Source organism: Streptomyces sp. NPDC046203 (genome assembly GCF_040646255.1).
Taxonomy (GTDB): Bacteria; Actinomycetota; Actinomycetes; order Streptomycetales; family Streptomycetaceae; genus Streptomyces.
In genome coordinates, this window is record NZ_JBEYZX010000016.1 from 57,672 (window position 1) to 113,201 (window position 55,530).

The following is a 55,530-nucleotide window of genomic DNA, read 5'->3' on the forward strand; positions in this document are numbered from 1 at the left end:
GCGCCTCCGCCATCAGCAGGGTGTCGCGCGAGCGCAGCGGGCGGCGCAGCCAGCCCGGCTCGGCGGCCAGGGCGGCGAGTACCAGGGCCCGGTTGGTGACCGACTTCGACCCGGGCACGGTGACGGTGGCGTCGACGGCGCCGTCCGCGTACGGGGCGGGCCACAGGCCGGTCAGGGGATCGGTGGACACAGGGCTATCGGTCATGTCCTTAACTCTACGGGGGCACCCCTCACCCGCGGCACGCCGAGCGCCACTGTCCGTGCCCGCCGTCCGAGGGGGGGCGGGCCCCGTTCCCCGCGCCGTGCCGCGTCGTGTCGCGTCGTGTCGCGTCGTGCCGCGCCGCGCCGTCAGGTGCCGCCCGTGCCTCCCCCGGTACCTCGGAGGCGTGCCTCCCCCGTACCTCAGAGGCCGAGCAGCCACCGCCCGCCGCCGATCAGGCAGCAGAGCGAGACGGCGTGGAAGAAGAACAGCCACAGGGTGGGCGGCACATGGGTGAGCCGGCCGAGCTGGTCGGCGTCGGAGTCGCCGCCGCCCTCGCGCCGCCGCTGGGCCTGGAGCTCGAAGGCCGGGCGGACCCCGCCGATCAGCAGGAACCAGACCACCGCGTACGCGAAGACAGCCTGCACGTCCGGGCCGGCGTACGCGAGGAACAGATTGAACGCGCCGCCGACCAGCAGCACGGTGAGGATCCCGAAGAGGTTGCGGACCATCATCAGCAGCGCCACCAGGAGGAGCGTGGCCAGCCACAGCAGCAGGACCGGCCGGTGCGTGCCGAGCAGCGCGGCGCCGCCGAGGCCGAGCAGCGGGGCGGCGGTGTAGCCGGCGGCGGCCGTGAGGATCATGCCGAGACCGGTGGGCTTGCCGCGCGAGACGGTGAGACCGCTGGTGTCCGAGTGCAGCCGGATCGACTGCAGCCGGCGGCCGGTCAGCACGGCTATCAGCCCGTGGCCGCCCTCGTGGGCGATGGTGATCGCGTTGCGGGACAGCCGCCAGAGCGGCCGGGGCACCACCACGACGAGCGCCGCGACCGCCGTGGCGATCACGATCCACGACTCGGGCGCGGGCTGGGTGACGAAGAGAAGACCGGGCAGGTGATCGGGCGTCTGAGCGGGCATGTGAGGAAGGCTCTCGGTGGAGGGCGGGACCGTGGCAGTGTGGCACTCATGTGCGGACGGTATGCGGCGAGCAGGCGCCCCGAGGACCTGGCGGACACCTTCGGGGTCGAGCGGTGGGACCCGCAGGAGACCCTGGCCCCCGACTGGAACGTGGCCCCCACCAAGGAGGTGTACGCGGTCCTGGAACGCCCCCTCAAGGGCGAGGACGCGGACCCGCGGCGGCCGGTTCGGCAGATGAGGGTGCTGAAGTGGGGGCTCGTCCCGTCCTGGGCGAAGACCCCCGAGGGCGCCGCCCGGCTCATCAACGCGCGCGCCGAGACCGTGCACGAGAAGCCCTCCTTCAAGCAGGCCTTCGCCACCCGGCGCTGCATCCTGCCCGCCGACGGTTATTACGAGTGGGTGACCGGCGCCGACGAGCGGGAGCTGGAGGTCGAGGGCAGGCGGAAGCGGGCCCGGAAGCAGCCGTACTTCGTGACCCCGGCCGACGGCTCCGTCTTCGCGATGGCCGGACTGTTCGAGTTCTGGCGGGACCGGACGCTGCCCGACGGCCATCCGGCGGCCTGGTGGGCGACCTGCTCGGTGGTCACCACGGAGGCGGAGACCGGGCCGCTCGCCGTCGCCCCCGCCGAGGGCCCGGGCTCGCTCGCCGAGATCCACCCCCGGATGCCGCTGATGCTGACCCCGGACCGCTGGGACGCCTGGCTCGACCCCACGTGCACCGATCCGGAGGAGGTACGGGCGCTGCTCGCGGCCCCGCCCGAGGGGCTGATGCGGGCCTTCCCGGTGGGGACGGCGGTCAGCAACGTCCGCAACAACGGGCCCGAGCTGCTGACGGAACTGGACGGGCCGGAGGTCGGCACGCTCTTCTGACGCGTACCTCCTTACGTACGCCAGGCAGCCCGTGCACCTCCGGACGTACGCCAGGCAGCCCGTGCGCCTCCGGCCCCCGGCGGACGGTGTCCCTCCGTCCGCGTTCGCGCCGGTCACGGCAGGATGAGCGGGTGACCGAGACCGACAGCACCACCGCGAGCGGACGGACGGGCCCCGCGCCCCGGACCGAGACCGTGCCCACCGACGCCGGGGACGCCCGGATCACCTGGATCGACGCGAAGAAGCCGTGGACCGTGCTCGCCGTGAGCCATGGCGCGGGCGGCGGCATCGAGGCCCGCGACCTCCGGGCGCTCGCCGCCGCGCTGCCCGCCGAAGGCGTGACCGTGGCCCTGGTCGAGCAGCCCTGGCGGGTGGCCGGCAAGAAGGTCGCGCCCGCCCCGAAGACCCTCGACACCGGCTGGCGGGGCCTGTGGCCCGCGCTCACCGCCCCCGGCCTGCCGGTGATCGCGGGCGGGCGCAGCGCCGGGGCCCGGGTCGCCTGCCGGACCGGAGCCGAGCTGGGGGCGAGCGCCGTCCTCGCCCTGAGTTTCCCGCTGCACCCGCCGGGCAAGCCGGAGAAGTCCCGAGGTGACGAACTCCTCGGCACGGGCCTGCCGACGCTCGTGGTGCAGGGCGGCAACGATCCGTTCGGCAAGCCCGCCGAGTTCCCGGACGGCCCCCACACCCTCGCCGAGGTCCCGTACGGCGATCACGGATTCGCCGTGCCCAAGCGCGCCCCGCTCGGCCAGGACGAGGCCCTTCAGACGCTCGTCCGCGCCGTTTCCGGCTGGATCGCCGGCCTCCGCTGACCCCGGGAATGCCGGGGGCGCACGGGCTGTTGTGACGGACGTCGGTGTGTGAGAGCCAGAAGGAAGAGGGAGACCGCCGCATGGGTTCGACCATCTGCCACGAGCGCCCCAAGGCCACGGACCTGGAGTGGACCGTGCTGCCGGCGGTGCGTACCGCCCCTGTTCGGGCGGCGGGCGATGTGGATCCTCGTCTATCCTCCGAAGCGAGCGGACCCGCGTTCGGGTCCGCCGTGGCTCTGGAGGAGGTGGGTCCGGTCACCGGGACGGACACAGGGACGGGCGACGGTCCCGAGGAGACGACCGCCGAGCGCAACGCGCGTTTCGAACGGGACGCCCTCGGCTACCTCGACCAGATGTACTCGGCCGCGCTGCGGATGACGCGCAACGCGGCGGACGCCGAGGACCTGGTCCAGGAGACCTACGCGAAGGCCTACGGGTCCTTCCACCAGTTCCGTGAGGGCACGAACCTCAAGGCGTGGCTCTACCGCATCCTCACGAACACCTTCATCAACTCCTACCGGAAGAAGCAGCGCGAGCCCCAGCGCTCCGCCGCCGAGGAGATCGAGGACTGGCAGCTCGCCCGCGCCGAGTCGCACATGTCGACCGGACTGCGCTCCGCCGAGTCCCAGGCGCTCGACCACCTCCCGGACTCCGACGTCAAGGCGGCACTCCAGGCGATCCCCGAGGAATTCCGCATCGCGGTCTACCTCGCGGATGTGGAGGGCTTTGCCTACAAGGAGATCGCCGACATCATGGGGACACCCATCGGTACGGTGATGTCCCGACTGCACCGGGGACGCCGCCAGCTGCGCGGCATGCTCGAGGACTACGCGCGCGATCGCGGGCTGGTACCCGCGGGCTCCGGAGAGTCGTCGCACGATCTGAAAGGTTCGGCCTCATGAGCTGCGGAGAGCCGCACGAGACGGACTGTTCCGAGATCCTCGACCATCTCTACGAGTTCCTCGACCATGAGATGCCGGACAACGACTGCACCAAGTTCGAGGTGCACTTCGAGGAGTGCTCCCCCTGCCTGGAGAAGTACGGTCTCGAACAGGCCGTGAAGAAGCTGGTCAAGCGCTGCTGCGGCAGTGACGACGTACCGGTGGACCTGCGCGCCAAAGTGATGGGGCGGATCGAGCTGATCCGTACCGGGCACCAGATCCCCGAGACGGACGTCGTCGCGACGACGGACGCCGCCGCCCAGACGGCCGAGCCGACCCCACAGGAGCACTGAGCTCCTCCGCCCTCCCAGGGCATCCGGTACGGCTCAGAGCATCCGGTACATCCAGTACGGCTAGGCACCGCGCGGTTCCGCGCGAGCGGCCTTCCGTGGCCTCCCGCCGTACCACCGGACACCACGACAGAACCACAGGCCGGGCGAGTCCTTCGCCCGGCCTGTCACGTTCCCGCCGCCCCTGTCACCCGAAGGTGCGAATCGGGTCCGGCGCGCCACGACGCGCCACCCCCACTCACTAGCGTGGCGCGGGTGATGGGCGTGGAGGTCGTTCCGCGCGGGAGGAGTGTCCCGCGCATCGCACGCGGCTACGTCGGCAGCGCCGTACTCGCCGCCGGCGCCGCCGTGCTGCCCGCGTTACGCCCCGGCGCGGCCACCCCCTGGGCCACCGTGCTGCCGCTCGCCGCGCTCTACGCCGCGTGCGAGCTGCCCGCCCGCTGCCCGCGGCTCCGCCGGGCGTACGCGAACGGCGAGGACGGCCGGGGCCGGCTGCCCGCCTGTCTCGGCGCGGGCTCCTTCTTCCCCGTGCTGCTGGCCGCGGCGCTGCTGCTCCCGCCGTCCGCCGCCGCGCTCACCGCCGTCCCCGGTGCCCTGCTCGCCCCGGTCGACGAGCCGCCTGTCGCCCTGCGCCGCCTCTGGCGGGCCGCCCGGCTCGTCCTCGCCGTCTGGGCCTCGGCCCGCGTCGGACAGTTCCTGCCGTGCCACGACGCGCTCGGACCGGGCCTCGTCGTCCCCGACTTCCCGTACGTCCTGCTGCCCTCCGGGGCCACGGCGCTCGCCTTCAGTCTGGCGCTCACCGCCCTCGACGGCGGCATCCGCGCCACCGTCGAGGCGGTCCCGCCGCACGCCGCCTGGCGCGGACTGCTCGGCCGGTCCCTCGCCCCGCACGCCGTGCACACCCTGGCCGGCCTGATGATGGCCGTGCTCTGGCGCAGCGACTACGGGCCGGTGGCCGCCGTCTTCGTCCTGCTGCCGGTGTCGGTCTCCTGCTGGGCCTTCGCCCAGTACCACCGCGAGCGGGCCGCCCACCAGGCCACCATCCGGGCCCTGGTGCAGGCCGTCGACATCAAGGACAGCTACACCCGAGGCCACAGCGAACGCGTCGGACGCGCCTCCGTCCTCATCGCCGAGGAGCTCGGCATGCCCGAGCCCCGTCTGGAGGTCGTCCGCTTCGCCGGGGTCCTGCACGACGTCGGCAAGCTCGGCGTGCCGACCCGGGTCCTCAGCAAGGACGGGCCGCTCACCACCGAGGAGCGCCGGATCATCGAACTGCACCCCGAGTACGGCCACGAGATGGTCCGCGGCATCGGCTTCCTCGGCGAGGCCCGCAGCGCGATCCTGCACCACCACGAGCATCTGGACGGCAGCGGCTATCCGTACGGCCTCAAGGGCGACCAGATCCCCGAGTACGCGCGCGTGGTCGCCGTCGCCGACGCCTTCGACGCCATGACCTCCACCCGCTCCTACCGCCGGGCCCGCCCCGTCGAGGCCGCCCTCGCCGAGCTGGAGCGGTGCGCGGGCACCCAGTTCGACCCCCATATGGTCGCCGCGCTCGCCCGCGCGCTGGAGCGGCACGGCTGGCAGACCGAGGTCACCGCCGACGAGACCGCCGTCCCCACCCCGCGCCCGCCCGAGCCCGCGGGGCCGCGCCCGGCGGAGCCCGTACCGCCCGGTTCCGGTTCTGTTCCCGGCCCGGGCCCCGCCTCCGGTTCCGTTCCCGGCCCGGCTTCCGGTTCCGGCCCCGCCTCCGGTTCCGTGCCCGGCCCCGCCTCCGGCGCCTCGGCCTCCGGCCCGGACGCCCCGGAGACTCCGGAAGCGCCGTCCGCCGCCGCACCGGATCCCGCGTCCCTCCAGGAGGAGCGGGCGTGAGGCCCCGCCCCGGACGGCCCGGCCGCCTCACCATCGGCGCCGTCCACACCGGCGCCCTGCTGCTCACCCTCGGCGGCCTCGGCAGCGCCCTGGCCGGCGGCCTCGACGACCCTGTCACCGCCCTCGCCTTCGCCGCCCTCATCGGCCTCGGCGAGCTCACCCGCCGGGCCGGGATCGCCACCGCCACCCTGCCTGGCCTCGGCGAGCCCCGGGAACGCGACCCCGCCCCGACGACCGCCGCCGCCTCCCTCGCGTACGCCCTGCTCGGCGGGAACGCCGGACATCCCACCCACCACGGCGTCCTCCAGACCGTCGCCATCGTGGCCCCGGCGGCGCTCCTCGGCGCCCTGCCGCACGTCCTGCGCGGCCGGGGCCCGGAACTCGACCACCTGGCCCGGGGCATCCTGAGCGTCGGTTTCGCGGCCCTCTGTTTCCAGCCGTTCTCCGCCGGGAGCCCGCTCGCGGCCCGGCTCGGCCAGGGCCCCTCGTACGCCCTCCTGCTCCTCTTCCTGTTGCTCCTGACCGCGCTGTGCGACGCCGTCCTCGCCGCCCTGCTGCGCCGGGCCCGCTCCGCCGCCCGCCGCGCCCCGCGCGCCGCCGGCGCCACCCCCGTCCCGGCCGCCCCCTTCGCCCCGCTGCTCCGCGACGAACTGCGCGGACTGGTCGGCATCGGCTCCGCGGTCTGCGCCACCGGCGCCGTCATGGCCCTCGGCGTGGCCGTCGTCGGGCTGTGGGCGCTGCCCGTCTTCGCCGTACCGCTGCTGCTCGCCCAGGTCTCCTTCCGCCGGTTCGCCGCCGTGCGCACCACCAACCGCGAGACCATCGCCTCGCTCGCCCGCGCCACCGAGGTCGCCGGCTGCACCCGCCCCGGGCACGCCCACCGGGTCGCCGCGCTCAGCCGGGCCGTGGGCCGGGAGCTGGGTCTGGCCGGGGCGGAGCTGACGGTGCTCGCCTACGCGGCGCTCATGCACGACATCGGACAGCTCTCGCTCGTCGATCCCGTGGCCGGCGGCGCCACCGCCCCGCTGCCGCCCGCCGAGCAGCGCCGGATCGCGCTGCTCGGCGGGGCCGTGGTCCGGCAGACCGGTGTCCCGCCCCAGGTCGCCGTCGTCGTGGAGCGGCAGGCCGACCCGTACCGGGAGCAGCCGCTCGCGGCCCGGATCGTCCGGGTCGTCAACGCGTACGACGAGCTGGCCGCCGACGGTGCGGGCGGCGCGGGCGGTGCCGACGGTGCGGGCGGCGGGCCCACCGCCCTGGAACGGCTGCGGCTCGGCACCGCCCGCGACTACCACCCCGACGTGGTCGAGGCGCTGGCCCGGGTCCTGGCCCGGGGCGGCCCGGCGACCGCCGCCGAGGCCGGAACCGCGACCGCCGCCGCTGCGGCCGGATCGGGTAGGACGGACGGGGCGGACGGGACGGACGGGGTCGCCGAGACCGCCGGGACCCCTGCGGCGACCGCGTGACGGAGCCGCCCGGACACCCTCCGCCACCACCGTCGTGCAAGGGGCGTCGGCCCTGTCCCACCGGGGTAACCCACGGGTAATGAGCGCGCGTCCGACCGGGCATGGTTGGATGCGAACAAGAGGGTGAAGCGACCGGCAGGCGGGAATCGTGAGGATCTTCGGGAAGGTACGGCATCGGCCCTCCGCCTCGTGGCGGCAGGCCACCGACCGGGCGTTCACGCTGATCGGGGACGGCCGGTACGAGGACGCGGGCGCCCTGCTGACGCGTGCGGCGGACCTGGAGCCCTGGCTCTCCGAGTCCTGGTTCAACCTGGCCCTGCTGCACAAGTTCCGGCACGACTGGGAGCAGGCGCGGACCGCGGGCCTGCGGGCCGTCGCGCTGCTCGACAAGGAGAACGGCGCCCCGGACTGGTGGAACGTGGGCATCGCCGCCACCGCCCTCCAGGACTGGCCGCTGGCCCGCCGTGCCTGGCAGGCGTACGGCCTCAAGGTGCCCGGCGCCTCCGCCGGCACCGGCGAGCCGGCCGGCATGGAACTCGGCAGCGCGGCCGTGCGGCTTTCCCCGGAGGGCGAGGCCGAGGTCGTCTGGGGCCGCCGGCTCGACCCGGCCCGGATCGAGGTGCTGTCGATCCCGCTGCCGTCGTCCGGGCGGCGCTGGGGCGAGGTCGTGCTGCACGACGGCGTACCCAACGGCGAGCGCACCACCAGCGCCGGACCCGCCTACCCGGTCTTCGACGAGATCGAGCTGTGGGCCCCGTCCCCCGTCCCCACCTGGGTGGTGCTCCTGGAGGCCGCCACCGAGGCCGACCGGGACGCCCTGGAACAGCTGGCCGCCGACGCCGGCTTCGCCGCCGAGGACTGGTCGTCCTCCGTGCGGCTGCTGTGCCGCGCCTGCTCCGAGTCGACGATGCCCAGCGCCGAGGGCGAGGGCGAGCACCTGGACCCGCACGATCACAGCGAACCGGGCCACCCCGGCCCGCTCGGCCACCGCTCGCCCGGCGAGCTGTGGGTCCCCGAACGCGAATGCGGCATCGCCGCCCCGGCGAGCCTGGTCCGCGGGCTGCTCGACGGCTGGGTCGCGGACAGCCCGGACAGCCGGGAATGGCGTGATCTGGAGGAAGTCTGCTGACCGCTCCCCGTAGGCTGTACTCCGGCCCCGCGACCAGCCGTCGGGGGCGGACCGGTTCGAGGAAGAGGGCGTACGGCCGAGATGTCGCAGCAGGGCACTGAGCAGGAGCAGGGACCGATGGGCGTGTACGACGTCGACAACGAGGGCTTCATCGTCGACACCGAGGACACCGACGCCCGCGAGGCGGCCCACCGCGAGCGCGGGACCTCGCGCCCCATCACGGTCGTCGGCAACCCCGTGCTGCACCGGGAGTGCAAGGACGTCACCGAGTTCGGCGACGAGCTGGCGACGCTGATCGACGACATGTTCACCAGCCAGCGCACCGCCGAGGGCGTCGGCCTCGCCGCCAACCAGATCGGCGTCGACCTGAAGGTCTTCGTCTACGACTGCATGGACGACGAGGGCACCCGCCACGTCGGCCATGTGATCAACCCGGTCCTCGTCGACCTGCCGGCCGACCACCGCATCCTCGACGAGTCCAACGAGGGCTGCCTGTCGGTCCCGACCGCCTACGCGGCCCTGGCGCGCCCGGACTACGCCGAGGTGACCGGGCAGGACATGCTCGGCAACCCGATCAAGGTCCGCGGCACCGGCTACTTCGCCCGCTGCCTCCAGCACGAGACGGACCACCTGTACGGGTTCCTGTACATCGACAAGCTCTCCAAGCGCGACCGCAAGGACGCCCTGCGGCAGATGGCCGAGGGCACCCCGCGCTACCCGGTCGTCGCCAACGACTGACCCTCAATCCCTCAATCCCTCGCTTCTACGCGCTGTGCGCGTTCTCAAGCGACTCACGCGCGTGTACGGCGCGGTGGACGGCCCAGCCGACCGCCGCGCCGCTCGCGTACCAGAGCAGATCCGGCGCGTTGAACGACGTACCGAGCACCAGGCGCGCGAGCGTGCTGCGCGCGGCCAGGTCCGCCGGGACGCCGGTCAGCTGGAACAGCTCCACCGCGCAGCTGAACCCGAGCGCGGTCCACGCGGCGACGGCCGGCCGCACCCGGGGCGCGACCAGCACCACCAGGGTCAGGACGAGGACCGTGTAGAGCGCGTCCCCCGCGTACTTGGCGACGGCGCCCGAGCCCACGGCCCTGACGCCGAGCCCGGCGGCGACGGTGAGCAGGGCGGCGCAGCACGCCATGAGCCGGAGGCGCAGGAGAGTTCCCATGCCGGGGACCCTACGGGGAGCGGGCGCGGGACCCGCTACCCGGCCCTGGACGTCCGGACCTGACCGTCCGGTTCTTGAACGGTCCGCCCTGACTGCCCGGCCGTGACTATCCGGCCTTGACCGTCAGCGCGCCGGGCAGCTCCGCGCAGGTCGCGCGGAGCTGGCGGGCGAGGTCCTCGCGGGTGGGTCCGGCGGGATCGGCCATCCAGTCGTCGAGTGCCCGGTGGAACGCCGCGATCAGCATGTCGAGCGCCAGATGGGCGCGGACGTCGCCGGTACCGGGAACGCCGAACCGCTGCTCGACCACGGTGAGCGCGGCGCGGCTGGTGCGCTGACAGAACGCCAGGTCATGGGCGTCCATGGACGGGGTCCTGGCCGCCACCCGGCGGCTCGCCAGGGTGCGTTCGGCCCAGCCGTCGGCGTCCATCCGGTCGATGGCGGCGACAAGGGCGTCCTCGAACAGCGCGATGAGCGTGCGCCCGTCCGCCGGGCACTCCGTCAGGACGTCGAGAAAGGCCGCCCACAGATCCTGGGTCGGGGCCAGGGCGACGTCCTCCTTGCTCTCGAAGGTGCGGAAGAAGGTCCGCTTGGAGACCTCGACCGCGTCGCAGAGTTCGTTCAGCGTCACCGCGTCGAATCCGCGCTCCTCGAACAGCTCCAGTGCCGTGTCGATCAGGGCCTGCCGGGTGCGCAGCTTCTTGCGCTCGCGCAGGGGGAGCCGGGCGGCCGAGGAGGATCCGCCGGCGGAGACGGCACCGGCGGACGGGGCGCCAGTGGCCGAGGCGGGAGCGGAGGGCGGGGGCGTGGTCGTCATCGGCGGGAGTCTATCCGAGAGCGAATGCCGCCTGTAGGCTTACGCCACTCAGTGGCATTTTCCTCTCGGGAGTGTTTCCATGCGCGCGTTACTCATCGACCGCTCGGCCCCCACCGGTCTGCGACTCGGCACCGTCCCCGACCCGGTCCCCGCACCCCACCAGGCCCTGGTCCGGGTGACCGCGATCTCGCTCAACTACGGAGAGATCGCGTTCGGGCTGGCCGGAGCACCCGAAGGCACCGTCCTGGGCTGGGACGCCGCGGGTGTCGTGGAACGGGCGGCCGCCGACGGTTCCGGACCGGCCGCCGGTACGCCGGTCGTGACCCTGATGCCCGACGGCGCCTGGGCCGAACTGCGCGCGGTGGACACCGCGTGGATCGGCGTCGCCCCCGAGGGAGCCGACCCGGCCGCGCTGTCGACGATTCCGGTCGCCGCCACCAGCGCCCTGCGCGCCCTGCACCGCATGGGCCCCCTGCTGGGGCGCGACGTCCTCGTCACGGGAGCCACCGGCGGCGTCGGCCGGTACGCCGTCCAGCTCGCCCGCGCGGCGGGCGCCCACGTCCTGGCCGTCACCCGCGACCCCGACACCCACGGCGAACTGCTGCGCGGGCTGGGTGCCCACGAGGTGATCAGCGCGCCGAAGGAGGCCGGCCGGTGGACGGTGTGATCGACATGGTCGGCGGACCGCTGCTCGTCGAGGCGTACCAGACGCTGAACGAGGGCGGCACCCTCGTCTCGGTCGGGCACGGCGCCGACAAGGGGGAGGACTTCCCGTTCGGGGCGTTCTTCGGCGACCAGGGCCGGCACGACCGGTCGATCGTGACGTTCTTCCTGCTGGCCTGCACCGGCCTGGACCGCGATCTGGCCTGGCTGGCCCGGCGGGTCGCGGCCGGCGACCTCGACCCGGGCATCACCTGGCGCGGCAGCTGGGACGCCCCGGGGGAGGCGATCGACGCCCTGCTCACCCGGGGGCTCCACGGCAAGGCGGTACTCACCCTGGACTAGGAGGTTGTCCGACCCTCATCCGCCGGACAAGACCCGCCGGGCAAGCCCAAGGGCCGTCCGGACGAAAAAACCGGTCCGGAGAAGGATCTCTCCGGACCGGAATCACTCCCGGGTGGTCACGGCCTCCGCCGTGACCACCCCGGACGCGCACCAGCGGACCAGCGGACTAGAAGTCCTCGTCCAGGTCCACCGAACCCTCGACCGCCACCTGGTACGCCGACGGTCGGCGCTCGAAGAAGTTGGTCAGCTCCTGGACGCCCTGCAGCTCCATGAACGCGAACGGGTTCTCCGAGCCGTACACCGGCGCGAAGCCCAGTCGCGTCAGCCGCTGGTCGGCCACGCACTGGAGGTACTCGCGCATGGACTCGGTGTTCATGCCCGGCAGACCCTCGCCGCACAGGTCACGGCCGAACTGGAGCTCCGCCTCGACGGCCTCCTTCAGCATCGCGGTGACCTGCTCCTGGAGCGCGTCGTCGAAGAGCTCCGGCTCCTCCTTGCGGACGGTGTCCACGACCTCGAAGGCGAAGTTCATGTGCATGGTCTCGTCCCGGAACACCCAGTTGGTGCCGGTGGCCAGGCCGTGCAGCAGACCGCGCGAGCGGAACCAGTAGACGTACGCGAACGCGCCGTAGAAGAACAGGCCCTCGATGCACGCGGCGAAGCAGATCAGGTTGAGCAGGAAACGGCGGCGGTCGGCCCGCGTCTCCAGCTGGTCGATCTTCTCTACCGAATCCATCCACTTGAAGCAGAACTGCGCCTTGTCGCGGATCGACGGGATGTTCTCGACGGCCGCGAAGGCCGCCGCGCGCTCCGCCGGATCGGGGAGGTAGGTGTCGAGCAGCGTCAGATAGAACTGGACGTGCACGGCCTCCTCGAAGAGCTGGCGCGAGAGGTAGAGCCGCGCCTCGGGGGAGTTGATGTGCTTGTAGAGCGTCAGCACCAGGTTGTTGGCCACGATCGAGTCGCCGGTCGCGAAGAACGCGACGAGCCGCCCGATCATGTGCTGCTCGCCCGGGGACAGCTTGGCGAGGTCGGCCACGTCGGAGTGGAGGTCGACCTCCTCCACGGTCCAGGTGTTCTTGATGGCGTCGCGGTAGCGCTCGTAGAAGTCCGGGTAGCGCATCGGACGCAGGGTCAGTTCGAAGCCCGGGTCGAGCAGGTTCTTCTGGTTCTTGTCGGACATTACTGGCAGGCCTCGCAGGACTCGGGGTTCTCAAGGGAGCAGGCGATGGCGTCCGCGTCGGGCGCCTGGGACTGCGCCGGTACGGGGGCGGCGGCGCGGGCGGCGCGGGCGATCCGGGTGGCCGGGCGCGAGCGCAGGTAGTACGTGGTCTTCAGACCCTGCTTCCAGGCATATGCGTACATCGACGACAGCTTGCCGATGGTCGGCGTCTCCATGAACAGGTTCAGCGACTGCGCCTGGTCCAGGAACGGGGTGCGGGCCGCCGCCATGTCGATCAGACCGCGCTGCGGGATCTCCCAGGCCGTCCGGTACAGCGCCCGCGTCTCGGCCGGCACCCAGGCGAAGTCCTGCACGGAGCCCGAGGACTCGCGCAGCGCCTCACGGGTCTCGGCGTCCCAGACGCCCAGCCGCTTCAGCTCGTCCACCAGGTACGCGTTGACCTGGAGGAACTCGCCCGACAGCGTCTCGCGCTTGAAGAGGTTGGAGACCTGCGGCTCGATGCACTCGTAGACACCGGCGATCGAGGCGATCGTCGCCGTCGGCGCGATCGCGAGCAGCAGGCTGTTGCGCATGCCGACCTCGGCGATCCGGGCCCGCAGCGCGGCCCAGCGCTCCGGCCAGGTCAGCTCCACGTCGTAGTGGTCGTGGTGCAGCACGCCCCGCGCGGTGCGGGTCTTGTCCCAGGCGGGCAGCGGACCGTTGCGCTCGGCGAGGTCGGCGGACGCCTCGTACGCGGCGAGCATGATCCGCTCGGAGATCCGGGTGGACAGCGCCCGTGCCTCCGCCGAGTCGAACGGCAGCTTCAGCTGGAAGAAGACGTCCTGGAGACCCATGGCGCCCAGGCCCACCGGACGCCACCGGGAGTTGGAGCGGCCGGCCTGCTCGGTCGGGTAGAAGTTGATGTCGACGACCCGGTCGAGGAAGGTGACGGCGGTACGGACGGTCGCGTCGAGACGCTCCCAGTCCAGCTCGCCGGAGGCCGTGTCGACGAAGGCGCCCAGGTTGACCGAGCCGAGGTTGCACACGGCGGTCTCGCCGTCGTCCGTGACCTCGATGATCTCGGTGCAGAGGTTCGAGGAGTGGACGACCGAGCCGGGCTCGGCGGTCTGGTTCGCGGTCCGGTTGGAGGCGTCCTTGAAGGTCATCCAGCCGTTGCCGGTCTGCGCGAGGGTGCGCATCATCCGGCCGTACAGCTCGCGGGCCGGCATGGTCTTGCGGGCCAGACCCTTCGCCTCGGCCGCGACGTACGCGGCGTCGAACTCCGCGCCGTACAGGTCGACCAGCTCGGGCACGTCGGCCGGGGAGAACAGCGACCAGTCGGCGTCCGCGTTCACCCGGCGCATGAACTCGTCGGGGATCCAGTGCGCCAGGTTGAGGTTGTGGGTGCGCCGGGCGTCCTCGCCCGTGTTGTCGCGCAGCTCCAGGAACTCCTCGATGTCCGCGTGCCAGGTCTCCAGGTAGACCGCGGCGGCGCCCTTGCGCCGGCCGCCCTGGTTCACCGCGGCGACGGAGGCGTCCAGCGTCTTCAGGAACGGGACGATGCCGTTGGAGTGGCCGTTGGTGCCGCGGATCAGCGAGCCGCGGGCGCGGATGCGGGAGTACGCGAGACCGATGCCGCCCGCGTGCTTCGACAGGCGCGCGACCTGGTGGTAGCGGTCGTAGATGGAGTCCAGCTCGTCCTTCGGGGAGTCGAGGAGGTAGCAGGACGACATCTGCGGGTGGCGGGTGCCGGAGTTGAAGAGCGTGGGGGAGGACGGCAGGTAGTCGAGCCGGCTCATCAGCCCGTACAGCGCCGTGACCTCGTCCAGCGCGCGCACGCTGTCGTCCTCGGCGAGACCGGCGGCGACCCGCAGCATGAAGTGCTGCGGCGTCTCGATCACCTTGCGGGTGATCGGGTGGCGCAGCAGGTAGCGGGAGTACAGGGTGCGCAGCCCGAAGTAGCCGAAGCGGTCGTCGCCGGCCGGGTCGATCGCGCTGTCCAGCCGGTCGGCGTGCAGGGCCGCGAATTCCGCGGTCCGCTCCGCGATCAGGCCCTCGCGGTGACCGGTGGCGACGGACTCGGAGAAGGAGACCGCGCCCTGTCCGGCCGCCTCCTCGGCGATCGTCAGCGTGAGCAGCCGGGCGGCGAGCCGCGAGTACGCGGGGTCCTCGGCGATCAGGCCGGCCGCCGCCTCGGTGGCGAGTTCGCGCAGCTCCGCCGTGTCCGAGCCGGGGTGCCGGCCGCGCAGCGCGGCGGCGGCGACCCGGCCGGGGTCGGTGTCGGGGAGGTCGGCGGTGAGGTCGGTCAGGATCCGCAGCAGTGCGGTTCCGGGGCCGTCGCTCGGGGCCGCGATCTCCTCGGAAGATACAGCCGAAGCCGGATCGGCGGGCGCGATGGTCACTGGGAGGCTCTCCCTCGCTCGGCTCGTGGCCTGCACGGGGGATACGGGGACGAGCGGGGGCCGGGATACGCGCGGCGCGCCGCGTCCACCGGCCCACTCCGCGAGGCCCGGACGTCTGTGGCACCCGGAACGGACGGACCGGGTGCGCTGTCCACAGGTCTTCGGACTCCGGCCGCGCGAAAGAGCGCGAACCATACCGTTGCGGGACAGTTCCGGATTTCCACCGGATTCCCCTGCGACGACAGCGAGGACGAGCATACATGTGGGGGGCGCCGCTTGCGGCACCCCCCACATGTTGTGTCCCGGCGTCAGGCCTCAGACCGTGTCCCGCAGCTCCAGACCGTAGGAGAGCAGGGTGAAGTCCACCCCGGGAACGGGCTGCCAGTCCCGCTCGGGGGCCCGGACGAAGCCGAGCCGGGCGTAGACCCGGTGCGCTCCGGTCATGGTCCGCTGGGTGGACAGGACGATCCGCGCGCAGCCGGGGACGGCCCGCGCGCGGTCCACGCACGCCCGCACCAGCGCCTCGCCGACGCCCCGGCCGCGGGCCGCGTGGTCGACGGCCAGCATCCGGAATTCGGCCTCGTCCGCGCGGGCGGTGTCCGCCCACTTCTCGCCCCCGGTGGTGAAGGTCACCCCGCCGAGGACCGTCTCCGCCGCGTCGACCGCGACGAGCACCTCCGCCTCGGCGGCGCGCCCGGCCACGTCGCGCAGCAGGTCCGTATAGCCGTCGGCCTCGCCGAACGCCAGGAAGCCGTCGTCGCGGTAGGCCGTGTCTTCAAAGTGCCGTCGTCCGGCCGCAGGCCGGGCCGTGCGGCGTCTGGTGCGTGCGATCGCAAGGCGGAGGTTCGCCCTCGTACTGGATGTACTTGGGTGATCCGACAACGCAGCGAGCGTGCGTGCCAGGCGTCGCACGGCAGACGGCAGTTTGAAGACACGGCCTAAGCCCGTACGGTGATCTCGCCGAGGCGCTCGTAGTCCTCGGGGCGCGCTGTTCTGATCGTGAAATCCATGGGGGCCAGTCTGTCGGGGGCGGGCGGCCGGCGCGGGAGAATTTCGGCCACGCGCTCCCACCCCGTCGAGGTCAGCCGCCGACCCCCACGCTGTTGTCGGGAGCGCCGTCGCCCTCCGCGGGCAGATCGCCGCGCTGTACGGGTGCTCCGCCGCCCGCGGGCTTCTCGGGCAGCACGTCGTCGAGTTCGCGGGCGTCGGCCCGGTGCGCCCGTTCGGCGGCGGCGCGCAGCCGGTCCTTGCCGACGGTGAGCGGGGCGTCGAGGGTGATCCGTACGCCGTCCTCGACGCGGATGTACGTGTGCTGCCCGTCGGACGTGCGGTACCAGCCGGGCTTCTCCGGCGTGCAGGGGGCGGACTTCGGGGAGGCGGCGCAGTCCTGGTCGGTGAAGGTGCCGCGGTCGGCGCCGAGGGTGACCCGGGTGCCGTCCTGGGCGACGTACGCGGCCTGGAAGCCGTCGTCGCCCAGGCCACCGACCGACTGGTGGGCGAGGGTGAAGCCCTCGATCTCCGTGACGTACACATGGTCCAGGGAGATCTGGGCGTAGTGGGCGCGCTCCTCCAGTTCGGCCTGGGAGGGAGCGCCGGCGATCACGTTGCCGCAGCCGGTGAGGGCCAGGGCCAGGGGTAGGGCCAAGGGCAGAAGCAGCGGACGGGTGGTCAAAAACGTACGGGAGTTCATCCGTTCATACTCGCGGGAGAACGGGCGGGGCCGCCGGGCTTTCCCGAGGGAAGGCCCGGCGGCCCCGGACGTGCTCCGTGTCGCTGTCGCTGTCGCTGTCGTCGGCGCGGTCGGCCCAGGCGTCAGTGCCCGGCGCCGACCTTCGGCAGCTCGGTGACGACACCCTTGTCGCCGGCGTCCGCCGTGTAGTCCTCCGGCGAGGTCTCGTCGACCCCGTCCGGCGTCCCGACGGCGCGCAGCACCAGGGTGAGGACGACGGTGACGATCACGTTCAGCGTGAAGGCGGTGAGACCGATGTAGCCGATCTCGCCGATGCCCGGGATCTCCGCCGACGAGCCGCCGAAGTGCTTCTGCGTGGGGCTCGCCACCCCGTACGCCGCGGCCGTGCCGTAGATCATGCCGACGCCCCAGCCGACGAGCAGCGCCCAGCGGTGGAACCAGCGGGTGAACAGACCGCCGACCAGGGCCGGGAAGGTCTGCAGGATCCAGATGCCGCCCAGCAGCTGGAAGTTGATGGCGACGGTCTTGTCCATGGTGAGGACGAAGACCAGGGCGCCGACCTTCACCAGGAGCGAGACCAGCTTGGAGACCTTGGTCTCCTGCTCGGCGGTCGCGTTCGGCTTGATGAAGTCCTTGTAGATGTTGCGGGTGAAGAGGTTGGCCGCGGCGATCGACATGATCGCGGCCGGCACGAGCGCGCCGATGCCGATCGCGGCGAAGGCCACGCCCGCGAACCAGTCCGGGAACATGTCCTCGAAGAGCTGCGGGATGGCGAGCTGACCGTTGCTCACCTTCACCCCGGCGGCGATCGCCATGAAGCCGAGCAGCGCGAGCAGGCCCAGCATCAGCGAGTACAGCGGCAGGATGGTGGTGTTGCGGCGGATCACGTTCCGGCTCTTGGAGGAGAGCGTCGCGGTGATCGAGTGCGGGTACATGAACAGCGCGAGCGCCGAGCCGAGGGCCAGCGTGGCGTACGTCCACTGGCCCGCCTCGCCGGGGGCCAGCGTGCCGCGCGGCTTGCCGGTGGCGGGGTTGGTGGCGGCGAACGCCTCGCTCGACTTGGCGAAGATCTCGTCGAAGCCGCCCAGCTTGATCGGGATGTAGATGATCGCCACCGCGATGACGATGTAGATCAGGGTGTCCTTGACGAACGCGATCAGCGCGGGCGCCCGCAGACCGGACGAGTAGGTGTACGCGGCCAGCACGCCGAAGGCGATGAGCAGCGGCAGGTCCTTGACGAACCAGCTGGTGTTCTCGCCGCCGCCGACGCCCATCACGTCCAGGACGGCCTGGATGCCGACGAGCTGGAGCGCGATGTACGGCATGGTCGCCAGGATGCCGGTGACGGCGACCGCCAGCGACAGACCCCGGGAACCGAACCGTCCGCGGACGAAGTCCGAGGTGGTGACGTAGCCGTGCTTGTGGGACACCGACCACAGACGGGGCAGGAAGGTGAAGATCAGCGGGTAGACCAGGATGGTGTACGGCACGGCGAAGAAGCCGGCCGCGCCCGCCGCGTAGATGGCCGCCGGGACGGCGACGAAGGTGTACGCGGTGTAGAGGTCGCCGCCGAGCAGGAACCAGGTGATCCAGGTGCCGAACGAGCGGCCGCCCAGACCCCATTCGTCGAGGCTGTTCTCGTTCGCGGGGCGGCGCCACTTGGCCGCCAGGAAGCCCATGACCGTGACGGCCAGGAAGAAGAAGATGAAGACGCCGAGCGCGACGCCGTTCACGCCGTCCTTCACTTCGCGTCACCCCCCTTGCGCGCACGCTGGTCGAACTGCCACAACTTGTAGGCGATCACGGTGAGAGCCGTGGAGATGAGCACCCACAGCATCTGGTACCAGTAGAAGAACGGGATGCCGATGAAGGTGGGGTCCACCTTCGCGTAGGAGCCCACCCACAGCATCGCCACGAAGGGTGCGAAGAGGAGGAGCCCGATCACCACCCTCAAGGGTGTGACGACTGGTGGTTTTCCTTGTTGCGTGGCTTGTGACATGGCCGTCCGTCCCCTTGGTGATCACCTCGTAATGGGTGGGAAATCTAGGGGACGGGCTCACCTCCGCGTAACCCTTTCCCACATAACGGATGCGACTCGCCAGGGACTCGTTTTCGATTGAATCCGGCCATATCTGGTCATGATTGGCCTGGAGTAGACCAATTGGCGTCGCCAAATCTCAATATGTGGACCGGATATGACGAAAGCGCTTCCGGAGCGTGGCGTGAAAACGGCGAACGGCCACGCTCCGCAAGGGGAGCGCGGCCGTTCGCCGTGACAGGGGGAAAGCGGGAGGAAAGGGGAGGGGTCGGGGAGGGCTCGGGTCAGTCCAGCGGGCGCTGGAGGCGGGCGACGAACTTGTACCGGTCGCCCCGGTAGACCGAGCGCACCCACTCGACCGGCTCGCCCCGCCGGTCCACGGAGTGGCGGGAGAGCATCAGCATCGGCAGGCCGACGTCGGTGCCGAGCAGTCCGGCCTCGCGCGGGGTGGCCAGCGAGGTCTCGATGGTCTCCTCGGCCTCGGCCAGATGGACGTCGTACACCTCGGCCAGAGCCGTGTAGAGCGAGGTGTACTTGACGAGGGAGCGGCGCAGCGCGGGGAAGCGCTTGGCCGAGAGGTGCGTCGTCTCGATCGCCATCGGCTCGCCGCTCGCGAGCCGCAGCCGCTCGATGCGCAGCACCCGGCCGCCGGGGGAGATGTCGAGCAGCCCGGCGAGGGTGTCGTCGGCCGTCACGTACCCGATGTCGAGGAGCTGGGAGGTGGGTTCGAGGCCCTGGGCGCGCATGTCCTCGGTGTACGAGGTGAGCTGGAGCGCCTGGGAGACCTTGGGCTTGGCCACGAAGGTGCCTTTGCCCTGAATGCGCTCGAGGCGGCCTTCGACGACCAGCTCCTGGAGGGCCTGGCGTACGGTGGTGCGCGAGGTGTCGAACTCGGCGGCCAGGGTGCGCTCGGGCGGCACCGGGGTGCCGGGCGGCAGGGTCTCCGTCATGTCGAGCAAGTGGCGCTTGAGGCGGTAGTACTTGGGTACGCGCGCGGTGCGGGTGGCGATCCCGTTGTCCGTCTCCGTACTGCCCGCGTCCGTGGCCATGGCCCGCCTTCCCGACTCCTGTGCTGCTGCCGTCACCGGCTCCTCCGTCTGTCGCGGCTCACATGGTGGCACGGACCGCCCAAGGGTCATCGCCCTCCCTCAGGTGTCGGTCCGATAACGGACGCGACTGCCCTTCTTATACACCCTTGACACCCCTAAAGGTCTAGGCCAAGCTCCGAGTACTGGTCTAAACCATTAAAGACCAGGTCCCGGCCCCACAGCTGTACTCGGCGTACGTCTTCGCGCGGTGGGTTAGGGGGAGCAGGCATCCCTGAGGAGGGTGGCGTGAAGCGCAAGCTCATCGCGGCGATCGGTGTCGCGGGCATGATGGTCGGTATCGCGGCGTGTGGTGGCGGCGACGACAAGGGCGGTGCGAAGGCCGGCGGCGACGCCAAGGAGCTGACCGTCTGGCTGACGGTCGACGCCCAGAACAACTGGCCGGAGCTGGTCAAGGCCGCCGACGACACGGTGGCCAAGAAGCACCCGGGCATCAAGATCAAGCACGAGTACTACGGCTGGCCGGACAAGAACACCAAGCTCGACGCGGTGCTCGCGACCGACAAGGCCCCGGATGTTGTCGAGATGGGCAACTCCGAGATGATCAGCTACATGGCCAAGGGTGCCTTCGCCGAGGTCGACCCGTCGAAGTTCGAGAACTCCGACAAGTGGCTCGACGCCCTCAAGGACTCGGTCACCTACAACGGCAAGACCTACGGCGTCCCCTACTACGCCGGTGGCCGCGTGGGCACCTGGCGCAAGGACGTCGCCGCCGAGGCGGGCGTCAAGGCCGCCCCGAAGACCTGGGCCGAGCTGACCGCCGCGCTCGACGCCATCCAGAAGAAGAAGGGCGACAAGTTCAGCGCCTGGTACCAGCCGTCGCCGGACTGGTACGCCGCGATGTCCTTCGTCTACGACGCCGGCGGCTCCATCGCCAAGCAGGACGGCGAGACCTGGAAGGCCAACCTCTCCTCCACCGAGTCCCTCAAGGGCCTGACGGAGTACAAGAACATCGTCGACAAGTACATGCACGGCGACAAGACGAAGGACGAGGCCGACCGTCCCGTCGTCTTCGGCCAGGGCAAGTCCGCGACGATCTTCGCCGCCGGCTGGGAGGGCGCCACCGCCGCCGACCCGAAGACCGACAAGGTCGGCGACCTGAAGGACAAGCTCGAGAACTTCGTCATGCCCGGTCCGTCCGGCAAGAACCTCCCGGTCTTCCTGGGCGGTTCGGACCTGGCAGTCCCGGTCAAGTCCAAGGCGCAGGACGTCGCCGCCGAGTGGATCGCCGCCTTCACCGACGCCGAGGGCCAGAAGGGCCTCGTCGCCAAGGGCAACCTGCCGAACAACAAGGCGGCCCTCGCCCCGCTGAAGAGCGACCCGGCCACCGCCGTCCCGGCGACCGCCGCCGAGTCCAGCTGGTTCGTCCCGACCGCCCCCGGCTGGGGCCAGGTCGAGAAGGCCCAGATCCTCAAGACGATGCTCATCGAGATCGCCAACGGCAAGAAGCCGGTCGAGCAGGCCGCCAAGGACGCCGACGCCGCGATCGACAAGGTCATCAACACCAAGTGACCTGATGTCGCAGGGTCCCGCCGCGCGGGGTCTGTCCACTGGGCAGGCCCGCGCGGCGGGACCCTGCCGCCCGTATCACGAGAGGGATCGCTGAGGAGCACGGGATGAGTGCCGCTGACACAACCACCGCGAAGGTGCCGCCGGTGCGGCAATCGCCGCCATCGGGCTCCAAAGCCGCGAGCCCGGCTTCCGGGGGCGGGAAGAGAAAGGGCGGAGCGGGCATCCCCTGGCTGCTCCTCGCGCCCTGTCTGATCGTGCTGATCCTGGTGCTCGGCTACCCGCTGGTGCGCCTGGTCACCCTCTCGTTCCAGCGCTTCGGCCAGCCGCAGCTGTGGGGCTTCAAGGAAGCCGAGTCGGCCGGCTTCGACAACTTCACCGCGATCCTCGGCGACAGCGAGTTCTGGACCGTCGTGCTGCGCACCGTGATCTTCGCGGCCGGCGCCGTGATCTTCACCATGGTGCTCGGCATGCTGATCGCCCTGCTCCTCCAGCGCGTCTCGGGCTGGGTCAAGGCCCTGATCAACATCGTGCTCGTGGCGAGCTGGGGCATGCCGATCATCGTCTCCACCGCCATCTTCAAGTGGCTCTTCGACGCCGACTACGGCGTGCTGAACTGGCTGCTCAGCAGGCTGCCCGGGGTCGACATGATCGGCCACAACTGGTTCGCCAGCGGCCCCCAGGGCCTCGCCGTGATCATGCTCCTGGTGGTCTGGGGCGCCGTGCCCTTCGTCGTCATCACCCTGAGCGCCGGCCTCACCCAGGTGCCCAAGGAGCTGGAGGAGGCCGCGCGCCTCGACGGCGCCGGCGCGATCGGCGTCTTCCGCTACGTCACCCTGCCCATCCTCAAGCCCATCATCGTCATGCTGACGACGCTGTCGGTCATCTGGGACATGGGTGTCTTCCCGCAGGTCTACGTGATGCGCAACGGCCACCCCGAGGCCGAGTTCCAGCTCCTCACCACGTACTCCTTCGACAAGGCCTTCGTCGTCAACGACTACGGCACGGGCTCGGCGATCGCCGTCGTCACCGTGCTGCTGCTGCTCGGAGTCGTGGCGGTGTACATGCGCCAGATGCTCAAGATCGGAGATGTCGAGTGAGCGTCACCAAGGCATCCGCACCCGCACCGGCGTCCGCGCCCGCCGCCGAGCCCGCCGTCTCCCCTCGGCCGGCCAAGGCCCGCAAGCCGCGCAAGTCGAAGGCCGGCTGGAACCTCCTCGGCCTGCTCCTCTTCGTCACCCTGGGCTTCCCCGTCTACTGGATGCTCAACACGGCCTTCAAGCCGGCCAAGGACGCGATCGACCCCGACCCGCACTTCTTCCCGTCCACCTTCACGCTGGAGAACTTCCGGCGCGCCCTGGACATCGCGGACTTCTGGGGCCCGGTCGGACGCAGCCTCGTCGTGTCCGCCGTCGTGGTCGTCATCGGCATCGCGATCGGCCTGCTCGCCGCCCTGGCCATCTCGCGCTTCGCCTTCCGAGGCCGCAAGGTCGTCATCGTCGGCATCCTGGCCGTCCAGATGGTCCCGCTGGTCGCGATGATCATCCCGGTCTTCCTGCTGCTCAACGACCTCGGTCAGTACGACAAGCTCAGCGGCCTGATCATCACGTACCTGACCTTCATCCTGCCCTTCACGGTGTGGACGCTGCGCGGATTCATCGTCAACATCCCCAAGGAGCTGGAGGAGGCCGCCCAGGTCGACGGCTGCACCCCGACCGGCGCGTTCCTGCGGGTGGTCTTCCCGCTGCTCGCCCCGGGCATGGTCGCCACCTCCGTCTACGGCTTCATCCAGGCGTGGAACGAGTACCTCTACGCCCTGATGCTGATGAGCCAGCAGAACCAGACGGCCACCGTCTGGCTGTCCAACTTCATCACCAAGAACGGCACCGAGTACGCCCCCATGATGGCCGGCTCGACCATGATGGCCGTCCCCATCGTGATCCTCTTCCTCATCGTCCAGCGCAAGATGGCCGCCGGTCTCACGGCCGGCGCGGTGAAGGGATAACGGCGCCCCATGACCACTCTCGCACGCGGTACGGACACCCTGACCCGTGACGCGCTCACGGTCCTCCAGCCCGGATTCGTCGGCACCACCGCCCCCGACTGGCTGCTCCGCCGCATCGGCGAGGGCCTGTCCTCCGTGGGCCTCTTCGGACGCAACGTCGCGAGCCCCGAGCAGCTCGCCGCCCTCACGGCGCGGCTGCGCGCCGAACGCGACGACGTCCTCGTCGCGATCGACGAGGAGGGCGGCGACGTCACCCGCCTGGAGGTCAACGAGGGCTCCTCGTTCCCCGGCAACTACGCCCTCGGCCACGTCGACGACGTCGAGCTGACCCGGGCCGTGGCCCGCGAACTCGGCCGCCGGCTCGCGCTCTGCGGCGTCGACCTCAACTGGGCGCCGTCCGCCGACGTCAACTCCAACGCCGACAACCCGGTCATCGGGGTGCGCTCCTTCGGCGCCGACCCCGACCTGGTCGCCCGGCACACCGTGGCGTACGTCGACGGTCTGCAGTCCGTCGGCGTGGCCGCCTGCGTCAAGCACTTCCCGGGCCACGGCGACACCAGCGTCGACTCGCACGACGCGCTGCCCCGGATCGACGTGGACCCGGCCACCCTGCGTGCCCGGGAACTGCGCCCGTTCCGCGCCGCCATCGAGGCCGGCACCAAGGCGGTCATGAGCGCGCACATCCTGCTGCCCGCGCTCGACCCGGAGCGCCCGGCCACCCTGAGCCCGCGGATCCTCACCGGTCTGCTGCGCCGGGAGATGGGCTTCGACGGCCTGATCGTCACCGACGGCATGGAGATGCGGGCGGTGGCGGCGACGTACGGCATCGAGCGCGGATCCGTCCTCGCGATCGCCGCGGGCGCCGACGCCATCTGCGTCGGCGGCGGGCTGGCCGACGAGGGCACCGTCCTGCGGCTGCGCGACGCGCTGGTGAGCGCGGTACGGACCGGTGAACTGCCCGAGGAGCGGCTGGCCGACGCCGCCGAGCGCGTCCGCGCGCTGGCGTCCTGGACCCGGGCGCACCGGGCCGCCGGGAGCGTGCCGGGACCGGGCGCGGCGGCGTCGGAGGGGACCGCGGCCGGCGTCGGCGCCGGAGCCGACGTGGGACTCGTCGCGGCCCGCCGGGCCCTGACCGTCACCCCGGGCGGGGCGCCCTTCACCCCGCTCGCCGACGCCCCGTACGTGGCCGCCCTCACGCCCACCGCCAACTTCGCGGTCGGCGACGAGACCCCCTGGGGCGTCGCCGCCGAACTGGGCCGGCTGCTGCCGGGCACCCGTACCGGCTCGTACGGCGCGGATGTCACGGCCGACGAGGTCCTGACGGCGGCGGGGGAGCGGCGCGTGGTCGCGGTCGTCCGGGACCTGCACCGTCATCCGTGGATGTCCGCCGCCCTGGACGCCCTGCTCACGGCCCGTCCGGACACCGTCGTGGTGGAGATGGGCCTGAACGAGTCGGAGCCGCGCGGCGCGCTGCACATCGCCACGCACGGCGCCGCCCGCGTCTGCGGCCGGGCGGCGGCGGAGGCGATCACGGGCCGCTGAGGCCGCCGCTTTCCGGAGGCGCTCCGAGGGGCGTTTTGTTGGGCATATGCCGAGGCCCGGCACCTGATCCAGGTGCCGGGCCTCGGCATATGCCGTACCCACGGCCGTGGGACGCGGTCAGATGCTCTGCCAGGCGGGCTTGTTCGCGAAGGTGTGGCGGAAGTAGCCCGCGAGCTTCAGCTTCGAGGCGGCGGCCTCGTCCACGACGACCGTCGCGTGCCGGTGCAGCTGGAGCGCGGAGGCCGGGACGAGCGCGGCGACCGGGCCCTCGACGGTCTGCGCCACGGCCTCGGCCTTGCCCTCGCCGGTGGCCAGCAGCACCAGGTGGCGGGCCTCCAGGATGGTGCCGATGCCCTGGGTGATGACGTGGTGCGGCACCTGCTCGATGTCGTCGTCGAAGAAGCGCGCGTTGTCGATCCGGGTCTGCTCGGTGAGCGTCTTGATCCGGGTCCGGGACGCGAGCGAGGAGCAGGGCTCGTTGAAGCCGATGTGCCCGTCGGTGCCGATGCCCAGGATCTGGAGGTCGACCCCGCCCGCCTCGGCCAGCGCCTCGTCGTAGGCATCGCAGGCGGCCTGGACGTCCTCGGCGGAGCCGTCCGGGCCCATGAACTGGTCCTCGGTGAGGCCGAGCGGCTCGACGACCTGGCGCAGCACGGTCGAGCGGTACGACTCCGGGTGCCCGGCCGGCAGGCCCACGTACTCGTCGAGCTGGGCTATCCGGGCGCGCGAGGCGTCCACGGAGCCGTCCCGGACCAGGGCGGTCAGCGCGTCGTAGATGGGCAGCGGGGTCGATCCGGTGGCCACGCCGAGCAGGGCGTCGGGCTTGCGGCGCAGGAGACCGGCGATGCCGTCCGCGATCAGCTCGCCGCCGGCCTTGGCGTCCTTGACGATGACAACTTCCACGCTGTGCCTGCCGATCTGATCAGGGGCTGGTGAGGACGAAGGTGGTATAGACCAATCTCCTCAAATCTAGCAGAGCGGGGGCCGTTTGTGCGGTTCGCGGACAGCTCTTCCCGCGCTCTTCCGGGCTCGTTCGGGAGCCGTGGACGCGGGGGTACGGGGCGCCGCGAGGGCCCGCTTTTCATCGTCTGCCGCACGGGCCCCGGCGGCCACTCGGATGGCGGAGGCGCGGGCGGAGTGCGAGGGGGCGCGAAAGGGGGCGCGCAGCGCGGCGGAGAGGCCGGAAGAGGGTCCTGGGGAGGGCGAGGAAGGGGCCTGGAGAGCGCGGGGCGGACCGGGGCGGACCGGGGCGGGAGCGGTCGCGTCAGGCGGAGGCGAAGACGAGGGGAGGCCCCGGAAAGACCCGCGGGCCGCGGCGCCTGACGGGACCCTCAGCCCATCTGGCACCGCAGCCCGGAGTTGCCCGGCCGTGGGTGTGCGGTCCCCGGCCGTGAGGAGGCCATGGCGCAGTCAGGGCAGAGAGCGCCGGGTGGCCTCGTCCACCCTCCTGTGCGGGGAGGATGGAGGCTTGCGGAAATATTGTGGACTAGACCATTCGCGCCTGTCCACGCAGGTGAACGATCGTTTCCACGTGTCCCCCATACTCCACCACGGACGCCCGGAGATCCAGGTTCACCGCCTATTCATTCCGCGGGTACTCTCGCACCCGTGCCCTCCATGAACGACCTCGTACGCCAGCACACCGCTCTTGGCGAGTCCGACCTCGAATGGCTCCACCTGCTGGTCTCGGAGTGGCAGCTGCTCTCCGACCTTTCCTTCGCCGACCTGGTCCTGTGGGTTCCGACCCGCGACGGCACCCGGTACGTCTCCGTCGCGCAGATGCGGCCCAACACCGGCCCCACCTCCTACCAGGACGACATGGTCGGCCATCTGATCCCGCGCGGCCGCCGCCCGCTGCTCGACGCGGCGCTCGACGAGGGCCGGATCGTGCGCGAGGGCGACCCCGAGTGGCGCGAGGAGGTCCCGGTCCGGGTCGAGTCGATCCCCGTACGCCGTGAGGGCCGCGTCCTCGGCGTCATCGCCCGCAACACCAACCTGCTCACCGTGCGGACCCCGTCCCGGCTGGAGCTGACCTATCTCCAGTCGGCCTCCGACCTCGCGCAGATGATCGCCGCCGGCGAGTTCCCCTTCCCCGGCGAGCAGGTCGACATGGACTCCTCGCCCCGGGCCGGCGACGGGCTGATGCGTCTCGACGCCGACGGTGTCGTCCAGTACGCCTCGCCCAACGCCCTGTCCGCGTACCACCGGCTCGGTCTCGCCGCCGACCTGGTCGGCCAGGACCTCGGCCAGATCACCACCGAGCTGGCCCCCTCCCGCGGCCCCGTGGACGAGGCCCTGGTCAAGATGGCCTCCGGATACGCCCCGAGGGAGTTCGAGGTCGAGGGCGACGACGGGGTGATCCAGCTGCGCGCCATCCCGCTCAAGCCCAAGGGCACCCGCATCGGTTCACTCGTCCTGCTCCGGGACGTCACCGAACTGCGTCGCCGCGAGCGCGAGTTGATCACCAAGGACGCCACCATCCGGGAGATCCACCACCGGGTGAAGAACAACCTCCAGACGGTGGCGGCCCTGCTGCGGCTCCAGGCCCGCCGGATGGACTCCGAGCGGGGGCGCGAGGCGCTCAACGAGGCGGTACGGCGCGTCGGTTCGATCGCCATCGTGCACGAGACGCTGTCCCAGAACCTCGACGAGCGGGTCGAGTTCGACGAGATCGCCGACCGGGTGATCGCGATGGTCGCGGAGATCTCCCCGGGCAAGGTCGCCTGCCGGCGCAACGGCCGCTTCGGCATTCTCGATGCCGAGGTCGCCACCCCGCTCGCCATGGTGCTCACCGAGATCCTCCAGAACGCCCTGGAGCACGCCTTCGCGCCGGGGGAGCAGGGCACCGTCGAAGTCACCGCCGTGCGCGGCGAGTCACGACTGGACGCCAGGCTGTTGATCACCGTGAAGGACGACGGCCGCGGACTGCCCGAGGGATTCGATCCACAGCGGGCCGGAAACCTCGGTCTCCAGATCGTGCGCACCCTGGTGGAGGGGGAACTCGGCGGCGGTTTCGACATGCAGCCGGGTGCGGAGCGCGGTACCCGGGTGGTGCTCGACATTCCCGTACGCCCGCAGAAATAGACGGATCGTCAGTCTTCTCCGTATTCCAACGGCCCTTTAGGAAAAGGCCGTTCGAAATCCCTTCAAAGATCCTTCGAAGAAGCCTCGAAGATCCTTCGAAGGAGTTCGGTCACGGAACGCACAAAGACGAACGCGGTGCGGACACAGCAGCGAGCCCCGGGCCGAAAAATCGGCCCGGGGCTCGAATGCTGTGGGTTACTGCGCGCGCTGCGGCTCAAGGGGCGGTGATTGCGTACACGATGTGCGCGCCGCCGGCCTCGGTCCGTAACGGGTGGCTCAGGCGCTGGCGTTGCGCGCCCGGTTGCGGGCGGCGCGGCGCTTCATCGCGCGACGCTCGTCCTCGCTGAGGCCACCCCAGACGCCGGAGTCCTGGCCGGACTCGAGCGCCCACTGCAGGCACTGCTCCATGACGGGGCAGCGGCGGCAGACGGCCTTGGCTTCCTCGATCTGCAGCAGAGCAGGACCGGTGTTGCCGATGGGGAAGAACAGCTCGGGGTCTTCCTCACGACAAACGGCGTTGTGACGCCAGTCCATGGCTGCTACCTCTCTTGGTGTTACGTGCAGGATGTGCTTGTGAATGTGAACGCTTTCACGAATCCCCCGACAAGGGAAGGGCCGACTGCCAGGTGAACTGGTGTGGTCCTGGGTTTGAGGAGGGGTTCTGGCTTTCAGTGGAGGCTGGTCTTGCGGGCCGTCCCGATCGCCAAGAAGAGACTCGCAAACCTCGGCAGCGGATACAACCCCTTCTGGAAAGTTTTTTTGGAATCCTCGGTGTCGGCTCCGTCACAGCCGTACATCTAGGGGGTGGATGGCAGCCTAAACGTTCGAGTGGAAGGACTTTCGGTCCTTCTGGTCACACAATCACACGCAGTGCACGGCGTACGCCTGTGAACGTCACGCTCGTACGCAGTCCGAGGTGGTCTCCGTCCATCTGGAGGGGGAGCGGAACCTTCGAATGCAAGGTGAAGTCGGTGAGGTCGTGCAGGGATATCGCGTGCTTGCCGCGCGGCCCGCGCTCCGGGGTCGACGTGAGCAGCTGGGTGCCGTACCGGGCGACCGCCGTGGTCGACAGCCGGGTCAGTCCGAGCACGTCGAGCGCCGTGTCGAAGGACGCGTCCGGCGACGCGTACACCGGCCGGTTGCCGAGATACGTCCAGGGCGAGGTGTTGCAGATGATCGACAGGACCAGATCCTCCACGGGATCCTCGCCCGGCCGCTCCAGGGTGATCGTCCCGTGCCGGCGGTTCCGCTCGCCCAGGAACTGGCGCATCACCTGACGCAGATAGAGCGCGTGCGTCGAACGCTTGCCCCGCTCCCGCTGCTGCTCGACCCGCCCGATCACGCTCGCGTCGAAGCCGAGCCCCGCGCAGAAGGTGAACCAGCGCTCCGGCACTCCCTCGTCCTCGGTGCCCGGGGTCCCGGACGCGAGTCCGAGGCTGACCGTCCGGGTCCGCCGCTCGCGCAGCGCGTCGAGCAGGGCGCCGGTGGCCTCCACGGCGTCGTTCGGCAGACCGAGTGCCCGCGCGAAGACATTGGTGGAACCGCCCGGCACCACCGCGAGCCCCGGCAGCCCCTCCGGATCGGGCCCGCCGTGCAGCAGCCCGTTCACCACCTCGTTGACGGTGCCGTCGCCGCCGAGCGCCACCACCAGGTCGATGTCGTCCGACTCCGCCGCCTTGCGGCCCAGGTCACGGGCGTGCCCGCGGTACTCGGTGGTCACCGCGTCCAGCTTCATCTCGCTGGCCAGCGCGTGGATCAGCACATCACGGGTGCGCGCACTGGTGGTGGTTGCTGCCGGGTTGACCACGAGAAGCGCGCGCATGACCGCCAGCGTACCTACCCGGCGGTACACGGGCCCACTCCGGTGCCGGACCCGGTCCGGCTACCCTGCCTGGTATGAGCAGCGCCGACAAGAGCAGTACGGAGCGGGCCGCGGAGCCCACGGACCAGGGCCCGCGGCCCCGGCGGCTCACCGCGGCCGCCGCGGTGGCCGGCGTCGAGGCCCTCGCCCTCCTGGCGGGCGGTCTCTACCTCCTGGTGACAAGTGTCACCGGCCACCCCGACGATCCGACCTCCGCCCTGATGGGCGCGGTCACCCTGATCGCGCTCGGGCTGATCCCGTTCGCCGCCGCCCGCGGACTGCTGATGCGGCGCTCCTGGAGCCGCGGCCCCGCGGTGATCACCCAGATCCTGGCGCTGCCCGTCGCCTGGCAGCTGCTCCAGGCCGACAGCGTCATGATCCCGGCGGGCATCGCCCTCGCGATCCTCGCCGTGACCGGACTCGTCCTGCTGGCCAGCCCCTCCACCACCGAGGCGCTCGGCATCAGGCGCCCGGGCCAGGACGCCTCGTAACGGGAGCGGCACGGACCTCGTAACGGAAGCGGCGGAGCTCGTAACGGAAGCGGCGCGGGCGACCCGCCCGTACCTTCGCACCCGTCGTTCGTTCACGCATATGCCAGGACCCGCCGGGGCAGCGCGCCCCGGCGGGTCCTGGCATATGCCCGTCCGTGCTCACTCCTCCACGAGGAGCTTGTCCCGCAGCTGCGCGAGCGTGCGCGCGAGGAGCCGGGACACGTGCATCTGCGAGATGCCGACCTCCTGCGCGATCTGCGACTGCGTCATGTTCCCGAAGAAGCGAAGCAGCAGGATCCGCTTCTCCCGGGGCGGCAGGTCCTCCAGGAGCGGCTTGAGCGACTCCCGGTACTCGACCCCCTCCAGAGCCTCGTCCTCCGCGCCCAGGGTGTCCGCGACCGCCGGCGACTCGTCGTCCGTGTCCGGGACGTCCAGCGAGAGCGTGGAATAGGCGTTCGCCGACTCCAGCCCCTCCAGGACCTCCTCCTCGGAGATCCCGAGCCGCTCGGCCAGCTCGTGCACGGTCGGCGAGCGCCCGTGCAACTGCGAGAGCTCGGCCGTCGCCGTCGTCAGCGAGAGCCGCAGCTCCTGGAGCCGGCGCGGCACCCGCACCGCCCAGCCCTTGTCGCGGAAGTGCCGCTTGATCTCGCCGACCACCGTCGGGGTCGCGTACGTGGAGAACTCCACCCCGCGCTCCGGGTCGAACCGGTCCACCGACTTGATCAGGCCGATCGTCGCCACCTGCGTCAGGTCGTCGAGCGGCTCGCCCCGGTTGCGGAAGCGCCGGGCCAGATGCTCCACCAGCGGCAGATGCATCCGGACCAGCCGGTCGCGCAGCGCGGCCCGCTCGGCGGAGCCCTCCGGCAACTCGCGCAGCTCGACGAAGAGGGCCCGGGCCCCGCTGCGGTCGTGCGGATCGGCGGCCCCGCGACCCGCGTGGGTCCCGGATCCGCCGCGCCCCGCGGGAGCGGTGCGGTCCTCGCGACCGCCGCCGTGGTCCGCGCGGCCCGCGTCGTCCGTGTCGTCCGAGCCGTCGGCGTCGTCCGTGTGACCGGCGTGCTCTTCGTCGTCCGCGTGGTCCGCGAGGTCGTCGGCAGCGTGGTCTGCGAGGCCGTCGTCCGCGTCCGCGTGCTCGTCGCGCTCCGTGCCGGCCGCCCGCGCGCGCTCGCGCGGGTGGCCGCCGGAGTCCGAGGGCTCCCGGGGGGCCGGGGTCTTCGGCAGCGCGTCGTGCTGCTCGTGCTCGCTCATCTGGTCCGCCTGCTCCGCGTGATCCGTAGCGACCTCGGCCCCGGCGCCGGCCTCCGGATGCGGCCGTGCCTGCTGCTCAGGGATGCCGGCCGTCGCCTCCCCGTTCCTCACGCCGGGCCTGGCCCCGCGCCGCGCTGTTTGTACAGGCTGATGGAGACCGTCTTGTCCTCGGCGACGGACGACTCCACCTTCCCGGCCAGCGCCGAGAGCACCGTCCACGCGAAGGTGTCCCGCTCCGGCGCCCGGCCGTCGGTCGTCGGGGCCGACACGGTGACGTCGAGCGCGTCGTCGACCAATCGGAACACGCAGCTCAGTACCGACCCCGGCACCGCCTGCTGGAGCAGGATCGCGCACGCCTCGTCGACGGCGATCCGAAGGTCCTCGATCTCGTCCAGAGTGAAGTCCAAACGCGCCGCGAGACCGGCCGTGGCCGTACGCAGCACGGACAGGTAGGCACCCGCAGCGGGCAGCCGGACTTCCACGAAGTCCTGGGTCCCGGGCTCGCCTGCGATCTGGGACACCCTCACCTCCAAGGTGGCACATGCTCTTTCGGGGTCCGGGGAGGAGCCCCCCGGACCGGTGCGGTACGCGGTGGTCGCGCAGTCCGCCGAGACGCTATCGCGATCCTTCCCGCCGTGTCGCCAGGGGTCCGGAAGGAGCACCTCCGCACGGCGGCCGCGGAGAACCCGCGGAGGGGTGACGTACCCACACGTCAGACGATCGAACCGTCCACGAAGCACCAGCGCCAGTGTTCACCCGGCTCGAACGTACGCATCACTGGGTGACCCGTCGTACCGAAGTGCGCGGTCGCGTGCCGTCCCGCCGACGAGTCGCAGCACCCCACGTGCCCACAGGTCAGACAGAGCCGCAGCTGGACCGGGTGCGTGCCGTCGGCCAGACACTGGGGGCAGGTGGCGTTCAGCGGAGCCGGTTCGGGGCGCGGCAGTTCGGCAACGTGCGGACACTCGCTCATGATGGCCAGGTTACGTTGTGGCCGCACGGGCCGTCGGTGCGCGGCGAGGGCCCCGGGACGGCGCGAGGGCCGGGCCGGCGCGGTGTCATGACGGGGCGTGACGGGCGTGACGTGACGGGACGGGACGGGACGACCGGGGACGCGCACGTCCACGACGCGCACCGCGGGCACGACGCGCACCGCGGGCGCGGTGGGCACGGCGGCGACGGACGGACAGGCGGGCATGGACGCATTGCACCTGGTGGGACTGGTCGCGGCGAGCGCCGCCGTCGCGGGCTTCGCCCGCCGGACCCCGGTGCCCGCGCCGCTGCTCCTGGTCGCGGTCGGCCTCGTCGCCTCGTACGTGCCCGGCGTCCCGGACTACACCCTCGACCCGCACATCGTGCTGCCGCTGATCCTGCCGCCGCTGCTCTACACGGCCGCCGTCGACTCCTCCTACCTCGACCTGCGCGCGAACATCCGGCCCGTCGCCCTGCTCTCCGTCGGCTACGTGCTCTTCGCGACCGTCGCCGTGGGCTGGCTCGCGTACGCCCTCGTCCCCGATCTGCCGCTGACCGCCGCGCTCGTCCTCGGCGCGGTCGTCGCCCCGCCGGACGCGGTCGCCGCCACCGCCATCGCCCGCAAGCTCGGGCTGCCGCACCGGATCACCACCATCCTCCAGGGCGAGTCCCTGGTGAACGACGCCACCGCCATCACCGCGTACAAGGTCGCCCTCGCCGCCGCCGTGGGCGAGGGGATCGGCTGGGCGGGCGGCCTGGAGGAGTTCGCGCTCGCGGCGGTCGGCGGCATCGTCGTCGGCCTGATCCTCCAGGTCCCGATCCACTGGCTCCGTACGCACCTGCGCGAGGCGCTGCTCCAGAACACGCTGTCGCTGCTCGTGCCGTTCGTCGCGTACGCGGCGGCCGAACAGGTCGGCGCCTCCGGGGTGCTCGCGGTCGTCGTGGTCGGACTCTTCCTGGGCCACCACGCCTGGCGGGTCGACTTCGCCACCCGGCTCCAGGAGGAGGCGGTGTGGAAGATGGTGGCCTTCGTCCTGGAGTCGGCCGTCTTCGCGCTGATCGGTCTGCAACTGCCGTACGTGGTGCGGGGGCTCGGCCCCTTCGGGATCGCGGAGTCCATCGGGTACGCGGTGGGGGTCTTCGTCTTCGTGGTCGTGGTGCGCTTCGTCTGGGTCTTTCCGGCCACCTTCCTGCCCCGGCGGCTGTCCGCCCGGATCCGGGAGCGGGAGCCCGGGGTGGACTGGCGGGCGCCGGTGATCGTGGGCTGGGCCGGGATGCGCGGGGTGGTCTCGCTGGCCATCGCGTTCTCCATCCCGGTCGCCGCGGCCGGCGCGCCGTTCCCGGCCCGCAATCTGATCCTCTTCCTGACCTTCACCACGGTCATCGGCACCTTGGTCGTGCAGGGGCTGACCCTGCCGCCGCTCATCCGGATCCTGAAGCTGCCCGGCCGCGACCGCACCCAAGAGACCCTGGTCGAGGCGCAGGCCCAGAGCGAGGCGTCGCAGGCGGCGGAGGAGCGGCTCGAAGCCCTGCTCGCCGACGAGCACAACGCGCTTCCGAAGCCGCTGGCCGACCGGCTCCGCGCGGTGATGGAGCGGCGCCGCAACTCCGTCTGGGAGCGGCTCGGCGCGGTCGACGAACGTACCGGCGAGACCGTCGACGACACCTACCGGCGGCTGGCGCGGGAGACGATCGACGCCGAGCGGGAGGTCTTCGTGCGGCTGCGGGACGCCCGCCGGATCGACGACGAGATGATGCGGACGCTGCTGCGCCGGCTCGACCTGGAGGAGGCGGCGGCCTACCGGGAGGAGGCGGGCTGAGTCCCGGGGGCGGTGTCGGTGTCGGTACCGGTCTCCGTGGGGTCGCCGGGGTCGCCGGGCTCGGGGGCCCGGGGTTCCGGGGCGCCGGTGATCACGGCCGCGATCCGGGTGCCGGGGGTGAAGGCGCCCTCGGCGGCCAGCGTCACCACCGCGTGCAGCATTTTGGCCACATACAGTCGTTCGATGGCGAGTGTGCGCCACATGCCGTGCCGCTCTTCGAAATTCCTTGCGAAAGCGTCGAGTTCCGGGGTGGTACGGGCGTAGCCGCCGCAGTGGAAGCGCTCGTCGAGCCACCAGTCGCCGCGCGGACCGCCGAACGCGGCCTCCTGGAGCGCCCGGACCTCCGCGCCGAGGAAGCCGCCCTTGAGGACCGGGACGCCGAGCGCCCGCTGCCCCGGGGCGAGCCCGGCCGCGAGGCCCGCCAGGGTGCCGCCGGTGCCGACCGCGACGGCCGCCACGTCGGCTTGCTCCGCCAGTTCCCGGCCCAGCTCCACGCAGCCCTGGACGGCCAGGGCGTTGCTGCCGCCCTCGGGTACGACGTACGTCTCCGCCGGTGCCTCGGCCAGGGCGAGCAGCCGGGCCAGGGCCTCGGGGCGGTGCTTCTCGCGGTACGTGGCGCGGTCGGCGAACACCAGGCGCATGCCGTCGGCCGCGCACCGCGCGAGCGACGGGTTCAGCGGGCGGCCGGCCAGCTCGTCGCCGCGTACGACACCGATCGTGGCGAAGCCGAGGAGCCGGCCCGCGGCGGCCGTGGCCCGCAGGTGGTTGGAGTACGCGCCGCCGAAGGTGAGCACCGGACGGCCGTCGGCGGCCCGGAGGTTGAGCGCGAGCTTGCGCCACTTGTTGCCGGGCAGCTCGGGGTGGATCAGATCGTCCCGCTTGAGCAGCAGCGTCAGCCCGTACCGGGTGAGGCGCTCGTCCTCCACCGGCTCCAGGGGGGAGGGGAGCCGGGGCCGCAGCCGGGCGGGATCGAACGCGTTCACCCGGACATTGTCGCCGGTCGGGGCGGGGGTCGGGGCGCCGGGGCCCGCACCTGGAGGCCGGCACCCGGGGCCCGACCGCCGGCCCTCGCCCCGACCGGCATCCGGGCCCGGGGTCCGGCGGTTCCAGGTTCCGAGGCCCGGCCCCGGCCCCGGCCCCGGACCCGGACCCCGGTCAGCGCAGGCGTCCGGCGATCCGCTCGCGCATCGACGCCATGGTGAAGCCGCGCGGATCGACCTTTCCGGGCTGCCATTCCAGGTGGCCGATGACCGAGCGCTGGGTCCAGCCGTGCACCCGGCACACCGCCGCGGCGGCCTTGGCGATGGCGTCGAGCTGCGCCGCGGGCCACGGGTCCTGGCCGTCGCCCAGGTTCTCGCACTCGAAGCCGTAGAAGTAGCGGTTGCCGTCCGTGGTGGCCTCGTTGTCCGGGGGGAGGTCCCGCTCGGCGATGACCGCCTGGAGGACGTCGGGGTCGCCGGCGCCCGCGTGGTTGGCCCGCCCGAAGCCGACCAGGTGGACGGTGCCGTCCTTGGCTATCACGCCGTGGCACAGCGGCCCCGGCAGTGACGTGTAGCCGTCCCGGCAGATGCGGACGGTGCTGTCGGTGCCCTGGGTGGCGGTGTGGTGGATCACCACGCCGTGGACGGGGCCCCAGGGGCCCTTGCTGTTGCGGTTGTGGTGACTCCAGTCGCCGACCTCGACGACCGTCAGACCCTCGTCGCGCAGTGCGGAGAGGAAGCGGCTCGCGGACATGGGTGTGGCCATGACCGGCTCCTTTCAGGCCAGGCACGCGAAATTGCGATGCCTCATCCGGAGTACCGGAGGGCCCAGCTCCGCTGCCATCTGTTCGGACCGTGTGCGAGCCGATTCGGACATCCCGGGGCCGGTTCGCGGAGCGATCGTCCAGGCGGCGCGCACCCGCGCGGGTGACCCGGACGGGTGCATTACGGGGCGGGCAGGGGTGGAAAGCGCGCGCCTTGCCCCGATCGGACGCTCTTCACACCCACTCTTTTGTGTAATGGCGTGAGTACGGGCCGTGCTGAAAGGCTTCCTCTCGCAGATCTGTCGTACGAGAGGGAGTTCCATGTCCGTTGGTTCGGTTGGCTCGGTCGGCTCGGTCGGAGACGGGGGCCGCGCGGATCAGGCCGCACCGCAGCAGAGTCTCGGTACCGCCGCCGCGCGGAACCTCGCCAGCACCACCAAGTCGGCCCCGCAGATGCAGGAGATCACCTCCCGCTGGCTGCTGCGGACGCTGCCCTGGGTGCAGGTGAACGGTGGCGCGTACCGCGTGAACCGAAGGCTCAGTTACGCGGTGGGGGACGGCCGCGTCACCTTCGTGCAGACCGGTGAACGGGTCGCCGTCATCCCGGCCGAACTCGGCGAACTCCCCGCCCTGCGCGGCTTCGACGACGCGGCCGCCCTGGACGAACTGGCGGCCCGCTGCCGTCAGCGCGTCTACGCGGCGGGCGAGGTCATCGCCACCCGCGGCGAGCCGACCGACCGGGTCCACCTGCTCGCCCACGGCAAGGTCGAGCAGGTCGGCGAGGGTCCGTACGGGGACGAGGCGATCCTCGGAGTCCTCGCCGACGGCGCCTACTTCGGCGAGGACGCGCTCACCGACCCGGACGCCACCTGGGAGTGGACCGCCCGCGCCGCCACGAGCTGCACGATCCTGGAGCTCACCCGTACCGAGGTGCAGAACCTCGCCGCGCGGGCGGGCAGTCTGGCCGGTCATCTCGCGGAGTTCGCCGCACTGCCCGAGCGGCCGTCCAACGCCTACGGCGAGGCGGCCATCGACCTGTCCGCCGGTCACGCCGGCGAGGCCGTCATCCCGCACGCCTTCGTGGACTACGAGGCGTCCCCGCGCGAGTACGAGCTGAGCATCGCCCAGACCGTACTGAAGATCCACACGCGCGTGGCCGACCTGTACAACCACCCGATGAACCAGACCGAGCACCAGCTGCGGCTCACGGTCGAGGCGCTCCGTGAGCGCCAGGAACACGAGATGGTCAACAACCGCGAGTTCGGTCTGCTGGCCAACTGCGATTACGGACAGCGCATCCAGCCGCACGACGGCGCGCCCGGCCCCGACGACCTGGACGAACTGCTCTCGCGGCGCCGCGACTCCCGGCTGTTCCTGGCCCACCCGCTCGCCATCGCCGCCTTCGGGCGCGAGCTGAACCGGCGCGGGCTCGTCCCCGACTCGATCGACGTCGACGGCACCCGGATCAGCACCTGGCGCGGAGTGCCGATCTTCCCGTGCGACAAGATCCCGGTCACCGACGCCGGCACCACCTCGATCTTGTGCATGCGTACGGGCGAGTCCGACCAGGGCGTGATCGGTCTCCAGCAGGTCGGCCTCCCGGACGAGATCGAGCCCGGTCTGTCCTGCCGCTTCATGGGCATCAACGAGCAGGCGATCATCTCCTACCTGGTCACGGCCTACTACTCGGCCGCCGTCCTCGTCCCGGACGCCCTCGGCGTCCTGGAGAACGTGGAGATCGGCCGCCGGCGCTGACCAGCGTTGACCGACGCCGACCGGCGCACCAGGCCGGTGAGTCGAGCCGGTGCGCCGGGGCGGGGGCACCGCCGACCTGTCCCCGCCCCGGCGCCCGTCCGCTCCCGGGCCTGTCCGGTGGATCGGTGGATCGGCGGATCGGCGGATTGCCGGGCCCCGGCCGGGGCCGGGACGCCGGGCGAGGCCCCGGCCGCGCGGCCGGTAGGCCCGCCGCGCCGCCAGCCTGCCTGAAGAGCCCCGCCGCACGGCGCTCCGGCGCCTTGCCCTCCCTCCTTCCCTCCCGGCCCCCTGTGGGCGGGGCGGGACCCCAGCCCTCGGCCCCGGTGGGCCCGGGGAGACTCCGACCCCCGGTCCTGGCGGGCCTGGGACGGCCCTCAGCGCCGGACGCCCCGGCTCTCCGGCCCTGACCCATGGACAGGCCCCGGCCCGCCGGGCCGCGACGAAGGTGACCGCGAACCCCATGACCACGATCAGCGCCGATACCGCCACGACCGGAGAACGGAGCGCCCTGTGGCTCCTGGACCGGGCGCGTGGTGTCGTCGGCCCCCGACTGCGTACCGCCGTCGACACCCTCCCCGGTGATCTGCGGCGCATCGCCGCCTACCACTTCGGCTGGGAGGAGGCCGACGGCAGCCCGGCTGCCGGTCCGGCCGGCAAGGCCATCCGGCCCGCCCTGGTGCTCGCCGCCGCGCGGGCCCTCGGCGGCGAACCGGATCCCGCCGCCGGGGCCGCCGCCGCGGTGGAGCTGGCCCACAACTTCACCCTGCTCCACGACGACATCGTCGACGAGGACCCGACCCGGCGTCATCGCCCCACCGCCTGGGCGGTGTTCGGCATCCCCGACGCGCTGCTCGCGGGCGACGCGATGTCCGCGCTCGCGCTGCGGCTGCTCGCCGAGGACCCGCACCCGGCGGCCCTGGCCGCGCAGAACCGTCTCACCTCCTGTGTCATCGAGCTGTGCGCGGGCCAGCAGGCGGACTGTTCCTTCGAGCGCCGCGCGCCGCGCGAGGTCTCCGTGGACGAGGTGACGGCGATGGCCATCGCCAAGACCGGGGCCCTGCTCGGCTGCGCCTGCGCGCTCGGCGCGCTGTACGCGGGGGCGGACGAGGAGGCGGTCGAGGCGATGGACGCCTTCGGCCGGGAGGCCGGACTCGCGTTCCAGCTGATCGACGACCTGATCGGCATCTGGGGCGACCCTGGGCGCACCGGCAAGCCCGCCGGAGCCGATCTGATGGCCCACAAGAAGTCGCTTCCCGTGGTGGCCGCGCTGGCCTCCGGGACCGAGGCCGGCGAGGAGCTGGCCGCGCTGTACGCCCGTCCGGTGCTGGACGCCGAGGCGGTCCTGGCGGCGGCGGACGCGGTGGAGCGGGCCGGCGGCCGGGACTGGGCGCAGAGTCAGGCGGCGGAGCGGATGGCCAGTGCGGTGGAGCAACTGTCCCGGGCCGTCCCGGACTTGTCGGCGGCGGGGGATCTGCTGGCGCTCGCGGAGTTCGTGACGCGGCGCAGCCGCTGAGGGCGCGCCTAAGGGCTTGCGTAACCACTCTAGCCGGAGCACTATGGATGTAGTGGTCAACGTGACCGCGCCTTCCTCTGCCCCCCATGGAAAGAGACCGGCTTGCGCAAGCTCACCTATTACGTGGCCTGTTCCCTCGACGGCTTCATCGGCGACCCGCACGGCGACGCCACGTCCATGTTCGCGTTCGCGGACGAGGAGTACGTGGCCTTCATGCACGCCGAATTCCCGGAGACGGTCCCGACCGCCTTCCGGGAGGCGGCGGGTCTCGTCGGTGTGCCCGCCCGGCGGTTCGACACGGTCGTCCAGGGCATGGGTTCGTACCGCCTCGCCCTGGACACCGGCGTCACCAGCCCGTACGCCCACCTCCGCGAGATCGTCGCCACCCGCTCGCTCACCGAGTCGCCCGACCCCAACGTCGAGCTGGTCAGCGGTGATCTGGCCGCCCGCATCCGCGAACTCAAGGCGGAGGACGGCCCGCTGGACATCTGGCTCTGCGGCGGCGCGGAGATCGCCGGGCAGCTCGCCGACGAGGTCGACGAGCTGATCATCAAGTCGTACCCCCAGGTGTACGGCTCCGGCATGCCGATGTTCGCCGCGGACTTCACCACCCGGGACTTCACCCTCGATGTCGTGCGCGTCTTCGGCAACGGGGTCGTGGTGCGCACGTACACCAGGAAGCGGTGACGCCGGGAGCGGCGACGCGGGGAGGAGCGGGGGAGCCGGGGGTAGCGGGAATCGGGGGGAGTGCCGGCGCGGGGCGTGGTGACGCCGGAAGCGGTGGCGGAGCCGCCGCTCTACCCTGGAGGCATGGCCGAGGAGGTGCCGCGCACGACGCGCGACCCCCGCGCCGAGCCGCCGTGCCCGGCGTGCGGGGAGCGACGGCGGGTGGCCGCTCGCCGGCACAAGGTTCTCGGGGCCTGGGTGCCGGAGTGGGACGTGCTGCCGTGCCGTAATCCGGACTGCGCGCTGTACGAGCCCGCGGAGCCGGCCGACCCGGCGGACCCCGCAGGCCCCGCCGATCCGGCAGATCCGGCAGATCCGGCCGATCCTGCCTCGCAACCGGCCCGCTAGAACGGTCGGAGCGGGAGCGGAACCCACTATCACGTGAGTGGCCGGAGAGAACGGCGAGAACGGGAGAAGTCCGGCTGCCGGGTGACCGGCCGCGCGCTGGAGCCGGTCATACCGCTACAGTCCGCGCATGTCATCGGAGTCGACACAAGTCTGGACCGGCTGGTACCGGGACCGCCGCGGTGCGGAATCCATCGTCATCACGGCCGACGGGGGCCACCTGGCCACCCGTATCAGGGGAATCGAGTACGAGGGCGCGAGCTTCGCCGCCCTGCGCGCCGCCGCGGACGGGGGTGGAACGCCCCTCACCGGGTGCGTTCTGGAGTGGGACCTGCCCCTGCCCGTCGTCGCGGACGGCGCTGCCCAGCAGGCGACGCTCAGCTGCCTGCTGACCCTCGGCGAACGCGCCGACCTCAGCCTGACGCTGCACTACGCGGGCGCCGCCTTCGAGTCCGGCATCGCGGGCGGCGACTTCGGCGAGGCGCTCGACCGGGTCAGGCGACAGCTGCCACCCGGGTCCGACTTCGGTGGCCGGCTGGCGCAGGCCGCCTGAGCGCGGGACGGGGCGGAGCGGGGCGCGACGGGGCAGGGCGGCCCGTACGGCTGAAGGAGCCGTACGGACCGCCCTGTCGGTCGGCCACCCCCGCCGGGTCGGGCGGGGGTGCGCGGTCAGCCGGCCTTGAGGGCCGAGGTCAGCCCGTACTGCCACAGCTGGTTCACCCGGGACCGCTCCGCGGCGTTCGGCGAGGAGTTCGTGCACGAGGTGCCGGGGCCGCCGCCGGACATCAGCTCGCTGCACGGCCCGCTGTAGTGGTCGGGGAGGCCGAGCACGTGCCCGGTCTCGTGGGCGGTGACGCGGGTGGAGTTGTACTGCTGGTTCTGCGCGTAGTCGAGGAAGATGTAGCCGTTGCCGTGCCCGTCGGTGCTGGCGTACGAGCCGCGGGAGTCGTTCCCCTCGTAGTAGGCGAAGTCGGGGTTGGAGCCCTCGGCCAGCTTCACGTTGGACACCGAGCTGTTCCATATCTGGGCCGAGGCGGAGATCACCGAGCGGAAGCTCGGCGCGTTGGCGGTGCTGTAGACCACCGTGACGGCGGTGGCGCCGGGCGCGGCGGCCTGCTTCTTCGCGACCGAGGCGAGCACGGCGTCGAAGAACGCCTGGTTGGCCTTCGCCTCCTCGACCGACCCGGCGTAACCGGCGCCCGGGGTGGGCGCGGTGGCGCCGGCCGGGGCGGCGGCGAGGGAGAACGTGAGGCCCGCGCCGAGAGCGGCGGTCAGCACGGACGTGAGGATCTTCGGGTGTCGCATGGGGGCTCCTCCTGTGGGGTCCAGGAGAGTCTCGGGGGCACCGGAACGTCCCGGGAATGATGTCGTTCGGCGATAACTCCGTGGAATCACTGGCGAATTGACGCTCTGGTGCACACAGAGGCCCCGGCCTACCCTCGGGGCCATGGAGCTGGAGGTGAGGCATCTACGGGTGCTCTGCGCCATCGCGGACAGTGGCAGCCTGCACAAGGCGGCACGCCAACTCGGCGTCAGTCAGCCCGCGTTGACCAATCAGCTGCACCGGATCGAGCGGTCGCTCGGCGCCGAACTCTTCTCCCGGGGCCACACCGGCTGTCACCCCACCCCGCTCGGCCGCACCGTCCTCGGCCGGGCCCGCCCTCTCGTCGACGGCATGACCGCCCTGATCAATGAGACCCGGGCCGCCGCCCGTTCGGCGGGCCCTCTGCTGCGCGTCGGCTCCACCGCCAGCCGCGCCCTGCCCGGCTGGCTGCGCCGGCTGCGCCAGGACCTCGCCACGGATGTCGATCTGCGGGTGGGCGTCTCCTCCAACGACCTGCTGCGCACGGTCGCTTCCGGCGGGCTCGACCTGGCCTTCGTCCACGAGGTGGAGGGCTGCCCCCTGCGCGTTCCGGATGGGCTGCGGGGCCGTGTACTGGTCGAGCGGGAGCCCCAGTTCGTCTCCATGGCACCCGACCACCCGGCCGCCGCGCACGAGGTCGTGGACCTCGCCGATCTCGCCCACGACCGCTGGACGGTGGACCCGTCCGTCGACGGCGAGTGGGACGGCCTGCGCCGTGTCCTCGCGGGCGCGGGACTCGACCCGCCGGTCCTGCACGCCGACTATCACACGGCCGCGACGCTCATCGTCCTCGGCGAGGCGGTCGGCCCCTGCCAGCCCACCTCGGGCCCGCGCGACGACATGGCCATCCGCCCGCTGCGCGGCGACCCGCTGGCCGTCCGCCTCTTGCTCTTCACCGCCCCGGGCACCCCGCTGGACCGCCCGTACGCGGCCCTCACCGCCGCCTACCGCGAGGCCGCGCTCCGCGCGACCCCGTACCGCCGCTGGCTCCACGCGGGCGGCTCGGCGGGACCGTGCCTGGAGGCGGCGTGAGGGGTCCCTCGGTGGGGTGGGACGGCGTGAGGGCGGGGTGCGCGGGCCGGGGCTCCGTCGCTCAGCGGCGTCGGGCGAAAACCATGCCGCCGAGCGGGCTTTCGGCGGACGTCAGCGTGGTCCGTGCCTCGACGGCGAAGCCCGCCTCGTCGAGCAAGGCGGCCAGCCGGGCGGGGCGGCGGAGGTGGACGTACACCTTCATGGGATGGCCGCCGTAGCCCTGGGTCTTCAGCCGCGACCCGTCGCCGACATGGAAGGCGAGCAGCAGTGGGGCACCGGGGCGCAGGACGTGCCGGAAGCCGGCGAGGACCGCCGGGACTTCGGCGTCGGGCACGTGGATGAGCGAGTACCAGGCGATCAGCCCCGCCACGGAGGCGCCGGCCAGGCCGAGTCCGGTCATGGAGCCGGTCTCGAAGCGGGTGCCGGGATGCTCGCGCCGGGCCGTCTCGACCATGGCGGGCGACAGATCGATGCCGTACGCGTCCACCCCGAGCCCGCGTAGATGCGCCGTGATCCGCCCCGACCCGCACCCCACGTCCACCACCGTGCCTCCGCCGCTCTCCCGCACGGACGCGGCGAACAGTGCGAGCGCCGCCCGTTCGTGGGGCGTCTCGTCGAGCAGGTCGCGCACCGTGTCGGCGTAGCTCGCGGCGACGGTGTCGTAGGACGCGCGGGTGTCGTCCAGCCAGTCCGGGGTGTCCAGGGTGCGCAAGGTGTTGTCCACGCGCGCAGGGTACGGGCCGGGCCCGGGCCAGGGGAGTTGACGGCGGCCGGCGCGTGCCCGCGGGGTGAGGCCGTCGAGTACATGGCGGTGACCCTCAGGTGCCGCCCCCGGGGGACTTCACGCTGCTCAGCGGGATCCGTACCGCGAGGGAGGCTCCCCGCTCGCTGTGCGCGACGACCAGTGTTCCGCCGTGCCGAGTCGCGATCTCGCGGGCGATGGGCAGACCGAGGCCGGCTCCGCCGTCCGAGCGTGAACGGGCCTCGTCGAGTCGGGTGAAGCGGGCGAACACCCGCTCCCTGTCGGCGAGGGGGATGCCGGGGCCGTCGTCGGCGACTTCGGTGACGACCGTTCCCTCCTCTATGCGGGCGCGGACGGTGACGCGGTGGCGGGCGTGCCGGCAGGCGTTGCCGAGCAGGTTGCGCAGGAGGCGTTCCAGCTGCACGGCGTTTCCGCGGACGATGACGTCGGCGGGGAAGTCGCAGGCCAGGTCCAGCCCTTGTGCGGTGGGCAGGTGCTGGTGCTCGCGGACCAGATCCTCCGCGAGAGAGGAGAGGTCGACCTCCTGGGCCGCCGGTGTGGTGCGCGGGGCGCCGTCCATCTGCGCGAGGAGGAGGAGATCGTCGGCCAGGGCCTGCAGCCGGACGACATCGGCCACGGACTCGCGGACGACGGCCGGCCAGTCGACGCCCGCCTGGTGCCGCAGCGCGGACTCGAGTTGCGCGCGCAGGCCGGCCAGCGGGCTGCGGAGCTCATGGGCGGCATCCGCGACGAACTGCTGCTGTCGGGTGGACGCCTCTTCCAGCCGGTCGAGGGTGTCGTTCGTGGTGCGCGCCAGACGTGCGATGGCGTCTCCGGTGTCTGGGACGGGGACACGCTGGTTCAGGGAGTGGCTGGTGATGTGGGCGAGCCGCTGCCTGATCGCTTCGACGGGCCGCAGAGCGCGGTGGGCGGTGACATGGGTGAGAAGGCCGGTGAGTGTGCCGACGGCCGGGGCGCCCATGGACAGCGCGACCCAGTAGACCGTGTCGATGTTGCCCCACGCGTACTGCACCTGACGCAGCAGACAGACGGCGAGGATCAACAGCGCGGCGCTCGTCGTCGCGGCCGTCAGGACGAGACGGCTTCTGAACGGGATGCGCTGCGCTCCGCCGCCCAGCGTGGTCCAGGCGGCCACCCCGGTGAGAAGCCCGGTGGTCGGTGCGACGAAGAGGAGTCCCCAGGTGAGAGCGGCGTCCGCCGTGGCGTAGGGGAGGGTCGCGTTGTAGTGCTCGACCCACTGCGCCTGGGTGAAGAAGAGAACGCAGGCCGTACCGCCGGCGGCTGCCGACGTGCGCGTGCGCACCGGTACGGCATGCCCCTGGGTGGCCAGCCAGCACGACAGCGCCACGCAGGCCGTTCCGAGGAGGAGACCGGCTTGCCGCAGGAAGTCGATCTGCGGGCCGACGCGATCGGTGGTGAAACGCTCGGGCCCCAGGGGCGCGAGCGGTCCGGCGAGGTGATCGGCGTACTGGAGCCACGCGGCTGCCAGGGCGACCACGAGGGCTGATGCGAGCGCGGTGGCCCAGGCGGGGCGCGGCGGGCGCAGGGTGAGGTTAGTCGCTGCCGGCTGCACGGATGCGGTAGCCCCCTCCGCGGACCGTTTCGATGGATTCGGTACCGAAGGGCACATCGATTTTTCTCCGGACGGCGCTGATATAGACCTGCACGATGTTCGGATCCCCGGTGAAATCCGCAGACCACACTTCTTCCAGGAGATCGTGCTTCGTCACCACTTCTCCACATCGACGCAGAAGACTCTCCAGAACGCCGAATTCCTTCGGAGTCAAGGAGATGGCCGTCTGATTTCGTCCGCATGCCCGGCGAGCCGGATCGAGCCAGAGGTCACCCGATTCCAGCATCGTCCGAGTCCGTGAACCTCCGCGGCGGAGCAGGGCCCGAAGTCTCGCTTCAAGGACCACATACGAGAAGGGCTTGGCCAGATAGTCGTCGGCTCCGGTGTCGAGCCCCTCGGCCTCGTCGTACTCTCCGGTCTTCGCCGTCAGCATGAGTACGGGGACGTCGTTCTTCTCCGCACGCAGCCGCGAGCACACCTGATAGCCGTTGAGCCCGGGGAGCATGATGTCCAGCAGTATCGCGCTGTACGGGAATTCCCGCGCCATGTGCAACCCGGTGACGCCGTCGCGCGCCACGTCCACCGCGTAGCCGACCGCCGACAGACCCCGTTGCAGAGAGGCCGCCAGCCGCTCCTCGTCCTCGATCACCAGAACTCGCACGGCCTCAGTATGTCGCGCTCCGCGGAACCGAAGCTGAGGAAATCCTCAGCTTCCTTCAGCCCATCCTCAGCGGGCGAACCGCACCATCCGTGGATGCTGTCGACGACCACACGCGTTCCGACCGGTCCGCCACGCGAGCTCATCGGGGCTCAGCGGCGACGCTCCGGGGGGTGGTATCCGCCGGCTGTCCTGGCTTCGGCGGTGTTCCTCGTCTACACGGTCTACGCCCTTCGCGAGCATGCCCGGTTCGGTACGACCGGCTATGACCTGGGGATCTTCGACCAGGCGGTGCGCTCCTACGCGGAGGGGAGGTGGCCGGCCTCGGAGCTCCGGACGGCCACCGCGCCCCCCGGCTTCACGGGCGAGGCGTATCCGCTGCTCAGCGATCACTTCCACCCGATCCTCGCCCTTCTCGCTCCGCTCTACCTCGTGGCGCCCCATGTGGAGACCCTGCTGATCGCGCAAGCGGCGCTGATGGGGGTCTCCACCTTCGTGATCACGCGGGCCGCCCAGCGCCATCTGCGGGCCCGGTGGGCCGCTCCGGCGATCGGTCTGGCCTACGGCTTCTCCTGGGGGCTTCAGCAGCTGATCGGGTTCGACTTCCACGAAGTCGCCTTCGCCGTACCGCTCCTGGCGCTGGCCGGCAGCGCCTACCTCGAGGGGCGGTGGGTGGCCGCCGCCTGGTGGGCGGCCGCCCTCCTGCTGGTCAAGGAGGACCTGGGGGCGACGGCGGCCGTCCTCGCCCTGCTCCTCCTCCGCCATCACCGCCGGGCCGGTCTTCTGCTCGGCGCCACGGCCCTGGCCGGTACGGCCTTGACCGTCCTCGTGGTGATTCCGGCCCTGGCTCCGGACGGGCAGTACGGCTACCTGGCCCAGCCGCAGCCGTACGGGATGCTGGACGGATGGCCGCTGAAGGCCCTCACCATCGGGGCGCTCGTGGTCATCACCGCGGGCGTGGCCCTGCGAAGCCCGTTCGCCCTGCTCCTGCTGCCGACGCTGGCGTGGCGCCTCTTCTCGCCGAATCCGGCGTACTGGGGGATGGGGCTGCACTATTCCGCCGTCCTCATGCCCATCGCGTTCATCGCGCTCATCGACGTCCTGCGCAGAGGGGTGCGCCTGCCCGTCCTCGTCCCCCTGGTGATCGCGGCGATGCTGTTCCCCGCCCAGCCGCTCCGGTTCCTGGTGACGCCGGGGTTCTGGCAGGACGGCCCCCGCGAGACGGCGGCCCGGAGCGCGATCGATCTGATTCCTGCCGGCGCGCGGGTGGCCGCGAGCAACAGCCTCGCGCCCCACCTCAGCGACCGGGCGATCGTCGACCTCGTCGCCGACGGTGTGCTCACCCGGCGCAAGGACATCACCTGGATCGTGGCCGACACGACCGACCCGTTTCCCACCGGAGGGGTCATTGCCGTCATCCGGCAGGCGGAGGAGAATGGCTGGCGCAGCGTCTACGCCGAGGGCGGCGTGGTGGTTCTGCGGAGTCCCGCCGGCTCGGAGCCTTCCTGAGCGGGCGATGTCCGCGGGTGGCCCGAGTCGATGCCATGTACGGGCCGGGGCCCGCCCTCTGCGACAGGGCGGGCCCCGGTCTCACTCACCGGTGAAGGCGAGGGTCAGCTCCACTTCTGGTAGCTGCCGTTGTTCGCGGCGTGCGTGTAGACCTGCTTGCGGGCGTTGCTGTCGAGCCTGAAGCTGGTGGCCACGTTCTTCAGCCGGTAGGCGCTGCCGACCTTCGAGATCGCCCACTTCTGGTAGCTGCCACTGTTGCAGGCATGCGTGTAGACCTGCCTGCTGGCGTTGCTGTCCAGGCAGAAGCCGGTGGCCTTGTTCTTCAGCCGGTAACCGCCGCTGACCTTCGAGACCGTCCACTTCTGGTAGCTGCCGCTGTTGCAGGCGTGCGTGTAGACCTGCTTACGGGCGTTGCTGTCCAGGCAGAATCCCGTGGCGACGTTCTTGAACTGCTCGGTACCCGGAACGGCGGCCTGTGCCGGAGCGGTCACGGTGAGAACTCCGGCGCCGGCCACGACCGCGGTCACTAAGGCCGAGGAGAGGGTCTTTCGCGTGAACATGAATTTCCTTTCGGTGGTGGCTGATTGCCGATTCGAACGTAACCGAGGGGGATCAATCGAGACAACGACGATCATGGTTATCGCCGCTTCGGCCGGTATTTATGCGCCAAGAGTTCGCGCGTCGAGGCGTGGGAGCGATGTTTGTGATACGGGCGTGACACGCAGCGAAAGTGGAATGCGGAATCAAACACTCTGAGCAGCGGAATCGGAGGTTTCCCTACCGCGCGTAGGAATCTGCGCGCCGAGAGCGGCGCTTTTATTTTTGCTTGTCCGCATCTGGGGTATTTTTCCGGAGTGCGGAATTCCTCCCCCGGGATAGGCGCGATCTCAATGCCCGCGCATCGAAAACGGGCCTGCCCCCGTGCGCACGACCGTTGGCGCTTTTGTGTACGGCGTGTGCGGCATGTGTGGCCGCCGTGATCGCCGTGGTGGGGCTGGGGGTGTGTGACCGGGTGCGTGCTGGGCGCGGGTGCGCCGGGGGCACGGATCGGTACGTCGATTTCCGCGCCGTCCGCGTGGCGGAACGTTCGCGACGTCCTCGTGTGCGTTCTCGTGCGCGTCAGGGTGGCGGCCGTGGGTGGCGGGGTTGGTGAAGCGGCGGGGTCATCGCTGTCGGCCGCGCCTCCGGCCTGTGCCGCGGTATCCGCCTCCCGGTCATGCCGGACGAGGCGGTCGCCCCGCTTGCGGTCGAGCAGGTCGAACAGGCCGAGCAGGCCGAGGCGATGGCGCGTGTGATGCTGGCGTACATCCGCACGGCTGTGGTCGTCCTCGGCGAGCGAGGACCGAGCGGAACGGGGCCCGCAAGGCGCTCCGCGCGGCCGAGGGCGGGGCCGCCGAGCGTGAGAGTCGTCAGCCCGTCGAGCCGCCGCACCGGGGTGCCCGTGATCCGCACCACTTCGACGCCTCCGCCCTCATCGCCGGCGGCGCGGGCGGCGCGGGCGTCAGGCGGGTGCGGCCGGTCCTCGGGTGCGCGTCCGCCGCCATCGCGCCGCGGATCCACGCACCCTCGGGGCCGGGAAAAAGAGACCGCACCCGGCCGTCAGGGACGCCCCGAGGCGGGGCGGTCTGCGGACCGGGTGCGGGCAGGTAGACCAGGCGATTGGGGAAATCGCAGGTCAAGAGGCATGACCTAGGGTCAGGCCTTCTTCGTCTCCCAGAAGATGCGGTCGATCTCGGCGATGAGCTCAAGCGCCTTCTGGCCCGTCTTCGGGTCGTTCGACGCCTTGGCGGCCGAGAGGGCCTTCAGGGTGTCGTTGACCAGCGCGTGCAGCTGGGGGTACTTCTCGAAGTGCGGGGCCTTGAAGTAGTCGCTCCAGAGCACCGAGACGTGGTGCTTGGCGAGCTCCGCGCGCTGCTCCTTGATGACGGTGGCGCGGGCCTGGAAGTGCGGGTCCTCGTTCGCGGACATCTTCTCCTGAACGGCCTTGACCGACTCGGCCTCGATGCGGGCCTGGGCAGGGTCGTACACACCGCAGGGGAGGTCGCAGTGGGCGCTGACCTTCACCTTGGGGGCAAACAGGCGGGAGAGCATGCGGCTGTCCTTCCTCGTGATCGTCTTTTCAGGTGGGACATTACTCGGTGAGAAGCATGTTTTCTTGAGCGCCCCCTGGGGCTTAGGACAAAAGTCCAGGGCCAGGATGGGACCCGTGGACGAGTGGAGCAGGAGGCGGCGAATGGTGGAATCGGGGCAGGCGGCGGGTCGGGAGACCGGGGCCCCGTTCGGGATCGCCGAGGTGACAGGCGTGTCGATGGTGCCCACGCTGCTCCACGGCGACCAGCTGTTCGTGCACTACGGGGCGCGATTGAGGCCGGGTCAGGTGGCCGTGCTGCGGCATCCGCTCCAGCAGGATCTGCTCATCGTGAAGCGGCTGGTGGAGCGCCGGGACGCCGGGTGGTGGGTGCTCGGGGACAACCCGGACGCGGAGGGGGACAGCCGGGTCTTCGGGGTCGTCCCCGAGCCGCTGGTGCTGGGACGGGTGCGGGTGCGCTACCGGCCCGTCACCCGGGGCCGTCAGCGCTCGGCCGGTGTGCTGCTGTCCTGGCTGCTCACCTCGGTGCGGCCGGTGCGTTCGGCCTCCGCCGCCTCCTGGCGCTTGCGGGCCCGGTAGGCGGCCACGTTGGCGCGGGTGGCGCAGCGGTCGGAGCAGTAGCGGCGGGAGCGGTTGGTCGAGGTGTCGAGATAGGCGTTGCGGCAGGGGGCGGCCTGGCACAGGCCGAGCCGATCGGCGCCGAACTCCGTCAGGTGGATGGCCAGACCCATCGCGGCGATGGCGGCGAAGCCGGAGGTCGCGTTCGACGGGTGGTCGGCGAGGTGCATGTGCCAGCGCGGCCGGCCCTCCTCGTCGAGGTAGTCGTGGCCGGAGATCTGCGGACTGACCGGGAACTCCAGGAGGAGGGAGTTCAGCAGGTCCACCGCCTGGGTGTGGTCGCCCTCGTCCGCCGCCGTGAAGACCGCGCGCAGCCGGGCCCGGACCGAGCGGAAGCGGGTCACGTCGGCGTCCGTCGCCCGCCGGGCCATCTGCGAGGCCTCGCCGAAGAGGTCGCGGACCGCCTCGACGGAGGTGAGGGAGTCCGTGCCGCGGGCCGGCTCCTCGGTGTTCACCAGACGCACGGCGTAGTCCGAGTAATAGGCCAGTTCCACTTGTAGTCCTTACTCCAGCGGGCTAGGGTCAGGGCGGGGAAGGGTAAGCGACGCTTTCCCTTCGAGGGTATTACGAAGAGGGTGGAGGCAGAACCATGACCGACACGGCCCGTACTACCGACTGGTCCGCTTGGCAGCACAGCTGGGACCGGCAGCAGGAGTGGTACATGCCGGACCGTGAGGAACGGTTCCGCGTCATGCTCGACATGGTCGAGGCGACCGTGGGGCCGGAGCCCCGCGTGCTCGACCTCGCCTGCGGTACGGGAAGTATCACGGACCGGCTGCTCCAGAGGTTCCCGAACGCCACCAGCACCGGTGTCGATCTCGACCCGGCCCTGCTCACCATCGCCGAGGGACACTTCGCCGGCGACGACCGCGTCACCTTCGTCACCGCCGACCTCAAGGACCCCGCGTGGACGCGGGCCCTGCCGCACGAGTCGTACGACGCCGTCCTCACCGCCACCGCCCTGCACTGGCTGTACAGCGAGCCGCTGGCCGCGCTCTACGGGCAGCTCGCCGGGATCGTCCGCGAGGGCGGTGTCTTCATGAACGCCGACCACATGATCGACGAGACCACCCCGCGCATCAACGCCGCCGAGCGTGCCCGGCGGCACGCCCGGATGGACGCGGCGAAGGCCGAGGGCGTCCTCGACTGGGCCGACTGGTGGGCGCTCGCCGCCAAGGACCCGCTGCTCGCCGAGCCCACCGCCCGCCGCTTCGAGATCTACGGGGAGCACGCCGACGGCGACGCTCCCTCGGCCGGCTGGCACGCCGACACCCTGCGCGCCGCCGGATTCGGCGAGGCCCGCCCGGTCTGGTGCTCGCCCTCCGACACCATGGTGCTCGCGCTGCGCTGACCGGCCCGCGCGGCCGGGCCCCGGGCCACCGGCCGGGGAAACGCGAGGGGGCGGTACGGACATCCCGTACCGCCCCCTCCCGCGTATGCGTCCGCGCCACAGCGCCACAGCCCTACAACGCCACAGACCTGCAGCGCCACAGCCCTAAAGGACCTTGGACAGGAACGCCTTCGTCCGGTCGTGCTGCGGATTGCCCAGGACCTCCCGCGGGTGGCCCGACTCGACCACCACGCCGCCGTCCATGAACACCAGCGAGTCGCCCACCTCCCGGGCGAAGCCCATCTCGTGCGTGACGACGATCATCGTCATGCCCGACTCGGCCAGATCGCGCATGACGTCGAGGACGTCACCCACCAGCTCCGGGTCGAGCGCCGAGGTCGGCTCGTCGAAGAGCATCAGCTTCGGCTCCATCGCGAGCGCGCGGGCGATCGCGACACGCTGCTGCTGGCCGCCGGAGAGCTGTGAGGGGTAATTGCCCATCTTGTCGCCCAGCCCGACCCGGTCGAGCAGCCGCTCGGCCCGCTCGCGCGCCACGGCCTTGCTCTCGCCCTTCACCTGGACCGGCGCCTCCATGACATTGGCCAGGGCCGTCATGTGCGGGAACAGGTTGAAGCGCTGGAAGACCATGCCGATGTCGCGGCGCTGGAGCGCGACCTCGCTGTCCCGCAGCTCGTAGAGCTTCCCGCCTTTCTCGCGGTAGCCCACCAGATGGCCGTCCACCGACAGCCGGCCGCCGTCGATGCGCTCCAGGTGGTTGATACAGCGCAGGAAGGTCGACTTGCCGGAGCCGGACGGGCCGACCAGACAGAAGACCTCGCCGTTGCGGACCTCCAGGTCGATGCCCCGGAGGATGTGCGCGGCGCCGTACGACTTGTGGACGCCTTCGGCCTTGACCATGGGCTCGCCGGTCATGCCGACACCTCCGAACGCTTGACCGTGGTCAGATTCGCCTTGATCCGCTGCCACGGGGTGGGCGGCAGGTTGCGGGTGGACCCGCGGGCGAAACGCCGCTCCAGGTAGTACTGACCGACACTGAACACGCTGGTCAGCGTGAGGTACCAGATCGACGCCACGAAGAGCATCTCCATCACGGCACCGGCCGTGGTGCCGATGTTCGAGGAGGCCCTCAGCAATTCCGTGTACTGCACGGCCGAGACCAGGGACGAGGTCTTCAGCATGTTGATGAACTCGTTGCCGGTCGGCGGCACGATGACCCGCATGGCCTGCGGCAGGACGACCCGCCACATGGTCTTCGGCTGCGACATGCCGAGCGCGTGCGCGGCCTCCGTCTGACCCTCGTCGACCGACTGGATGCCGGCGCGGACGATCTCCGCCATGTACGCGCCCTCGTTGAGGCCGAGGCCCAGCAGCGCGACCATGAACGGCGTCATGACGTCGACGGTCTCGTTCTTGTAGATCGGCCCGAGGTTGATGTACTGGAAGATCAGCGACAGGTTGAACCAGACCAGCAGCTGCACGTACACCGGCGTGCCGCGGAAGAACCAGATGTAGAGCCAGGCGACCGCGCCCGTGACCGGGTTCTTCGACAGGCGCATCACGGCGAAGAGGATGCCGAGCACCAGGCCGAGCGCCATCGACGCGACGCTGATGACGACCGTGCTCCACAGGCCGCTCAGGATCGAGGTGTCGAACACCTTGTCCTGGACCGTGGTCCAGATGATGTTGCCCTGGGAGAAGGCGTAGATCAGCCAGGCGAGGAGCGCGACCACCACGACGGCGCTGACCCAGCGGCCGTAGTGCCGTACGGGAATGGCCTTGATGGCCTCGTACGGGGTACCGGCCGGGAGGGCGACGGCGGTGGCGACGCCCCCGGCGGCGTCCGAGGGGGTGTCCGGGAGGGTCTTCGAGAGGCTGGGACCGGACGGATCGCCGTCCGGGACCTTGCGGATCTTGTCAGTCATGACGACTGCCCTTCAGGTGGTGCGGGGAAGGTCACTTGCCTGCGTTGACGGTCGCCGACGTGACGGCGCTGCCCTCGACTTCCCACTTCTTCAGGGCCGCGGCGTAGCTGCCGTCCTTGATGATGGCGTCGAGCGCGTCCTTGATCGCATCACGCAGCTGGGTCCGCTCCTTCGACACGCCGATGCCGAAGAGACCGACGTCGCTCTGGCTGCCGACGACCTCGAAGTCGTTGCCGGAGTTGGACGTCTTCGCGATGTACGCGGCGACCGGGTAGTCGTTGAGGTCGGCGACCGCGCCACCGGCCTTGACACGGGTCTGCGCCTCGGCGTCGGTGTCGAACTTCTGGATCGTCAGCTTCTTCGCGCCGCACTTCTTCGCCTGGGCGACGAAGGTGTCCTCGTAGATCGTGCCGCGCTGCACGGCCACGGTCTTGCCGCACACGTCGTCGAGCGTCTTCAGACCCTCCGGGTTGCCCTTCTTCACCAGCAGGGAGACGCCGGAGCTGAAGTAGTCGACGAAGTCGATGCCCTTGCCGATCTTCTTGCCGTCGTCGTCCAGACCCTCCTGACGCTTCTTGTTGTCCGTCATCGAGGACATGATCACGTCCTGGCGGCCGCTGTAGATCGAGGTGATCAGGCCGTCGAAGGTGCCCTGCGTGAACGCGAAGCGGACACCGAGCTGCTTGCTCAGGGCCTCGGCGATGTCGGGGTCCACACCCACGATCTTGGAGCCCTCGGTGAACTCCATCGGGGCGTACGAGGCGTCCGCGCCGACCTTGATGACGCCCGACTTCTGGATGTCCGCCGGAAGCTTCGAGAAGAGAGGAGCCTTGGCGGCGTCGGCGGAGGCCGCACCGCCCTTGGGCTGCTTCGCACCGTCGGTCTGGTCACCACAGGCGGTCAGCAGCATGGAGCCGGCGACCGCGACGGCGGCTACCGCGGCAAGACGGGAGGTGCGGGTCTTGGCGGCGGCCGTGCTGCGCGTGGAGCGTGCGGTCATGGTCGGGTTCCTCCGGCGTGTTCGGGGGGAGTTGCCATGGGTCGCGTACGGATCTTCGAGCGCCGCGACCTCGTGTGATTACGGCATCCTGCCATTTGGACTGCCCGAATCCGACGGCCACGGATGTCAAAATCGGATAACGGGTGGTTGCGGAACCCCGATCCCCAGTTCCCCCTAGGCGAAACCTTCTTCGGGGTGTTGCGGTGCGCGCCGTAAATTCTCCTGCCCATCTCGCTATTCGGACGAGAAGAAGGCCGTTATTCGGGGCGGGAAAGCATCTTTCCGGACATCGAGTGACGTGTCGATCTCCGTACCCCTGTGGTGGTGCTCGGTATGAGTCACGTCACCGAGGCACTATGAACTCGTGCAGGGGCCGGTTCGTCCGGTAAGAAGGATCCTTACACCCCTCATCCGGGGCTCAGGGCGCGTTGTGCGGCGCGCCCGCGCGGCTGCCCCACACGGCGGCCGCGGGACCCGCCCACCGCTCCGCAACAAGGGAGCGGCCACCCTCAAATGAAGAAGACTTAAGGGGTCAACCCAATGGCAGCGGAGATCGTCAATCATCGCAGCGAGAGTGGTACGGAAGGGGCTTCCGAGCCCTTCGATCCGGCCTTCGCGCTGCACCGCGGCGGCAAGATGGCCATCGCGGCCACGGTGCCTCTGCGGGACAAGGACGACCTGTCCCTCGCGTACACGCCCGGCGTCGCCAAGGTGTGCACGGCGATCGCGGAGCAGCCCGAACTGGTCTACGACTACACCTGGAAGTCCCAGGTCGTGGCGGTCGTGACCGACGGTACGGCGGTGCTCGGACTCGGCGACATCGGCCCGGAGGCGTCGCTCCCGGTCATGGAGGGGAAGGCGATCCTCTTCAAGCAGTTCGGCGGCGTGGACGCGGTGCCGATCGCGCTCGCCACCACCGACACCGACGAGATCGTCGAGACCGTCGTCCGGCTCGCCCCCTCCTTCGGCGGCGTGAACCTCGAGGACATCTCGGCCCCCCGGTGCTTCGAGATCGAGCGCAAGCTCCAGGAGCGCCTCGACATCCCCGTCTTCCACGACGACCAGCACGGCACCGCGATCGTCTCCCTCGCCGCCCTGCGCAACGCGGCGAAGCTGACCGGCCGCACGCTGGGCGACCTGCGCGCGGTGATCTCGGGCGCGG

57 protein-coding genes and 1 riboswitch (2 of these 58 running past the window's edge) are annotated in these 55,530 nt (G+C 71.4%); of the genes, 27 read left to right on the forward strand and 30 right to left on the reverse strand.

Annotated elements, in window-relative coordinates; translation table 11 throughout:
• A protein-coding gene (gene aroA / locus ABZ990_RS15255; RefSeq protein WP_361230920.1) for a 3-phosphoshikimate 1-carboxyvinyltransferase crosses the window boundary here: on the reverse strand, positions 1-205 show its start. Its footprint begins 1,124 nt before the window's first position; only the first 205 of its 1,329 coding nucleotides appear in the window; the start codon lies at positions 203-205; the stop codon falls past the left edge of the window.
• Between the two features lie 197 nt (positions 206-402).
• A complete protein-coding gene (locus ABZ990_RS15260; RefSeq protein ID WP_361230922.1) occupies positions 403-1,116 on the reverse strand; it encodes a M50 family metallopeptidase in 714 nt (237 codons plus the stop codon).
• 48 nt (positions 1,117-1,164) lie between these two features.
• On the opposite strand from ABZ990_RS15260, the gene ABZ990_RS15265 reads away from it, so the two are divergent.
• From ABZ990_RS15265 to def, 8 genes are all read left to right on the forward strand, one after another.
• Positions 1,165-1,986, forward strand: coding sequence for an SOS response-associated peptidase (locus ABZ990_RS15265; RefSeq protein ID WP_361230924.1), 822 nt, complete (start codon positions 1,165-1,167; stop codon positions 1,984-1,986).
• Positions 1,987-2,117: 131 nt separating this feature from the next.
• On the forward strand, positions 2,118-2,795 hold the full coding sequence (locus ABZ990_RS15270; protein WP_361230926.1) for an alpha/beta family hydrolase: 678 nt from the start codon (positions 2,118-2,120) through the stop codon (positions 2,793-2,795).
• A gap of 245 nt (positions 2,796-3,040) precedes the next feature.
• Positions 3,041-3,697 carry a sigma-70 family RNA polymerase sigma factor gene (locus tag ABZ990_RS15275; RefSeq protein WP_361231033.1) on the forward strand — a complete coding sequence of 219 codons (657 nt, stop codon included), beginning with the start codon at positions 3,041-3,043 and terminating at the stop codon, positions 3,695-3,697.
• Entirely contained in the window at positions 3,694-4,029 is a 336-nt protein-coding gene (rsrA, locus tag ABZ990_RS15280) for a mycothiol system anti-sigma-R factor (RefSeq protein ID WP_361230927.1), read from the forward strand. Before ABZ990_RS15275 ends, rsrA begins: the two co-directional genes overlap by 4 nt.
• A gap of 255 nt (positions 4,030-4,284) precedes the next feature.
• The gene (locus tag ABZ990_RS15285) at positions 4,285-5,898 is read left to right on the forward strand and encodes an HD-GYP domain-containing protein (protein ID WP_361231035.1); all 1,614 of its coding nucleotides are present in this window, start codon (positions 4,285-4,287) and stop codon (positions 5,896-5,898) included.
• Complete coding sequence (locus tag ABZ990_RS15290; protein WP_361230929.1) at positions 5,895-7,361, forward strand: metal-dependent phosphohydrolase; 1,467 nt, start codon at positions 5,895-5,897, stop codon at positions 7,359-7,361. Before ABZ990_RS15285 ends, ABZ990_RS15290 begins: the two co-directional genes overlap by 4 nt.
• Before the next feature lie 148 nt (positions 7,362-7,509).
• On the forward strand, positions 7,510-8,490 hold the full coding sequence (locus ABZ990_RS15295) for a hypothetical protein (protein WP_361230931.1): 981 nt from the start codon (positions 7,510-7,512) through the stop codon (positions 8,488-8,490).
• Positions 8,491-8,571: 81 nt separating this feature from the next.
• Positions 8,572-9,228, forward strand: a complete 657-nt coding sequence (def, locus tag ABZ990_RS15300; RefSeq protein WP_361230933.1) for a peptide deformylase — start codon at positions 8,572-8,574, stop codon at positions 9,226-9,228.
• Positions 9,229-9,253: 25 nt separating this feature from the next.
• Here def and ABZ990_RS15305 read toward each other — a convergent pair whose 3' ends face one another.
• Both ABZ990_RS15305 and ABZ990_RS15310 read right to left on the reverse strand, forming a co-directional pair.
• Positions 9,254-9,658, reverse strand: a complete 405-nt coding sequence (locus ABZ990_RS15305; RefSeq protein ID WP_361230935.1) for a DUF2809 domain-containing protein — start codon at positions 9,656-9,658, stop codon at positions 9,254-9,256.
• Positions 9,659-9,764: 106 nt separating this feature from the next.
• Entirely contained in the window at positions 9,765-10,472 is a 708-nt protein-coding gene (locus ABZ990_RS15310; protein WP_361230937.1) for a helix-turn-helix domain-containing protein, read from the reverse strand.
• Positions 10,473-10,551: 79 nt separating this feature from the next.
• Here ABZ990_RS15310 and ABZ990_RS15315 point away from each other — a divergent pair, with 79 nt between their 5' ends.
• Both ABZ990_RS15315 and ABZ990_RS15320 read left to right on the forward strand, forming a co-directional pair.
• Positions 10,552-11,139: a hypothetical protein gene (locus tag ABZ990_RS15315; RefSeq protein WP_361230939.1), complete on the forward strand. Its 588-nt coding sequence runs from the start codon at positions 10,552-10,554 to the stop codon at positions 11,137-11,139.
• A complete protein-coding gene (locus ABZ990_RS15320) occupies positions 11,127-11,477 on the forward strand; it encodes a zinc-binding dehydrogenase (protein WP_361230941.1) in 351 nt (116 codons plus the stop codon). Before ABZ990_RS15315 ends, ABZ990_RS15320 begins: the two co-directional genes overlap by 13 nt.
• Positions 11,478-11,643: 166 nt before the next feature.
• On the opposite strand, the gene ABZ990_RS15325 is transcribed toward ABZ990_RS15320, so the two are convergent.
• The 8 genes from ABZ990_RS15325 to ABZ990_RS15360 form a co-directional block, all read right to left on the reverse strand.
• The gene (locus ABZ990_RS15325; protein WP_361230943.1) at positions 11,644-12,660 is read right to left on the reverse strand and encodes a ribonucleotide-diphosphate reductase subunit beta; all 1,017 of its coding nucleotides are present in this window, start codon (positions 12,658-12,660) and stop codon (positions 11,644-11,646) included.
• On the reverse strand, positions 12,660-15,041 hold the full coding sequence (locus ABZ990_RS15330; protein ID WP_361230945.1) for a ribonucleoside-diphosphate reductase subunit alpha: 2,382 nt from the start codon (positions 15,039-15,041) through the stop codon (positions 12,660-12,662). Before ABZ990_RS15330 ends, ABZ990_RS15325 begins: the two co-directional genes overlap by 1 nt.
• 134 nt (positions 15,042-15,175) lie before the next feature.
• A riboswitch (cobalamin riboswitch) is annotated at positions 15,176-15,308 on the reverse strand.
• Between the two features lie 48 nt (positions 15,309-15,356).
• Positions 15,357-15,923 (reverse strand): GNAT family N-acetyltransferase, encoded by a 567-nt coding sequence (locus ABZ990_RS15335; protein ID WP_361230947.1) that lies wholly within the window; start codon positions 15,921-15,923, stop codon positions 15,357-15,359.
• A 56-nt stretch (positions 15,924-15,979) separates the two neighbouring features.
• Positions 15,980-16,102 (reverse strand): hypothetical protein, encoded by a 123-nt coding sequence (locus ABZ990_RS15340; RefSeq protein WP_361230949.1) that lies wholly within the window; start codon positions 16,100-16,102, stop codon positions 15,980-15,982.
• Positions 16,103-16,122: 20 nt separating this feature from the next.
• Positions 16,123-16,686, reverse strand: a complete 564-nt coding sequence (locus tag ABZ990_RS15345; protein WP_361230951.1) for a hypothetical protein — start codon at positions 16,684-16,686, stop codon at positions 16,123-16,125.
• Between the two features lie 167 nt (positions 16,687-16,853).
• The gene (mctP, locus tag ABZ990_RS15350; protein WP_361230953.1) at positions 16,854-18,476 is read right to left on the reverse strand and encodes a monocarboxylate uptake permease MctP; all 1,623 of its coding nucleotides are present in this window, start codon (positions 18,474-18,476) and stop codon (positions 16,854-16,856) included.
• Positions 18,473-18,730 (reverse strand): DUF3311 domain-containing protein, encoded by a 258-nt coding sequence (locus ABZ990_RS15355; protein WP_361230955.1) that lies wholly within the window; start codon positions 18,728-18,730, stop codon positions 18,473-18,475. Before ABZ990_RS15355 ends, mctP begins: the two co-directional genes overlap by 4 nt.
• 323 nt (positions 18,731-19,053) lie before the next feature.
• Entirely contained in the window at positions 19,054-19,818 is a 765-nt protein-coding gene (locus tag ABZ990_RS15360) for a GntR family transcriptional regulator (protein ID WP_361230957.1), read from the reverse strand.
• Between the two features lie 285 nt (positions 19,819-20,103).
• Here ABZ990_RS15360 and ABZ990_RS15365 point away from each other — a divergent pair, with 285 nt between their 5' ends.
• From ABZ990_RS15365 to ABZ990_RS15380, 4 genes are all read left to right on the forward strand, one after another.
• A complete protein-coding gene (locus tag ABZ990_RS15365) occupies positions 20,104-21,387 on the forward strand; it encodes an extracellular solute-binding protein (RefSeq protein WP_361230959.1) in 1,284 nt (427 codons plus the stop codon).
• A gap of 104 nt (positions 21,388-21,491) precedes the next feature.
• Positions 21,492-22,484 carry a sugar ABC transporter permease gene (locus tag ABZ990_RS15370; RefSeq protein ID WP_361230961.1) on the forward strand — a complete coding sequence of 331 codons (993 nt, stop codon included), beginning with the start codon at positions 21,492-21,494 and terminating at the stop codon, positions 22,482-22,484.
• Positions 22,485-22,606: 122 nt separating this feature from the next.
• The gene (locus tag ABZ990_RS15375; RefSeq protein ID WP_361231037.1) at positions 22,607-23,389 is read left to right on the forward strand and encodes a carbohydrate ABC transporter permease; all 783 of its coding nucleotides are present in this window, start codon (positions 22,607-22,609) and stop codon (positions 23,387-23,389) included.
• A 9-nt stretch (positions 23,390-23,398) separates the two neighbouring features.
• Positions 23,399-24,931, forward strand: coding sequence for a glycoside hydrolase family 3 protein (locus ABZ990_RS15380; protein ID WP_361230963.1), 1,533 nt, complete (start codon positions 23,399-23,401; stop codon positions 24,929-24,931).
• 117 nt (positions 24,932-25,048) lie between these two features.
• On the opposite strand, the gene nagB is transcribed toward ABZ990_RS15380, so the two are convergent.
• On the reverse strand, positions 25,049-25,834 hold the full coding sequence (nagB, locus tag ABZ990_RS15385) for a glucosamine-6-phosphate deaminase (protein WP_361230964.1): 786 nt from the start codon (positions 25,832-25,834) through the stop codon (positions 25,049-25,051).
• Positions 25,835-26,548: 714 nt separating this feature from the next.
• On the opposite strand from nagB, the gene ABZ990_RS15390 reads away from it, so the two are divergent.
• Positions 26,549-28,015 carry a histidine kinase N-terminal domain-containing protein gene (locus ABZ990_RS15390; protein ID WP_361231039.1) on the forward strand — a complete coding sequence of 489 codons (1,467 nt, stop codon included), beginning with the start codon at positions 26,549-26,551 and terminating at the stop codon, positions 28,013-28,015.
• 276 nt (positions 28,016-28,291) lie between these two features.
• Here ABZ990_RS15390 and ABZ990_RS15395 read toward each other — a convergent pair whose 3' ends face one another.
• Positions 28,292-28,549, reverse strand: a complete 258-nt coding sequence (locus tag ABZ990_RS15395) for a WhiB family transcriptional regulator (protein WP_003953983.1) — start codon at positions 28,547-28,549, stop codon at positions 28,292-28,294.
• A gap of 319 nt (positions 28,550-28,868) precedes the next feature.
• Positions 28,869-29,837, reverse strand: a complete 969-nt coding sequence (locus ABZ990_RS15400; RefSeq protein ID WP_361230966.1) for a diacylglycerol kinase family protein — start codon at positions 29,835-29,837, stop codon at positions 28,869-28,871.
• Between the two features lie 74 nt (positions 29,838-29,911).
• Here ABZ990_RS15400 and ABZ990_RS15405 point away from each other — a divergent pair, with 74 nt between their 5' ends.
• Positions 29,912-30,367 (forward strand): hypothetical protein, encoded by a 456-nt coding sequence (locus ABZ990_RS15405; RefSeq protein ID WP_361230968.1) that lies wholly within the window; start codon positions 29,912-29,914, stop codon positions 30,365-30,367.
• A gap of 159 nt (positions 30,368-30,526) precedes the next feature.
• Here the strand turns inward: ABZ990_RS15405 and ABZ990_RS15410 are convergent, their stop codons facing one another.
• The 3 genes from ABZ990_RS15410 to ABZ990_RS15420 form a co-directional block, all read right to left on the reverse strand.
• Positions 30,527-31,615, reverse strand: a complete 1,089-nt coding sequence (locus ABZ990_RS15410; protein WP_361230970.1) for an RNA polymerase sigma factor SigF — start codon at positions 31,613-31,615, stop codon at positions 30,527-30,529.
• Positions 31,616-31,722: 107 nt separating this feature from the next.
• Positions 31,723-32,136 (reverse strand): anti-sigma regulatory factor, encoded by a 414-nt coding sequence (locus ABZ990_RS15415; RefSeq protein ID WP_361230972.1) that lies wholly within the window; start codon positions 32,134-32,136, stop codon positions 31,723-31,725.
• Positions 32,137-32,327: 191 nt separating this feature from the next.
• A complete protein-coding gene (locus tag ABZ990_RS15420; RefSeq protein ID WP_361230974.1) occupies positions 32,328-32,588 on the reverse strand; it encodes a UBP-type zinc finger domain-containing protein in 261 nt (86 codons plus the stop codon).
• Between the two features lie 223 nt (positions 32,589-32,811).
• Here ABZ990_RS15420 and ABZ990_RS15425 point away from each other — a divergent pair, with 223 nt between their 5' ends.
• A complete protein-coding gene (locus ABZ990_RS15425) occupies positions 32,812-34,407 on the forward strand; it encodes a Na+/H+ antiporter (protein WP_361230976.1) in 1,596 nt (531 codons plus the stop codon).
• Here the strand turns inward: ABZ990_RS15425 and ABZ990_RS15430 are convergent.
• The gene (locus ABZ990_RS15430) at positions 34,386-35,390 is read right to left on the reverse strand and encodes a pyridoxal-phosphate dependent enzyme (protein WP_361230978.1); all 1,005 of its coding nucleotides are present in this window, start codon (positions 35,388-35,390) and stop codon (positions 34,386-34,388) included. The two genes, ABZ990_RS15425 and ABZ990_RS15430, sit on opposite strands and share 22 nt — an antisense overlap.
• Before the next feature lie 172 nt (positions 35,391-35,562).
• Positions 35,563-36,153 carry an N-acetylmuramoyl-L-alanine amidase gene (locus ABZ990_RS15435; protein ID WP_361230980.1) on the reverse strand — a complete coding sequence of 197 codons (591 nt, stop codon included), beginning with the start codon at positions 36,151-36,153 and terminating at the stop codon, positions 35,563-35,565.
• A gap of 319 nt (positions 36,154-36,472) precedes the next feature.
• Here ABZ990_RS15435 and ABZ990_RS15440 point away from each other — a divergent pair, with 319 nt between their 5' ends.
• The 5 genes from ABZ990_RS15440 (at position 36,473) to ABZ990_RS15460 (ending at position 41,043) form a co-directional block, all read left to right on the forward strand.
• Positions 36,473-37,906 (forward strand): family 2B encapsulin nanocompartment shell protein, encoded by a 1,434-nt coding sequence (locus tag ABZ990_RS15440; RefSeq protein ID WP_361230982.1) that lies wholly within the window; start codon positions 36,473-36,475, stop codon positions 37,904-37,906.
• 460 nt (positions 37,907-38,366) lie between these two features.
• On the forward strand, positions 38,367-39,419 hold the full coding sequence (locus ABZ990_RS15445) for a family 2 encapsulin nanocompartment cargo protein polyprenyl transferase (RefSeq protein WP_361230984.1): 1,053 nt from the start codon (positions 38,367-38,369) through the stop codon (positions 39,417-39,419).
• 102 nt (positions 39,420-39,521) lie between these two features.
• Entirely contained in the window at positions 39,522-40,106 is a 585-nt protein-coding gene (locus ABZ990_RS15450) for a dihydrofolate reductase family protein (RefSeq protein ID WP_361230986.1), read from the forward strand.
• Positions 40,107-40,229: 123 nt separating this feature from the next.
• Entirely contained in the window at positions 40,230-40,493 is a 264-nt protein-coding gene (locus ABZ990_RS15455) for a hypothetical protein (protein WP_361230988.1), read from the forward strand.
• 127 nt (positions 40,494-40,620) lie between these two features.
• Complete coding sequence (locus ABZ990_RS15460; RefSeq protein ID WP_361230990.1) at positions 40,621-41,043, forward strand: DUF6304 family protein; 423 nt, start codon at positions 40,621-40,623, stop codon at positions 41,041-41,043.
• Between the two features lie 116 nt (positions 41,044-41,159).
• Here ABZ990_RS15460 and snpA read toward each other — a convergent pair whose 3' ends face one another.
• Positions 41,160-41,795, reverse strand: a complete 636-nt coding sequence (gene snpA / locus ABZ990_RS15465; RefSeq protein ID WP_361230992.1) for a snapalysin — start codon at positions 41,793-41,795, stop codon at positions 41,160-41,162.
• Between the two features lie 142 nt (positions 41,796-41,937).
• Here snpA and ABZ990_RS15470 point away from each other — a divergent pair, with 142 nt between their 5' ends.
• Positions 41,938-42,885, forward strand: coding sequence for a LysR family transcriptional regulator (locus ABZ990_RS15470; protein ID WP_361230993.1), 948 nt, complete (start codon positions 41,938-41,940; stop codon positions 42,883-42,885).
• Positions 42,886-42,946: 61 nt separating this feature from the next.
• Here the strand turns inward: ABZ990_RS15470 and ABZ990_RS15475 are convergent, their stop codons facing one another.
• The 3 genes from ABZ990_RS15475 to ABZ990_RS15485 form a co-directional block, all read right to left on the reverse strand.
• Positions 42,947-43,609: a class I SAM-dependent methyltransferase gene (locus ABZ990_RS15475; RefSeq protein WP_361230995.1), complete on the reverse strand. Its 663-nt coding sequence runs from the start codon at positions 43,607-43,609 to the stop codon at positions 42,947-42,949.
• Positions 43,610-43,703: 94 nt separating this feature from the next.
• Positions 43,704-45,221: a HAMP domain-containing sensor histidine kinase gene (locus tag ABZ990_RS15480; RefSeq protein ID WP_361230997.1), complete on the reverse strand. Its 1,518-nt coding sequence runs from the start codon at positions 45,219-45,221 to the stop codon at positions 43,704-43,706.
• On the reverse strand, positions 45,202-45,882 hold the full coding sequence (locus ABZ990_RS15485; protein WP_361230999.1) for a response regulator transcription factor: 681 nt from the start codon (positions 45,880-45,882) through the stop codon (positions 45,202-45,204). Before ABZ990_RS15485 ends, ABZ990_RS15480 begins: the two co-directional genes overlap by 20 nt.
• Positions 45,883-46,083: 201 nt before the next feature.
• Between ABZ990_RS15485 and ABZ990_RS15490 the strand changes: the two genes are divergently transcribed.
• Positions 46,084-47,388, forward strand: a complete 1,305-nt coding sequence (locus tag ABZ990_RS15490; RefSeq protein ID WP_361231001.1) for a DUF2079 domain-containing protein — start codon at positions 46,084-46,086, stop codon at positions 47,386-47,388.
• Between the two features lie 104 nt (positions 47,389-47,492).
• On the opposite strand, the gene ABZ990_RS15495 is transcribed toward ABZ990_RS15490, so the two are convergent.
• On the reverse strand, positions 47,493-47,948 hold the full coding sequence (locus ABZ990_RS15495; protein ID WP_361231002.1) for an RICIN domain-containing protein: 456 nt from the start codon (positions 47,946-47,948) through the stop codon (positions 47,493-47,495).
• Between the two features lie 1,135 nt (positions 47,949-49,083).
• Complete coding sequence (sodN, locus tag ABZ990_RS15500) at positions 49,084-49,479, reverse strand: superoxide dismutase, Ni (RefSeq protein ID WP_361231004.1); 396 nt, start codon at positions 49,477-49,479, stop codon at positions 49,084-49,086.
• Between the two features lie 142 nt (positions 49,480-49,621).
• Between sodN and sodX the strand changes: the two genes are divergently transcribed.
• On the forward strand, positions 49,622-50,056 hold the full coding sequence (gene sodX / locus ABZ990_RS15505) for a nickel-type superoxide dismutase maturation protease (RefSeq protein WP_361231006.1): 435 nt from the start codon (positions 49,622-49,624) through the stop codon (positions 50,054-50,056).
• Here sodX and ABZ990_RS15510 read toward each other — a convergent pair.
• Positions 49,960-50,589 carry a CGNR zinc finger domain-containing protein gene (locus tag ABZ990_RS15510; RefSeq protein WP_361231008.1) on the reverse strand — a complete coding sequence of 210 codons (630 nt, stop codon included), beginning with the start codon at positions 50,587-50,589 and terminating at the stop codon, positions 49,960-49,962. The two genes, sodX and ABZ990_RS15510, sit on opposite strands and share 97 nt — an antisense overlap.
• Before the next feature lie 95 nt (positions 50,590-50,684).
• Here ABZ990_RS15510 and ABZ990_RS15515 point away from each other — a divergent pair, with 95 nt between their 5' ends.
• Complete coding sequence (locus ABZ990_RS15515) at positions 50,685-51,446, forward strand: class I SAM-dependent methyltransferase (protein ID WP_361231010.1); 762 nt, start codon at positions 50,685-50,687, stop codon at positions 51,444-51,446.
• A gap of 144 nt (positions 51,447-51,590) precedes the next feature.
• Here the strand turns inward: ABZ990_RS15515 and ABZ990_RS15520 are convergent, their stop codons facing one another.
• From ABZ990_RS15520 to ABZ990_RS15530, 3 genes are read right to left on the reverse strand one after another with little or no spacing between them, the layout of a single operon-like run.
• Entirely contained in the window at positions 51,591-52,358 is a 768-nt protein-coding gene (locus ABZ990_RS15520; RefSeq protein WP_361231012.1) for an amino acid ABC transporter ATP-binding protein, read from the reverse strand.
• Complete coding sequence (locus tag ABZ990_RS15525; protein WP_361231014.1) at positions 52,355-53,368, reverse strand: amino acid ABC transporter permease; 1,014 nt, start codon at positions 53,366-53,368, stop codon at positions 52,355-52,357. The genes ABZ990_RS15520 and ABZ990_RS15525 overlap by 4 nt, the downstream gene beginning before the upstream one ends.
• Positions 53,369-53,399: 31 nt before the next feature.
• Positions 53,400-54,368 carry an ABC transporter substrate-binding protein gene (locus tag ABZ990_RS15530; protein WP_361231016.1) on the reverse strand — a complete coding sequence of 323 codons (969 nt, stop codon included), beginning with the start codon at positions 54,366-54,368 and terminating at the stop codon, positions 53,400-53,402.
• A 540-nt stretch (positions 54,369-54,908) separates the two neighbouring features.
• Here ABZ990_RS15530 and ABZ990_RS15535 point away from each other — a divergent pair.
• Positions 54,909-55,530, forward strand: the 5' portion of a protein-coding gene (locus ABZ990_RS15535; protein ID WP_361231018.1) for an NADP-dependent malic enzyme. The gene runs 587 nt beyond the window's last position; 622 of the gene's 1,209 nt are visible here — the first part of the coding sequence; the start codon lies at positions 54,909-54,911; its stop codon lies beyond the right edge, outside the window.

Coding starts and splice junctions, on each gene's coding strand:
- ABZ990_RS15525 (WP_361231014.1), bottom strand. CDS start 53,368: ATGACTGACAAGATCCGCAAGGTCCCGGACGGCGATCCGTCCGGTCCC.
- ABZ990_RS15420 (WP_361230974.1), bottom strand. CDS start 32,588: ATGAGCGAGTGTCCGCACGTTGCCGAACTGCCGCGCCCCGAACCGGCT.
- def (WP_361230933.1), top strand. CDS start 8,572: ATGTCGCAGCAGGGCACTGAGCAGGAGCAGGGACCGATGGGCGTGTAC.
- ABZ990_RS15460 (WP_361230990.1), top strand. CDS start 40,621: ATGTCATCGGAGTCGACACAAGTCTGGACCGGCTGGTACCGGGACCGC.
- ABZ990_RS15440 (WP_361230982.1), top strand. CDS start 36,473: ATGTCCGTTGGTTCGGTTGGCTCGGTCGGCTCGGTCGGAGACGGGGGC.
- ABZ990_RS15425 (WP_361230976.1), top strand. CDS start 32,812: ATGGACGCATTGCACCTGGTGGGACTGGTCGCGGCGAGCGCCGCCGTC.
- ABZ990_RS15435 (WP_361230980.1), bottom strand. CDS start 36,153: ATGGCCACACCCATGTCCGCGAGCCGCTTCCTCTCCGCACTGCGCGAC.
- ABZ990_RS15315 (WP_361230939.1), top strand. CDS start 10,552: ATGCGCGCGTTACTCATCGACCGCTCGGCCCCCACCGGTCTGCGACTC.
- snpA (WP_361230992.1), bottom strand. CDS start 41,795: ATGCGACACCCGAAGATCCTCACGTCCGTGCTGACCGCCGCTCTCGGC.
- ABZ990_RS15380 (WP_361230963.1), top strand. CDS start 23,399: ATGACCACTCTCGCACGCGGTACGGACACCCTGACCCGTGACGCGCTC.
- ABZ990_RS15285 (WP_361231035.1), top strand. CDS start 4,285: ATGGGCGTGGAGGTCGTTCCGCGCGGGAGGAGTGTCCCGCGCATCGCA.
- ABZ990_RS15395 (WP_003953983.1), bottom strand. CDS start 28,549: ATGGACTGGCGTCACAACGCCGTTTGTCGTGAGGAAGACCCCGAGCTG.
- ABZ990_RS15325 (WP_361230943.1), bottom strand. CDS start 12,660: ATGTCCGACAAGAACCAGAAGAACCTGCTCGACCCGGGCTTCGAACTG.
- ABZ990_RS15355 (WP_361230955.1), bottom strand. CDS start 18,730: ATGTCACAAGCCACGCAACAAGGAAAACCACCAGTCGTCACACCCTTG.
- ABZ990_RS15520 (WP_361231012.1), bottom strand. CDS start 52,358: ATGACCGGCGAGCCCATGGTCAAGGCCGAAGGCGTCCACAAGTCGTAC.
- ABZ990_RS15310 (WP_361230937.1), bottom strand. CDS start 10,472: ATGACGACCACGCCCCCGCCCTCCGCTCCCGCCTCGGCCACTGGCGCC.
- ABZ990_RS15515 (WP_361231010.1), top strand. CDS start 50,685: ATGACCGACACGGCCCGTACTACCGACTGGTCCGCTTGGCAGCACAGC.
- ABZ990_RS15305 (WP_361230935.1), bottom strand. CDS start 9,658: ATGGGAACTCTCCTGCGCCTCCGGCTCATGGCGTGCTGCGCCGCCCTG.
- ABZ990_RS15410 (WP_361230970.1), bottom strand. CDS start 31,615: ATGAGCGAGCACGAGCAGCACGACGCGCTGCCGAAGACCCCGGCCCCC.
- ABZ990_RS15405 (WP_361230968.1), top strand. CDS start 29,912: ATGAGCAGCGCCGACAAGAGCAGTACGGAGCGGGCCGCGGAGCCCACG.
- ABZ990_RS15260 (WP_361230922.1), bottom strand. CDS start 1,116: ATGCCCGCTCAGACGCCCGATCACCTGCCCGGTCTTCTCTTCGTCACC.
- ABZ990_RS15495 (WP_361231002.1), bottom strand. CDS start 47,948: ATGTTCACGCGAAAGACCCTCTCCTCGGCCTTAGTGACCGCGGTCGTG.
- sodN (WP_361231004.1), bottom strand. CDS start 49,479: ATGCTCTCCCGCCTGTTTGCCCCCAAGGTGAAGGTCAGCGCCCACTGC.
- ABZ990_RS15470 (WP_361230993.1), top strand. CDS start 41,938: ATGGAGCTGGAGGTGAGGCATCTACGGGTGCTCTGCGCCATCGCGGAC.
- ABZ990_RS15265 (WP_361230924.1), top strand. CDS start 1,165: ATGTGCGGACGGTATGCGGCGAGCAGGCGCCCCGAGGACCTGGCGGAC.
- ABZ990_RS15445 (WP_361230984.1), top strand. CDS start 38,367: ATGACCACGATCAGCGCCGATACCGCCACGACCGGAGAACGGAGCGCC.
- ABZ990_RS15370 (WP_361230961.1), top strand. CDS start 21,492: ATGAGTGCCGCTGACACAACCACCGCGAAGGTGCCGCCGGTGCGGCAA.
- ABZ990_RS15390 (WP_361231039.1), top strand. CDS start 26,549: ATGAACGACCTCGTACGCCAGCACACCGCTCTTGGCGAGTCCGACCTC.
- rsrA (WP_361230927.1), top strand. CDS start 3,694: ATGAGCTGCGGAGAGCCGCACGAGACGGACTGTTCCGAGATCCTCGAC.
- ABZ990_RS15455 (WP_361230988.1), top strand. CDS start 40,230: ATGGCCGAGGAGGTGCCGCGCACGACGCGCGACCCCCGCGCCGAGCCG.
- sodX (WP_361231006.1), top strand. CDS start 49,622: ATGGTGGAATCGGGGCAGGCGGCGGGTCGGGAGACCGGGGCCCCGTTC.
- ABZ990_RS15360 (WP_361230957.1), bottom strand. CDS start 19,818: ATGGCCACGGACGCGGGCAGTACGGAGACGGACAACGGGATCGCCACC.
- ABZ990_RS15400 (WP_361230966.1), bottom strand. CDS start 29,837: ATGCGCGCGCTTCTCGTGGTCAACCCGGCAGCAACCACCACCAGTGCG.
- ABZ990_RS15530 (WP_361231016.1), bottom strand. CDS start 54,368: ATGACCGCACGCTCCACGCGCAGCACGGCCGCCGCCAAGACCCGCACC.